We start from the raw sequence: 57671 nt of genomic DNA, 5'->3' as shown, positions 1-57671 counted from the left end.
TAAAAGTGCTCGATGAACATTTAGAAAATCCTCATCAGAGCTCTATTTTTCTAATGTACCCAGCCGTGCTCAATCACCCAAATGTTTTACAGTTTTTAATTGATAACTTACGAGTGCAGTCTATTGGGAAAATATCTCCCCATGACTTAGAGCATATCCTAGAAGAAGAAATTCATCGTATAGAAGAGGACAGATTACGGCCATCGGAAGCTTTTAGTAAGGTGGGAGAGGCTATGCCTGGCTTTGGTATTTTAGCTGCTGTACTCGGTATTATCATTACTATGTCTAATATTGATGGCCCAATTACTATGATTGGTGTCAAAGTTGCCGCGGCATTAGTCGGTACATTTATTGGTATTTTCGCGTGTTATTGTTTCTTTGACCCAATGTCAAAGGCATTAGAACATCTAGTTGATCGCAAATCGGCACAGCTTCGGTGCATAGCCGCTATTTTAGTGACCTTTTCAAAAGGTAAACCACCAATGATGGCTATTGATGCGGGACGGAAACAAATACAAAGTGAAAATCGTCCTTCATTTATAGAGTTAGAACGTTGGATGGAAGGGCAGAGAAGCTAATGCTCCATAAAAATGAGCCGATTATTATCAAGCGGCGAAAGCGAGGAAAGCGTAATCATGGGCATGGTGGTGCGTGGAAAGTCGCTTTTGCCGATTTCACGCTTGCTATGATGGCGCTCTTTATGGTGCTGTGGATCATGCAAATCGCAGATCAAAAAGAGCGAACCATGATAGTGCAGTATTTACGTGGAGATATGAATCCCACTGGTCCAATGAATCCATTTGAGCTAAGTCAGTCATCTTCGATTATTGATTTAGAAGGAAATATGTCTATTGCTCCTCCAATCATACCTTCCAATTCTATGCCTAGAGGTTCGGAGTCAGAAGGATTAGAGGAGGGTGCGCTCATCCCCGGGCAATTTGATACTCAGGCGCAATTAACTGTGCTCGCCAGAGAATTGAATCGAGTCGTGCAAAGCTCGAGCATGGCTGAAAATATTGCCGTGACGATTGTGCCTCAAGGCATACGCATCTTAATTCACGATAATGTGAATCAATTTATGTTCACGCGAGGCAGTGCGCAGATGCAACCCTATTTTGAAGAATTACTTTTATCTTTAGGGCCGATTTTAAAAAATGTCACCAACAGCATGGTTATTTCGGGTCATACAGATTCAACACCTTATGCGGGCAATTTATTTACCAATTGGGAATTATCGAGTGAAAGAGCACTATTAGCACGAAGAGTGCTTGAGCGTGGCGGTGTTAAACGCGATCAGGTTATTCAGGTGACGGGTATGGCTGATCAGGTTCCTTACATCACTTCGGATACTGCTGCGGCGGCTAATCGTCGGATTGAGGCGCTTATTTTAACCTCCTCTGCTGAACAGTTATTAAGAGGCATGATTGGCGCTCCGATCGATACAGTCCCAAGTGGCGTTACAATCAACGAAATTAAGCGCCAAGCAAACACTCGTTAGTGTTAATACCTGCTCTCATTTGTTAGGGATGACTATGAATCTGTATGAAGAGTTTGTACATTCTGAGGATGAAGTTGAAGCGACTCCTGAGTATCAGATTATTGAATTTGATAATCGTCGAACTCATCAAAGATTTAGCCTGAGAAGAAATAAAAGAGCGCCACTCGCATTTGCATGCGATGGCCTGACAGTAAATTTATCAACAACTCGCTGGTTTGTTATTACGCCGATTGGAACTGCAAATATAAAAGATATTAGCATTGGCGGTGTTGGGATTTTGTGCAATGAACCACTGTCAGTAGGGAGGAGATTCTATATTGAACTTGAGCAAACACGAGTCTTGTGTGAGGTAACTCGAGAACAGACGATTAAAGGTCGATTGAAGTTCTTAGGCGCTCGCTGGATTGATCGTGATAAAGCTGAAGTCCAGAACTTGATTGATGCAATTAGACTACGGGCGAAAATATAGGATATGCAATGGCTGCATCTTTTCATCGAAACGGCTCGGATAAATTACAGAAGGTCTTTCTGTATCTTATTCTGCTGAATTGGCTATTGCTTATTATTGTTGCACTCAATATGAATACATTACGCTTTAGCCATGGTGTTATGATTTCAATTATGATTTTTATCTATAATTATTTTCTGGCTCATTTATGTTTTATTCGTGCTGCCAGAGCGCAAGATGCTTATCTTATTTACCCAGTGGTTATTGGCGCACTCAGCTCCTTTTTCCTCGTTGTTTATTTCTTCTTTTTACTCTAAATCCCCTGCCTATAAAAATGAGTTGCGACTCATTGTTATAGGCTTTTGTTGAGCATTCTTGCATCTAGCTCACATGCTTTGTGGGTCGCTCGCATGGAAGCGACAACTTGGCCTTGTTTAGAATATTCATGCAGCTGGGTAGGTTTTGCCCGCGGTAATTGCGGCAAGCCCAAAAGGGGCCAAATCGACCATCCTTTAACAGCATATCGCCACCACAGAGGCTACAAAGTGGCGCTATATGACCACAGTCCTCATTCAAACATACCTTAAAGCCAGCAAAGCGTGTGCGGGTCATTGGGCTAGCACAGAGCTCACAACCTTCTTCCTTGTGATCGCAAAGGGGAAAATGTGAGCAGGAATAAAACGATTTAAATTTTCCCGTTCTAGGCTTAAGCGTTCCCGTGCTACAACGCACGCATTTTATGTCTTCAAATAACCTTTGTACTAAAGTGGTGCTGAATTCATCTTGTTCAATTGCGTAGCCTTTTGTAAGCAGTTCGGTGACGAATGGGCTCACGTCTGTCATATCGGCAATCACATAGGCGCGGTGTTTTGCCCGCGTTAACGCGACATAAAACAGTCGACGTTCTTCTGCAAATTCAAACGCTTCCGTTTTTGGTAAAAATGCATCTAGTATCGGAGGAGTGATTTTCATTGAAGGGAAGCCATGCATTCCCGTTTTCATCCCCATGATCACTACATAATCGGCTTCTTTCCCTTTCGAAGCATGAAAAGATTGGCACTCAATCTTCAAGTTGGGATATTTAGCTTTAAGTTGGTTAACTTGGATGTTATCGGGTAACTGAAACCAAAAACGTGCCAGTAAATAGACGCTTGCTACGCTGTTAAGTTTGTCACTTCTAGCGCTTATCCTTGCACTAATGGCCGTTAATGCTTGTTCCAGTGCATTTGGGCTTGGTTCATTTAGGCTTGACTGCTCGTTTTCTCCGCGGCGTAATATTGAGACTGCAGGGTAGGCGACCTGCATGAGGGAGCGAATGTCCTTCCTCAATTGCGTGGGATTCTGGGTGACAAACTGAGTGGCGACTTGCCCAATACTACTGTTAAACCTAAAAGTCAGATCCAAGTAGCTTTGGGTTGTTGGGCCAAAATATTGGCTAAATTGCGTTGTTAAACTCACATCCGCACCGCTAAAACGATAAATTGCCTGCCAGTCATCCCCGACACAAAATAAAGACGCCAACGCTTTAGAATGGGGTGCACAGGAATCCCTCAAGGCACGCACTAAGCGGGCACGTGGTTCTGAAATATCTTGGAACTCATCCACCATAATAAAACGCCACGGGCTAATAAATTGCCCGCGTTGTAAATACGTCAACGCTTTGCCTATCATGTCCTCAAAATCAATGTCGCCATTTATCACTAAATGTTGCTCATAGCGCGTTAGTATGGGCTCAAGCAGTTCGAATGCCTTGCGGGTCTGCTGAGCATCGGCGGCGCGAGCAAATACCCCCTCAAGTCCATGTTCATCAAGGCAAGCCGCTTTATACAGTCCTATCAGCTGACTAAACATTTTTGCCAATTCGGTCACGCGGCCAAGTTCATGTAGGGTTGCTAGTATGGCTTCATCGGGTAAGGGCGCATATTGTACTTTAAAGACCTGTAAAGCTTGCTCAAGCTTACTGATTAACAACCCTTTTTTATGTTGGTAATAAAATAGCTTAACACACTTAGTGCCATGCTGTTGATGTAGCTGGCGTTTCCATGCCATCGATTCCAAGTATTTCTGGTTATCGATATAAGGAGCGGTATGCTGGTGTTCATCAATACCATAGTATTCAAGATAAATTTGGTATTCAGGTAGATAGAAATCGGGTTGATACTGACGAAAATCAATACTGCGCACATCATGCTCATACTTAGCTTCATAGACATATTCGATGCCATTGCTAAATAGCCAGTTGGCAATGTAGAGCTCACCAAAGCTTTTGACTCGCTCACCTTTAAGACTGCGAATATCGTTATCATTCAAGTATTGAAAATACTCGCCTTCCATATCGAACTCGAATGGGCTTTTTTCAACATAATAGAAACGACTGAAATATTCGAAAAGTTGTTTACGGTAAGCTTCATTTTCAATCAAAGTCTCAAGGGTATTGTGCACCCACAGCTCTTTGGCTTTGTCATCCTCCGCTAAAGGGGACAAACTCGGTTTCGCTCGCTCAACGTCGGCGATAATTTTTGAGCCTAAGCTGTGGAAGGTGCTCGCCTTGATATCATCCGTACTGAGCCTGTTTTTAATCCGCTCATCCATCTCGTCAGCCGCTTTACGGCCATAGGCTAATAGCAATATTTCATCGGCTTTTGCTTGACCACTCTTAAGCAAATATCCTGCTCGACCAACCATCACACTGGTCTTTCCCGTGCCTGCGCCTGCCAATAACAGGTTATTGTTATCATCGATAATACAAGCTCGGCGCTGTTTTTCGGTTAAGGGATTAGATTCTACATGCTCAAAATAGTCAGCAAATTTAATGAGCTGCGACTGAATATAATCTTCACGCAGTTGCTTTATATCGGCGCGAGTCCAGCGGTGGATTTGCTTAAGCCTCGCTAACACTGTGTGTAAATGTGTCGCCAATGGCAGGTTTTCACACCAAGGGAACCAACGCTGATATTCGCGCGCGACTCTGGCTTGTATCATTTCCACCCGTGATTCACGTAAATAAGTGTGTGTCAGTGTCTTATCCACTTTCGCCATTAACTCAGCAACGCGCGGCCCATTGGCATTTGCCCAATACTGTGCGATTTGATTGCTAAATTGATGCTGTGCAAAATAGCTGAGAAACGGCAGTTGATAGGCTTTGCCTAATACCGTGAAACCGAGTAGATAACCTAGTGGACTTAAGGTAAAAAATGGTGGGGAATCGAGCTGTTGCCAGGTAAAACATTCGTCAGCTTCTACTTTGTTAGCGCTGCGAGAGTGAGCAAAAAAGCCGCCTTTAGTGCGATTAATGCTAATACCACTCGTGGTGAGTTTTACCGCATCAGCTTTGCCAATAAAGAAACGGCCAAACCAACTGTGTTTGATATCTTGTTCAGAGTGATTCAATGACAATGTAAAACCTACGGCTAAAAAGTTTTAGAATTAACAGACTGATTTTTAAATGCATTATAACTTAAAAAACGATGGCTCGTGTCAAGGTTGTGCTATGGGCTGTATGGATTATTTATTAATTTTGGTCGCTAGAGCAGCTAAGTGCATTGTATTGGTGAATGATGTCTTAGTTGGCGTGAGAGGCGTGGCAAACCAAGCATGATGGTAACTGTGTAACTATGTGCATAAGAAGGGCGCGCATTAGAAAGGTTTACATTAGAAAATGGTGTATCAGAAAGCAAAAAAGCCTGAATCTCTTCAGGCCTTTTCTTTTTCAATACAACAGCTTAATCCTTGCGGATTAGTTCATGCCGTATTTTTTCAATTTTTTACGCAGAGTACCACGGTTGATACCTAGCATGTTTGCTGCGCGGGTTTGGTTGCCACGAGTGTGTTGCATGATGATGTCAAGCAGAGGCGCTTCAACTTCGCTTAGCACCATTTCATAAACTTCTTGTGCTTCCTGACCGTCCAACTGTGCGAAGAAGTTAGTTACGGCACGCTTGACGGCGTCACGTAATAACTGGGGCTTGATAGTGCCGTTTGCGGTTTCGATTTTGCCAACGGTAAGCTGGTGAACTTCTGTGTTAGTTGTCTGATCAAACATTCTATTCTGCTCTTTATTAATTCTGTACTAATTCATCAAAATAACATTCCACGAGGGAATACTGTTCTGCAGCGGTTTCCAGCCGATTAAAGTCAGCCCTAAATTGGCGCTGAGCTTCTTGGTCTAGGTACCATCCCATATGTTTTCTGGCGAAGCGGATACCCTTGTATTCACCATATAAGTCATACAGTTTGGTGAGGTGTTCCAGCATCACTTGACGCTGTTCGGCAACCTCAATGGGCGCTAGCTTATTACCCGTTTCCAAGTAGTGCTGGATTTCTCTGAAAATCCAAGGCCGTCCTTGAGCACCCCGTCCTATCATCAAGGCATCGGCACCGGTGTATTCCAGCACAAAGCGGGCTTTCTCCGGACTGTCGATGTCCCCATTGGCGACAACAGGAATCGAGACATTCTGTTTGATTGCTTTGATCGTGTCGTACTCGGCGTTGCCTCTGTACATACATTGTCTCGTGCGGCCGTGAACGGCGAGCGAGGCGATGCCACAATCCTCTGCAATCTGGGCGATTTGAACACCATTCTTGTGCTCTGGCTCCCAGCCGGTGCGAATCTTTAACGTGACAGGCACGTTCACTGCGGCGACCACGGCTTGTAAAATCTCTTTTACCAGCGGTGGATTTTGCATTAGCGCCGAGCCTGCCAGCTTTTTATTCACTTTTTTCGCCGGGCAACCCATGTTGATATCAATGATGTGAGCGCCTTGTTCAACATTGAACAACGCGGCTTGCGCCATTAAATCAGGATCAGCCCCTGCAATTTGCACTGAGCGGATGCCTTCCTCGCCAGAATGCGTCATGCGCTGGCGGCTTTTATCTGTATCCCAAACCTCGGGATTGGATGAAAGCATCTCGGAAACCGCTAAGGCTGCGCCATAACGAAGACAAAGATTGCGGAAGGCTTGATCGGTGACACCTGCCATTGGTGCCACGATCAGCTGATTGTTCAGTTGATAGGGTCCAATCTGCATTTTATGTTTCACCTTAGCTCTTCAAAGGGGCGCTATAGTAGCCCTTTTTGTTGGCCGTGAAAAGGTCAATAAATGACCTAGATGTAATTTTTTTTCTTGACTTTTAATTGACGAGAAGTCAGAGGCTAAATTGTTGGAAGCCAGCGGTGGCGCATGTTGCGCCACCCTTTAGCGCTATTTACGCTTACCTGTCAAGCGGCTCCAATCTTCTTTGTGAGCCGCTGCGTCCATATCGAACCATTGGCTATAAAAGTCAGATATTTCTTGGGCTTGTTCTTTGAGGAGACCGGAAAGGGCAAGTTTGCCACCGGTTTTTACGCGTTCTGCGATCAAAGGCGCTAATTCACGCAGAGGGCCTGCAAGAATGTTAGCGACCAGTACGTCGGCTTTGAGATCGGCGGGTTGGTCTTCTGGTAAGTACAACGCCAGCTTGTCAGCGACATCATTGCGCTCGGCGTTGGCACGCGAGGCGTCGATGGCTTGATAGTCGATATCGATACCTGTGACTTTTTTCGCGCCCAGTTTCAGTGCGGCTACGGCTAAGATGCCTGAACCACAGCCAAAATCGATCACTTCTTCATCGCTTAAATCTAAGCTGTCTAGCCACTCTAAACACAGTGCTGTCGTGGGATGAGTGCCAGTACCGAAGGCAAGACCCGGATCTAAGATCACATTAACCGCGGTTGGCTCAGGGATTTCGCGCCAGCTTGGGCAGATCCATAAGCGTGTGCCGAATTGGATTGGGTGGAAGTTATCCATCCATTCGCGTACCCAGTCTTTATCTTCAATTTGTTCGACTTTATGGCTGAAGTTCTCACCGAGGAAAGGCAAGGTTTTCAGCATGGCGATGGTCGGTGTCAGATCGGTTTCTGCATCGAATAAGGCCACTACCACAGTATCGCGCCACAGTGGGGTTTCGCCTAATTTAGGTTCAAAAATAGGGGTATCTTTACCGTCTTCGAAGGTGATAGAGACTGAACCTTCTTCCATGAGCAAGTCGCTGATGGTTTCAGCGTCATCGCTATTGGTGTTTATACGGAGTTGGATCCAAGGCATGGGGGCATCCTGTGACTGAGTGTTCATAAACTAAGGGTTCAAAATATCGCGGTATTGTATACCCAAACTATCCCAAAATGCAGGATGTAGGGGGAATTTAAAGCGCTTTAGGTAAGGTCGTTTGGTTATCACTAGGCTTTAGGTTCGACGACTGGCTATCCTGGTATTACGCTTTTGTCTATACAGACAAGGGGTTAGCTGGCGGGTATGGATTGGTGTTAAAAAACGAATTGTCAGTTTCATTATTTGATATAACGCTATGAAAAGTATTGGTTAATTGGTTTTACCTTTGTTTGGTTTTGATACGTTTTTTGTGATCATCTTCTAAGAGTTTAACTCCGTCAGGTGAGTTGGCTCACGCTTTAAATCTGTGACACTCAAGCCTGATTTGAGTTGCTGCTATGGTGTAGTTTGCCAAGAGGTGCCAACGATAAACGACATAGGTTAATTCAAGATGACAAGCATAACTCGAGTTCACAATAGGGTGAGTACACCGCTAGGTCATCCTTGGTCGGCTAAGGCTGATAGGCTGCAGAGTGCGACAGGGATTATGCTTGGCAGCTTTTTACTATTACACATGCATTTTGAATCGAGTATTTTGCTGGGTAAAGAGGCTTTTTATCGGGTCGTTCAGTTGCTTGAAGGTGGAATGTTTAGCAGCACAGGACATGGTTTTCCTATAGTCACTAAAGTGTTTTCAGTGTTTATGTTATTGGTGGTGATAGTACATGCTGCGGTGGCGCTGCGGCGTTTTCCGGCGCAGCTAGGGCAATGGCGAGCCCTGCGTTCGCACATGGGGAATATCAAGCATAAGGATACCCATGCGTGGTTTTGGCAACTGATCACTGGCTTTATCTTATTTTTCCTCGTTCCAGTTCATCTCTTCACTATGATTTTGAATCCCGAAATTGGCCCGCATTTATCGGCTGAGCGGGTTTATCACGATAATGCTTGGTTGCTGTATGCGCTGTTACTTCCCGCTGTAGTGGTACACGCCATGATTGGTCTCTATCGCGTAGCGGTAAAGTGGGGCTTAACCACTCAGCGCTCAGGTCTGCGAAAACTCGCTAAGGTGCTGATTATTTATTTGCTATGCCTTGGTACTGCAAGCCTTGTTTCATATCTATTTATCGGTAGCGAGCTCGGTATTCCTGTGCAGCCCTTCGTACCTGAGTAGGCTTTAAGCCTGCAGCAGGATTTTGTTTCACTGCTATTATTAAGCATTAGGTTAATTATTCAGCACTCAATTGATCTGGCTCACGTTTTCGTGTGGATGTGTGAGCGATATTAGTTTGCGATAAGACTTAATGAGATTGGCTCGATAAGGTCAACTGCGTGAGGCGATAGGATGGCGATCAAATTAAATATTAAAAAATGGAGTGCTTGGCTGGATTTAAGCCAGAGTTTGTCTGGGGTAATACTCGCAGTCTTTTTGTGGACCCACTTAGTGTTAGTGTCATCGATTTTATTGGGTGCGGATGCCATGAGTTGGGTGGCTCGCACTATGGAACTGAGTTTTCTGTCAGCTGACGGACACGGTTATCCTTGGGTAGTGACTTGTATTGCCATTGGTATTGCCATTTTGACGTTAGTGCACGTGTTAGTGGCATTGCAAAAATTACCCATGAGTCTGCGTCAGCAAAGGGCTCTGCACCAACAAATGCAAGTGATCGACCACAGCGATACTCGCTTGTGGCGCTGGCAAGCCATTACTGGTGTAGTGATTTTACTGCTGTTGCCTGTGCATTTGTGGCTTATTGGCTCGGCTCCCGAAACCATTGGCCCTCAGGGAAGCGCCGATCGTATTTGGAATCAAGGTGTCTGGATGGTTTATCTGCCTTTGCTGCTCACTGTGGAGTTACATGCAGCAATTGGCATTTACCGTGTGGCTTTGAAATGGGGTGCGGCGCGGGATCTCAACAACCGCAGTCGATTACGTAAGATCAAGACCATAGTGAGCGTACTATTTGTCACTGTTGGTGTCGCCTCACTTCTGGCATTTTTACCCTACGCGAGTTAATTCCGCTTTTAATCAATGATTAAGTTAATCAGTGAATAGAATGTCGAACATAAAAAAACAGCACAAAACAATAGACCCCATTAAGGAGCAGGCGTGAAACTGATTTATACCGATTCATTGGTGGTAGGAGCTGGGCTCGCGGGCTTAAGGGTCGCTATCGCTTCGAAAGAGCGTGGGCTTGACACTTTAGTTCTGTCACTCATTCCTGCAAAACGTTCCCACTCTGCTGCCGCTCAAGGAGGGATGCAGGCGAGTTTAGGCAATGCCGTTAAGGGAATGGGCGATGATGAGGATGTGCATTTTCAAGATACGGTAAAAGGTTCCGACTGGGGCTGCGATCAAGATGTCGCACGGATGTTTGCCCATTGTGCACCTAAGGCAGTACGTGAGCTGGCCAATTGGGGCGTTCCTTGGTCTCGGGTGACTGCTGGCCCAAGAGAAGTGATAGTCAATGCGCAAAAAGTCACGCTACATGAGGCGCAGGAAGCCCATGGATTGATTAATGCGCGGGACTTTGGCGGCACTAAAAAATGGCGCACTTGTTATACCGCCGATGGTACAGGTCATTCGCTGTTATACGCTATGGATAACAAAGCGATTTCCATGGATATTCCCGTCCATGAACGTATCGAAGCCTTGGCACTTATTCACGATGGTAAGCGTTGTCATGGCGTGATTGCTCGTTGTTTGATTACGGGTGAACTTAGAGCCTTTGTGGCTAAGTCCACTACGATAGCCACTGGTGGTTATGGCCGAATTTATGAAGTGTCGACCAATGCGATCATCTGCGAAGGTATTGGCCAAGCGTTGGCATTGGAAACGGGCGTGGCAAGGCTTGGCAATATGGAGGCGGTACAATTCCATCCCACTGCCATTGTTCCCGTGGGCATTTTAACAACGGAAGGGTGCCGTGGTGATGGCGGCTTATTGCGCGATAAAGACGGTTATCGCTTTATGCCTGACTATGAGCCCGATAAAAAGGAGTTGGCATCGCGGGATGTCGTATCGCGTCGCATGACCGAACATATACGTAAAGGTAAGGGCGTCGATAGCCCTTATGGCCCGCATTTGTGGCTAGATATAACCCTTTTAGGTCGCAAGCATATTGAAACGAATCTTAGGGAAGTGCAGGAAATTTGTGAGAATTTCCTTGGCATCGATCCCGCTAAAGATTGGATCCCTGTACGCCCAACTCAGCATTATTCTATGGGCGGTATTCGGACTAATGCCACAGGTGAAAGTCCGCAGCTTAAAGGCTTATTTAGCGTAGGAGAGGCGGCTTGTTGGGACATGCACGGCTTTAACCGTTTAGGCGGTAATTCGTTGGCCGAAACCGTGGTTGGCGGCATGATTATTGGTAAATATGTCGCCGATTTTTGTGAGAACAATAGCCTTGAGATCGACACTCAGCTTGCTGAACGGTTTATGCAGCAGGTGCAGAGTGAAATTGATGTGCTGGTCGAGGGTGATGGTCACGAGAGCGCCTTTGAACTCAAGCGTGAAATGCAGCGCATCATGATGGATTATGTGGGGATTTTCCGTAATGGCCCCGAGCTTGAAAAAGCGGTTGCCGAACTAAAAGTGTTGCTCGAGCGTTCGCGTAAACTCGGGCTTAAGTGTAAAAAGCGTCACGCCAATCCTGAGTTAGTCGAAGCCCTGCGGGTTAAGCGTATGCTAAAAGTGGCGCTAACCGTAGCCTGCGGCGCCGCAGCGCGAACAGAGAGTCGTGGTGCCCATGCTCGCGAGGATTATCCACAGCGAAATGATCGAGACTGGCTGAATCGCACCTTGGCCAGCTGGCCGGATCCCGATGCACTCGAACCTGTGCTTAACTACGAAGCACTCGATGTGATGAAGATGGAACTCCCGCCGGGTTATCGTGGTTATGGCATCAACAACGCCATAGTGCATCCCGATACCGAAAAGCGTGAACAGCAAATTGCCGAGATTTTAGCTGAGCTAGGTGATGATGCTGACCGTTATCAAAGGCAGCGGGCTCTTATGCCCTTTGAATTACCCGAGAGCTTACAACCCAATAATGAACGTTTAAGTGATACTTTAAAAAGTCCATCTGCCAATGCGTTAGGAGAAAAATCATAATGAGCCAAGGTCGCCAGTTAACCTTTAATATCTTTCGTTATGATCCGCAGGAGCCAAACGATAAGCCGAAAATGGTGCGTTATCAGCTTACCGAAACGCCGGGGATGACGGTATTTATCGCCCTTAATAAACTCAGGGAAGAACAAGACACTTCATTGCAGTTCGACTTTGTCTGTCGTGCTGGCATCTGTGGTAGCTGCGCTATGGTGATCAACGGTTTCCCGACGCTAGCTTGCCGCACCTTAACGGCCAAATACCCTAAGGGCGAAATCACCTTAATGCCGCTGCCAGGTTTTGAGTTGATTGGTGATCTCTCGGTTAACACTGGTAAGTTTATGCGGGAACTGGCCGAACGCTTAAAGCTGTGGTTACACCCTAAGGCCAATGATATAAGCGTGCATCGGCTTGAAGATCCTATGGATCCAGATGAAGCTGCGCGTTTGTATGAGCTAGAGCGCTGCGTTGAATGTGGCGTGTGTGTTTCCGCCTGTGCGACTAAACAAATGCGTGAAACTTTTGTCGGCGCTGTGGGTATGATGAAAATAGCTCGTTTTGAGATGGATAGCCGTGACGCTCGTACTGCCGAGGATTTTTACCATGTGATTGGCAATCAGGATGGCGTGTTTGGCTGCATGACTTTACTCGGCTGCCAAGATAACTGCCCTAAGGATTTGCCACACATGCAGCAAATCGCCTATTTACGCCGCAAGATGGCCATGACTTTGATTTGATTAGTGATAAATGATGAAAAGCGCCAACGTGTTTGGCGCTTTTTTGTTGATTAGCAGGCGTAGCTTTTGTGAATGTCAGCTCGATTGATTATGTCTGCGGTTTGAGCGACGAATGCTTGAAAGTGCGTACTCGCCATATGTTCATCCAGTGCGGCTTGGGATTGCCAAATTTCGTACATCCAGAAGATATTTTCATCATCTAATGAGTGATGCAGTTTGTATTCGATGCAGCCAGCCTCGGTATGAGTGTCTGTCACGAGTTGCTTGAGTATCTTAAATAGCGTATCGCTTTGGCCTTGATTCGCTATGATTTGAGCAAATACTGTTATTTTCATTGGTTAAAACCTTCTAAAACAATTTTACCGATCGCTTTGCCAGACTCTATCTGAGCGTGAGCTTTGATTAAGTTTTGGGCATTAATGGTGCCGTAGTGCTCACCGAACGTACTCTGTAACTCGCCTGTATCGATAAGAGCGCTTAAGCGGTTGAGTAAGTGATGTTGCGCAATCATATCCTCGGTCTGATAAAGGCTGCGGGTAAACATCAGTTCCCAGTGTAAGGATAAGCTTTTACGCTTAAGTTTCATCACATCTAATGGCCCCTTAGGATCATCGATTAATGCTAGTTTTCCTTGTGGCTTAAGCACTTGTACTATTTCATCAAAATGCTGATCGGTTTGGGTTAAGCTAATCACATGGGTCACATTAGTAATGCCAATATTGGCAAGTTCCTGTGAAAGTGGCTTGGTGTGGTCGATAACAGCATCGGCACCAAGCTTATGCACCCAAGCGGCGGATTCTGGACGAGATGCAGTGCCTATGACTTCTGCACCAGTGAGTTTTACTGCAAGCTGAGTGATGATTGAACCCACACCGCCGGCCGCACCGATAATTAAAATACGGGCGTCAGTTGCCGAACCATCTTGGGGTAAAGCTAAACGGTCGAATAAAATCTCCCATGCCGTAATCCCCGTTAAAGGTAATGCCGCGGCTTGGGTATAGGTTAAACTTTTAGGTTTATGGCCGACAATTCGCTCATCAACCAATTGATATTCTGCATAACTTCCGCTGCGACTGATATCGCCTGCATACCACACTTCATCGCCAACGTTGAAAAGACTGGCTTTCTCACCAACGGCTTTGACGACACCGACCGCATCCCAGCCGATAATTTTGTATTCACCTGCAGGTGCTGAGCTAGATGCACGGATTTTTGTATCAACCGGATTGACAGAAATGGCTTTGATTTCCACTAAAAGGTCAAAACCTGTCGCAGTTGGCTCGGCTAGCGTGATGTTTTCTAATGCATTGGGCGCTGTTATTGCACCTGCTGTCTGGTAACCAATGGCTTTCATGTTTATTCCTCTGGGTGTACTTGCTGGAGTCTACTTGTTTGAGTGTACTTGTATCGTGTAGCCATTGTGTGGAATATTAGCCAAGAGATAAACAGGATAAAGTTTGTAATTTTTTCAAAGGATTTTTGATAATCATGCTAATTAATGATTTAGCTTTGTTCGTGCGAGTCGCTGATTGCGGCAATATATCTGCCGCAGCAGCCGAGATGGATATCTCGGCTGCTTCTGCCAGCGCTGCAATAAAACGGCTTGAGAAACAGCTTGATACTAGTTTATTTATCCGCACGACACGCAGCTTACGTTTGACTGTGCAAGGTGAACGTTATCTTATTCATTGCCGACGTGCGCTAAGCGATTTAGCGCTTGGCGAACAGGCTATCGCCAGTGATAAAGGTAAAATATCTGGCACTTTAAGCCTGTCGGTTTCTTCAGACTTTGGTCGTAATTTGTTTGTGCCTTGGCTCGACGATTTTTTGCTCGATTTTCCTCAACTGCAAGTGCGCTTGCACCTTGGCGACAATATCAGCAGTTTTTACCACGATAAAATTGATGTCGCCGTGCGCTATGGAAAACCGCAGGATTCTAACCAAGTGGCTTTCCCTATCTGCAGTGTTGATCGTGTCTTGTGCGCCTCACCTGAATATCTCGCCAAGTTTGGTGTGCTTGATTCATTAGAACAACTAGTCGAGCATAATTGCTTGTTTTATAAGTTGGATGATCGCACCCACGATCAATGGCTATTTAGGCGTGATGGTCAAGAATTCAAAGTGCGTGTCATGGGCAATCGTAGTGCTAATGATGCCGAGATTGCCCGCCGTTGGGCTGTGGCTGGCAAAGGGTTGGTATTTAAGTCGAGTCTAGATCTGGCCGATGACTTAATCTCAGGGCGATTAGTACGTTTGTTGCCTGAGTATAAGGGGGAACCCGTCGATTTATACTTAGTGTGCCCAGGGCGCGAACATGTCACTCCCGTGGTGTTACTGCTTCGCGAAATGTTACGCCAGCGCTGTAAAGAGCTGCAAATGCAGTTGGCGGCTCGTCATATTTTCCCACAACACCCTTAAGCAATTGCATTTTGGTGGTATATGTAAATAAGCGCACTGCATGTTGTTATTTATTTATAAATAAAGTTTTCTAAATTGTTTTGCTTGATGGGCTTAGTTGTTTCTCATTGTGTTTTTTATGTTTAATTTTGTTGGGTTTTTCTGATCTAACTCATATTTATTTTAATTTAATATGAGTTAGCTCTTGTGTGAGTTGTAAATATTTTTTGTTCGTGCGTATGATGCAACAAATGTATCTTTTTGTGTCTTTGGCTGTGATGTCGCAGTGGAGATTATTTATAGCATGACGTATTGACGAGCAATGTTAACGAAATTAGCCACAAAAAAATATCCAAAAATACCGAAGCGTTTTCTTTTCGCTGTGGGTGAGTGGCTGATATTTGGAATATTATGGGTGAGTTTACCTGTGAATATTGCCGCGTTGTCTAATTCTTGTGTTATTAAAAATAATTATTTATCAATGGCTTCAGTGTTGGGGTTTCACTGTGAACCTGTTAGCCATCAGTCAATAGTAATAGTTGGTGAATATAGCGCTCCCCTTTGGGCTGGGTTTGCCCAAACGGATTTTGAAAGCATATTTTGGGGAGCGTCTTTTTTCGTTTTTTTGGGTTTTATTTATTTCGTCTTAACCATATTTATACGTAGTTATATTACTAATATAGAAAACTATTATTCAGTTTTACTTAATTGGATTAAATCAATTCAAGCAAGTACATCCTAGCGTTAAATAGAGCGCATGCTCACTATCAAGATTTTTCATTAAAAATATAAATCAAGGTTTTATTATGCAACCAACGAGTAATCAATATTATTCGTCGATTTCTCGTCGACGAAATAAATGGTCTGTGCTTTTCTGCGTGCAGGTGATGCTGGCCAGTTTCTCCTTTGTCGGCCAAGCATTGGCCGTCAATGAATTTGAGCTAGCAACGGATGCACAAGCAGCAAAATGGTCTGGCTACGTTAATGTGGGTTTTACGCGAAACATTTATGACTCGGAAAGTTATTACGCCTATCAAGCCTACAACATCGATAGCCGTATCGATTACAAGGCAAATTGGGGCAATGTGTTGTTTACCCTTGGGGGTGAAAAGCAAACACTACATGACAAAGAGTCCAGTTTTTATGATCCTTTGCTGGAGTACCGCACGCCACTGTATGCCTTAACCGATACCGTCTCATTGAAAGGCAGTTTAGGTGTGTATTTATCCGCAGAACGTGAATCAAAACTAGATAGGTTGCAATATGCGCCGCGCATTGCCGCGTACTTATTTTGGAGCCCGCTAGATAACCTAAGTTTTTATTTTTCACCGCGCTATCGCTACAACGCTTACCAATACAAAACCGCTGGTGAGCGCGTGTTAGTTGAACAGCAACTCGATGGATTACTCGATGCTTATTGGCAAATAACGGCCAATTGGTATTTGGATATGAGTGGTCGTTATCGGATTTCCAAAAACTATTACGGTCGTCGACTCGATGATCAATTTACCTTTGCCCAAGAACTCGGTTGGTCGTTTAAGCCTGATTGGGTGTTGGCTGTAGGTCACAACAATAGTGGTCGTTTCTATAACCCAGAAGTGGGGACATCTCAGGGATTTGAGATTTATGACAAAAAGAGTTCAACCTTTTATTTGTCAATTACTAAATATCTATAAAAACAGTAGTTAAGAGGAATCTATGAAGAAGTCCATGCTATGTCTGGCGATCACCAGCGCACTGACCCTTGTGGGGTGTGGTGCCGGCGATGAGCCTTATAAAGAACTCCCGAAAGATGAAAAGCAAGTCACCACTGCCGACATCGATAAAGCAACTGAGCGGCAATATCTCTACATTCGCAGCGTGGGTAAGGCTCCGCGTTATGCTGCCGAGGTGCGAGGTTTTACCCAAGGTGATCCTAAGTTGGTGACCTTGCATAAAACTGAGAATGGTATCCAAGTACGTCAAATTGACCGAGATAATATCGGACTAGGCCATGACAGTCGTTATCCTAATGAGTATAACCAAGCGCCAGTGTTAACCATTCCTGGCGAATATATCGACTTTAAATGTACTGAAGATAAATGGCGTGAGTGCGTTAACGTAGAGCAAGTTAACACAGATGCTAATTTAACATGGCAGGATAAGCGCTACTTTGTCCCCGATTTTGCCAAAGCCAAAATTGCCGAGCTGGGCATTAATGACATTTTCACCTTTGGAGAATGCGTTACTGAAACAGAAGCCCCGCGTCTAGTGAATACTCAAGGCCAAAAAGGCTATGAGATGGATTTAGCTAAGGGCGTGGTTAACTTTGAAATTGAGCATACTTATCAAGCTTCACCAAGTTGCTTTAACCAATTTTACGGTGGCAACCTCGACAACCTATCCTTTACGACCACCGAGTTTATTTCGATTGTGGCAGTGGATCAGTTAGCCAGTAAAGACTATCAAGCGATTCCCTATGCCGAAAATGAAAAGGGCGCATTTGGTTTCTTTACCTCCTCCCATACCTATCGTGATGCGACTGACTCAGAGGGCGTTGACGGGTATGTGCGAACTTACTTGAATCGCTTCAATCCGGCCAAATCGGAACTGACTTATTACCTGAGTAATAATTTCTACGATGCGAAAAATAAACCCTTTTTGGATGCTGCCATTGAGTCTGTTACGGCAATTAACATTCAAAACAAGCTGTATAAAACCGGTTTTCCACAGATAAAACTTGAGCAAGCCAACGATAAACGCCATGGCGACCTACGTTATAGCAACATCACCTTATTCGATGAGCCACTGGATAATGGCTTGGCGGGTTATGGTCCATCAGCGGCAAACCCACTAACAGGTGAAATTGTTAGTGCACGAGTTAATCAATACAGCTCGAATCTAAAACAAGGCGCAGTACGTTACTATCGCCAAGTGCGTTTAGATTATAACAGAGGCAAATTAGACGCGAATTCAGTCACATCGTTAACGGGCGAGCCTTATGTATCGAATTTGAACAAGCCAGATGTCAGCCTAGACACCGCGCCAGTTGAGGCGGCTGCATTTGAGCAACCCACTCAGCAACTTATTGCTGCACCCAAATCGATGTTATTAACGCCCAAGGATAATAGTTTCGATGCCTTAGCGGATTTTGATGAAAAAACACAAGCGTTTTGGTCTGAAAACTCAATGATGCATGTGGATACCGTGTTTGCTACGGGTGGTAGTGATCGTGAATTACCTCGCGGCATCAAAGGTCATGAAATTGACTGGAAAAAAGCTGAAATGTGGGTTGATGGCAAAGTGGGCGGTAAGTTAGCGGCATTTGAAGATTTGCCTATAAGTTTACAAGACGCCTTAACGACAGCCCTAGCCGCACAAGCATTTGCTGGCACCTTAACCCATGAGTTAGGACATACCTTTGGCTTAAGGCATAACTTTGCTGGGAGTCGCGACCACGACAATACCTTTAACCAAGCGCAACTGACGGAGTTAAAAGCCGCCTTTAGCGATACAGGTTACCCAGACATTACTGTTAATGCCGAGTTTTCGAGCCAAATGGATTACAACGTGAATCGGTTTGCGATCACGTTTGAACCCTATGACTTAGCTGCGTTACGTTTTGGTTATGCCCGTGAAGTGGAAACGAAAGCCAACGAATTTGTATCGCTCAAAGCAGAAGATGTCAAACGCCGTGACGAACTCGCCAAAGGGGTTGTTAATGGAGATACTCGATTTGGCGTGCTCTATAACATTGAGCAAAACAATAGCCTACGTCAGTATTCTTACTGCACTGATGAACATGTGTCCCTTAACAGCAACTGTAATCGTGGTGATGCAGGTAAAAACTTAGATGATATTAATCAGTTCTATATCGAGAAGTATTTTGATAGCTACGAGACCATGAACCTACGCCATAATCGTCAATCTTTATTTGAAGATCATAGCCTAAGTTACGCCATTAATCGTAAAGCTCAGTTTGATGAAATACGTCAATTCATTGAAGATGTGAGCTTTTTAGAGCAATTATTTGGTCTATCTGAAAACTTTTTCGCTGGTGAATGCGAACGATTGGCGGCGGCAGGTAGCGAGGCTTGGTATTGCGCGAATCAGCGGGCGATGAATCAGTCGGCAGATTTCTTCCTTAAGCTGGTGGGAGAAAATGATGCGACCCTCGATGTGACATACAAGCAAGCCGATGGCAGCGTGGCCTTAAGACAACAGTACAATTTTGGCAAAGTACTTGAACAATATCGTTTTAAAAGCGGCGATATGAAGGTGAAGTTTGAGCCAGGTGAGGTGATAAGTCAGTTCTCTGATTCTCCAGAAGCCTTGAAAGAGCTGATCATTAAATCGCAAATTAATCCTAAATTTCAGGATTTATTAACGGCGGATGTCAGCTTTTCGGGTCGCTTACTCAACGGTATTAAAACGCCTGCGTCCTCACCTAACCATCCCTATGTGAATGAGCGCGACGTGTTGGGGGTGTGGCCAGATAAATTGTTAGCCGTGAGAGCCTTAGTATCACGAACTACCCCACGTAGTACATCGAGTCTTGGTTATAAAGCATTGGTTGATTTACCTAATGTGGGTCCAGTGTTCCAAGATATGCTGTGTAAGATGACCATGGGTGAAGGTCCTGGGCTGACTCGTGGTAATACGCCACTTTTTGCCGAAAGCTGTGGCGCGAGTGGTATGCTCGATAGCTATTTGCCTTATTACACTGATTTTGCGCAACAAAGTATTGAGCCATTACCTAATTATGACCGTTCGGTATCACGTTACTTCCAATTCGATACTGTGAACGGGCAGCCAAAAGGTAAGAGTAATTTACTGCAGATGATATTACGCCAAGTGGTGCTTGCATCCGTTGACAGTGATTATCAAGGCGAGCAAAAAGCTAGGGTATGGCGTGAATATGTTGGTATTCGTTTAGCTGGCCCGGCATTGGCTACTCAAGCGGAAGTGACGTTAAATGGCCGAGTGTACGCGGCAACCGCAGAAAACACCTTAGCACTCGCGCTGATTAACCGAATTAAAGAGATGGAAACCTTTAAGGCGCAAGCCGGGGAGGCCACGCTTGCCATCAAGTTAAACAATGGCACAGTAGGGGAGATCATTGATAGCCAGCTAAGTCGAGATCAGTTAGTGCTCAGTTACTTACCTGTGCTTGATTAAGTCACTTGAATCAAGATTAGCCGCACTCGCGGCTTTTTTTTATACATAAACAAAAGGCCGCTCAGTGAGCGGCCTTATTATTCATGCAATCTTGTATGGCTTAAGACTTAGTGCGTTTCATGGCGGTAAAGAACTCTTCGTTAGTCTTGGTCATCGCCAATTTATCGATTAAGAATTCCATTGCGCTGACTTCATCCATAGGATTGAGGATCTTACGCAGGATCCACATTTTTTGCAGTTCTTCTTGAGTCGTGAGTTTTTCTTCACGACGGGTACCGCTGCGGTTGAAGTCAATGGCTGGGAACACGCGCTTTTCTGCCGCTTTACGTGACAAATGTAGCTCTTGGTTACCTGTACCTTTAAATTCTTCGTAGATCACTTCGTCCATCTTAGAACCCGTATCAACCAAGGCTGTGGCGATAATGGTCAAGCTGCCGCCGTGTTCGATGTTACGTGCCGCACCGAAGAAGCGTTTTGGACGGTGCAGGGCGTTAGCATCCACACCACCCGTTAACACTTTGCCCGATGACGGGATAACAGTGTTATAGGCACGGGCTAAACGGGTAATCGAATCGAGTAAGATAACGACGTCTTTCTTGTGTTCAACCAAACGTTTTGCTTTTTCAATCACCATTTCGGCAACTTGAACGTGACGGCTGGCTGGCTCATCGAAGGTTGATGCGATAACTTCGCCTTTAACGAGGCGTTGCATCTCAGTTACTTCTTCTGGGCGTTCGTCGATCAGCAATACCATCAACACCACTTCTGGGTTGTTGTAGCTGATGCTTTGAGCAATACCTTGAAGTAATAGCGTTTTACCGGCTTTTGGTGGTGCAACGATCAAACCACGTTGACCTTTACCAATCGGTGAGCATAAATCCAGAATACGCGCGGTAATATCTTCAGTTGAGCCATTGCCGCGCTCCATACGCATACGTTCTTCTGCGTGGAGTGGGGTCAAGTTTTCAAAGAGGATTTTATTACGGGAGTTTTCTGGTTTATCGAAGTTAACTTCGTTGACTTTCAATAGGGCAAAATAACGCTCGCCTTCTTTTGGTGGGCGAATTTTACCAAAAATGGTATCACCCGTTCGCATGTTGAAGCGGCGAATTTGGCTTGGTGAGACATAGATGTCATCTGGACCAGCTAAATAAGAACCGTCTGAGCTGCGTAAGAAGCCGAAACCGTCTTGGAGTATTTCTAATACCCCACCACCGAAAATGTCTTCTCCACTTTTTGCGTGGGCTTTAAGGATTGAGAAAATAATGTCCTGCTTGCGAGCGCGGGCCATATTTTCGAGCTTCATATTTTCAGCTAGCGAGACTAGGTCAGAAATCGGCGTGTCTTTTAATTCAGTTAAGTTCATTTTGGGGGTCTTGTGTTACGCGACAAAGCTTACCGCGATCAATCAGTAAGGATGTAATTCAGGATAGTGATTGACGAGCGAGAAGAGGTTATTAGAAAGAATCTGGTTATTAAAGTAGCACTAACAAAGCGGGGCGTCCAGAAATTTAGGGAAATTCCGGCACAATTAATTTATAGCTTGTGCCGGAGGTCACTCATTACGACGTCAAATTAGATTTGAGCGTCGATAAACTCTTTCAATTGCGTTTTTGAGAGTGCGCCAACTTTAGTCGCGGCTAATTCGCCGTTCTTGAATAGCAGTAAAGTTGGGATGCCACGAACGCCATATTTCGCTGGAGAAACATTGTTTTGGTCAACGTTTAATTTAGCGATAGTCAAGCGATCTGCATATTCTTCAGACACATCGTCTAAAATTGGAGCGATCATTTTACAAGGACCACACCACTCGGCCCAGAAGTCTACCAATACTGGCAAATCAGACTTTAATACGTCGTTTTCGAAGCTGTCGTCACTCAGGTATATAATTTTATCGCTCATGATGTTCTCCAGTTTGGGTGCCATTGCTGGTTTGTTAATGGCTTACCATGTATATTGGGGCTGAAAAATAGCTTTTCAAGTTACCTTTTTACAATGTGGCTATTTCAAACGATCGAGTATCTTATTGCAACCTCAACAGGTAAGCTTGCGCTATGAGCGAAACACATCTATCTACCCAAAGGTTTGCCGACCTACCTCTACATCCTGAGGTTAAACAGGCCCTTGCCGAGAACGGCTTCGAATTTTGTACGCCGATCCAGGCGTTATCACTGCCTGTATTACTCCAATCAAAAGATATCGCAGGCCAAGCACAAACGGGCACTGGTAAGACAATGGCCTTTTTGGTCGCCACGTTTAATCATTTATTATCGACTCCCATACCTGAAGGTCGACTGATTAATCAGCCCCGCGCCATCATTATGGCCCCTACTCGCGAACTGGCGATTCAGATTGCCAAAGATGCGATTTTACTCGCTAAGCACACACACTTAAAAGTGGGTATTGTTTATGGCGGTGAAAGTTACGATGTGCAGCGTAAAGTATTAGATCAAGGTGTTGATATCTTGATTGGTACAACGGGTCGAATTATCGACTACGTTCGCCAAGGTATTATTGGCTTGAATTCAATTCAGGCTGTGGTACTTGATGAAGCCGATCGTATGTTTGATCTTGGTTTTATTAAAGATATCCGCTTCTTATTTAGACGTATGCCTGAGGCAAATCAACGTCTTAATATGTTATTTTCGGCAACCTTGTCCATGAAAGTACAAGAGCTGGCTTATGATCATATGAATGAGCCCGTTAAAGTCGAAATCGCCCCCGAAGAAAAAACCTCCAAAAACATCAAAGAAGAAATCTTCTATCCTTCCCAAGAAGAGAAGATGCGTTTGCTGTTGACCTTGATTGAAGAAGATTGGCCAGAAAAAGCCATCGTTTTCTCCAACACTAAGCACAGTTGCGAAACGCTTTGGTCTTGGCTTGAAGGTGACGGACATCGTGTGGGTTTATTAACGGGTGATGTGCCACAGAAAAAGCGTATTCGTATCCTTGAGCAATTTACCAGTGGCCAGCTCGATATATTGGTTGCTACTGATGTTGCGGCTCGTGGTTTACATATTTCTGACGTTTCACACGTGTATAACTATGATTTACCAGATGATTGCGAAGACTATGTTCACCGAATCGGTCGTACGGGTCGTGCGGGTAACAAAGGCATGTCGATAAGCTTTGCCTGTGAAGAGTACGCACTGAACTTGCCGGCAATCGAAAGCTACATCAATCATTCGATTCCAGTAAGTAACTACGACAGTGAAGCTTTACTGGCCGATATTCCTACGCCAGCGAAGATCCACCGTAAACACCCTAGCGGCACTCGAAACTTGCGTGATCGTTCAGGGGCAAGCCGCCCAGGTGCTCAACGCAGTGGTGCTCGCCCTCCTCGTCATGATAGGACACGTAGACATTCGTAAATGCCAACACCCGCTTATGCCGCTATAACATTAGGCTCAAATAGTTTTAATATGCTGATCGCCAAAACGCGTGGTGGTCAGCCGCATATTATTGCGAAATATAAACGCAAGGTGAGGCTCGCCGAAGGCATAGGCAACGATGGCAAATTAAGCCCCGATGTCATGCAGCGCGGCCTCGACTGTTTGAGTATGTTTGCCCAGATGTTGGTACAACATAAGATTGAAGCAAACCATGTTGCTGTGATTGCAACTGCAACTCTTCGCAGTATTAGCAATGCTGATGAGTTTAATCAGCGTGCATTGCCACTCTTAGGTCATCCGATCGAAATTATCTCTGGTATGCGTGAAGCAGAGCTTATTTATCAAGGTATGGTGGCGACCACTTGTGGTCAAGGCCGTCGCTTAGTTATTGATATCGGTGGGGCGAGTACAGAGTTTATCATCGGCGATGGGCATCAAGTGTTGTTCAAAACCAGTTTGCCCTTTGGTAGTGTGACTTATAATCGCCAATTTTTCAGTAGTTTGCCGCTGCAGCAGTTAGATTTCGATGATGCTAAGCAGCAAGTACTAATCGCATTAGCAGAGCATAGACAAACCCTGCGCGATTTAGGTTGGCATTGTGTTGTTGGTGCCTCTGGCGCGGTGCAATCTGTGGTTGAAGTGCTACTTCACCGAGGGTTATCTGAAACTATCACACTCGATGTGCTTACTCAGTTGAAGGCTGAGATCCTCACTCAAGAAGATATTAGCTTAATGGGGATTGCTGGGCTTTGCAGTGAGCGAGCACCGACTTTTGCTGCGGGTGTCGCTATTCTATTGGCTTTGTTTGAGTTGCTGGGGATCGAGCATTTAGCCTTATCTGGCGGTGCATTACGTGAAGGTGTTTTAGTGATGTTAGCTCAGCGGATTATTGACGAAGTCAGCTAACATTTTATTGAAACATGATAAAAACTAAAGGCCGCGATGCGGCCTTTATTGTTTGTACTGTGGCGATTATTTCAATAAATCGGCGAGATCTTTTTCTAAGGAAACCGTTGGACGCTCTACGATGCGGCCAACTTCTTTACCTTGCTGCAGTACAATAAAGGTCGGTATACGGGTAAAGTCGTATTTTGCGGCTAAGCCTTCGGGATCTTTTTTCGTTCGGTCGACGCCAATATAGGTCACTTTAATATTGGGATTAGCGACTTCTTCCATAATACGGATAAAGCGCGGCGTTTCCCGGTGACAATCTGGGCACCAAGTACCAATGATCACTACAATTTCTGTAGGTTTAGTGATGCTTTTAAGTGGGGTGATTGCAGTGGTATCGACTTGATAGGTTTTATACCCTTCGGCAAACTCATTGAGATCTGTGACTAAATGTTGCGCTTCTACTATGCCAGTTAAAATCACTTCTTGTTTCTCCTCACTGCAGGTCGCAATTAAACCCTGTTGTTGTTCTTCAAATCCACAGCCACCATTGGCTAGTATCTGACAACTAAAAAATAAGGCGGTAGTGGCTAGGAATGCCTTAACGTTATTGTGCATGATGCGACCTCGAAATCGAAGAGAAAGAATGAAATTCGATTCAAACATTATTCTGGATGCGATTAAAGTGATTAATTGATTTGCTGCAAGCAAGATCACGCATTGCTAATATCTATACCCAAGCTACCTGAAGATACGAGTTTCAGAGCGCCTAGGGTGCTTCAATTCAAGGCGCATCAATGACAGAATGTCGGCCACCTTTTGAATTGATGCAACACGGAAGTGGAGTGCCCTAGGCGCTCCGTCCCGGCGTGTTTTAACGCACTTTATGCTGTGTTGGTTATTTTTAACTTAGCCCGCTAGGTCTGCAAATAACCGCCTTGCCTAAAGTGCGTTAAATTCCCGCTGAATCCTGCATCTTCAGGTGGTTTGGGTATGTAAGCTTAACGATCACATAATTACATGTTTTTCGGAGTTAAGGCATTGAAAAAGTTCATCCCCGAATCGCGATTCGGGGATAGAACACATTGAGATGATAAGGTAAATTGCTTGATTACTGAGCCAGAATTTTTTCAAGAATAGGCTTATTAGCCTCGGGGAAGTCGTAATTGGTTAAGTCGGTTTTAGTGACCCAAGCGATAAGCTGACCTTCAAGGCCTTTGGCTATGCCGTTAAATTCGGTGACTGAATGGATATCGAGTAGCACTTGTTTATCGGGATAGTCGAAACTCAACGCCATAAATGGCTGACTATCAGTGACATTGAGCGCGACTTCCTCTTTGAGTTCACGGATCAATGCCTGAGTGACTGTTTCGCCAGTCTCAACTTTACCGCCAGGAAATTCCCATTTCCCACCTTGATGTAAATGATCTGGGCGTTTTGCCAACAGAATTTCACCGGCCGAGTTAGTAATAATGCCGACGGCAACATGGATGCGTTTAGTCATAATATTTATCGATTAATGAGTGGGTAAAAGTAAGTGCATTAAAGGCTTGAGCTGAGTGATTCGTGTATAAACCCACAAATTACTCTTTAAAAAAATCGCCTTCATCGAGATCAAATTCATCAAATGCTTCTGGATCAAATTCGGCTTTGACTGGGATGACGTGTTTTTCTGACGCCCAATCGCCGAGGTCGATCAACTTACAGCGCTCGCTGCAAAAAGGTTTAAATGCAGATTGTGGCACCCACTCGACAGGGGCTTTGCAAATAGGGCAGTTAACGGTCAATGGCATAATTGTTCTCTTGGTTAACGGCGATAAAGCGGCCGCCAATACTAATGTCTTTCAGGCCATTAGTGTAAAGGCTTCATGCACAGGTAGCCAGTAAGAAATCAATTGAACGGTCGGAGTGGCGTTGTTGTTCAAACTGTACAAAATGGATAGCGAAACGGTTTTTATGGCCGCTAATCGTAGGATAACACCCGTGGGAAGCATCGACTTTAACCCTTACCAAAGCAAGTGCTTGGGCACTGTCACCTTGATAAAAGCCTGCGTGTGCAACGGCATTGTCGTAATTGGACGTGCTACGAGTCAGTTGAAGTAGTAACGTGATCGGGGTAAGCAAAGGTTCGAAATGCGCTATCCAAGAGCGATAATCGTGCTGTTTTTCTTCCCAAGGTTTAGATAGCCAATAATGCAGTTGTGGTAGGTCGAAGTTACAGCAAGCACCTGGCATGCCGAAGCGTTGTCGTAGTGCGGAAATAAATTTGTCTTGTTTTAATTGGCTGCCGAAGCGTTCAGGCTTTTGTAACGGTTCGCGGGCTTGGGTGAGGGCGTTGATATAGATATTGATTTGCTGGTGGTCGACGTGATCTAATTCTTGCCATTTGTTCAGTTGCAGCAAGTGCCGCTCAATATCTTTTAATACTTCATTGCGATAATCGCAGCGTTCAGACAATTCACAGAGGGAAAACAGCGGATAAAAACATCTATGTTGGTGGTCATTGCTTAGGTTACTTTGCAGCTGTTTATCGAGGTATTCGAGCCGCAAGTAGCTGCGAATTTTCTCGTTTAGGGGCTGTTCGTAAACTAATTCAGTCATGGGCGTCATGAGTACCAGATAGTTGTAAATAGCGTTGGTGCAATGCTAGCACCTCTCGTTTTAAGGTTGATATCTCTCCATGATTATCAATAATGTCGTCGGCTCGGGCGAGTTTTTCGCTGCGGCTCAATTGGCTGTTAATGATGTTATTTACTTGAGATGCATCAACATTGTCCCTTTTTGTGGTGCGGCTGATTTGCAACTCAGGCGAAATATCCACCACTAAAGTCCGATTGACTAACCTATCTAACCCGTTCTCAAATAGCAAGGGCACGACCATAATTACATAGGCCGAGGTTGCTTTTTCTACCTGTGCTAGCATTTCTTGGCGGATCATGGGGTGCAATAGCTGGTTTAACCATTCACGTTCTTCAGGGTGGCTAAATATCCGTTGCCGCAGTTTGGCGCGATCGAGTTCACCCTCAGACGTTAACATCTCAATGCCAAAATGGCTAATGATGGCCTCAAGTCCTTTTGAACCCTGAGCGACAACGTCGCGGGCAACGATATCGGCGTCGACTAAGGTAATGCCTTCTGCGGCGAATAAATTGGCAACAGTCGTTTTACCGCTACCAATCCCACCCGTTAAACCAACAATAAATTTGGACATAAAACTCTCTTAAAAGCTATGAAGTACGCTACGCTGCTAGGACGGACTTCGTCCTTACAGTCTACGGAACGGGCTTCGCCCTTACGGTAAGCGAAGCGTTCAGTGAGTGAGCTTGCGAACGTTCCGTTATCCTTAAGTGAAGCCTGTTCTATAACGTACTTAAGTACCAATCCACTATAGGTTGACCCCATATTAGGGCTATCCAGCCTGCGGCAGCAATATAAGGCCCAAATGGGATGGGATTACCTTGCTTGAGGCGTTTACTGACAATCATGGCGATGCCAACCACTGCGCCAACGAGGGACGAAAGCAAAATCACCAGCGGCAGCATTTGCCAGCCGAGCCAAGCACCGAAAACGGCGAGCAGTTTAAAGTCCCCATAGCCCATGCCTTCCTTGCCAGTGAGGATCTTAAATAGCCAAAAAATGGACCATAAGCTTAAATAGCCAGCTGCCGCACCGATAATGGCATCGGTTGGACTCGCAAAGGTATGATTTAGATTGATGATCAAGCCGAGCCAAAGTAACGGTAACGTCATTTGGTCAGGCAGCAGCATCTCATCAAGATCGATACCAGTAAGGGCAATAAGTACAAATGTCAGTATGCTCGCAAAGGCAAATTGCCAGCTTGGACCAAAGTGCCACGCTAAAGTCGCAACAAGTAGCCCCGTGATTAATTCAATTATTGGGTAGCGGGCGGAAATGGGGGCGTGACAAGCGGCGCATTTTCCCTTGAGCATTAACCAGCCGAATACAGGTAAATTATGCCAAGGTTTAATCGCCGTTTTGCACTTAGGGCAAGCAGAGCCTGGCACCACAAGATTATATTTTTCGGGGAAGCTATCTATAGGTGTATTGAGTTTATCAATACCGATTTGTGTGACTATCTCTGAGTGGTATTCCAGTAAATACTGATTACATTCTTGCTGCCATTCCCGTTTCATCATTACAGGAAATCTGTGGATCACTACGTTTAAAAAACTGCCTATGGTGGCGGCAAAGATAAAGCTTAAAACAATAAAGAGCCAAGGACTCTGGTTTAGATACTGGCCGAAAAGGGAGATAAATTCTGACATTTGATGTTCTTATTTATATTTTGAGGATGAGAAATTAAACTAGCCGCTAACAACTTTACCCATCTGGAAGATAGGTAAGTACATAGCAACAATTAACCCGCCAACGACAGTGCCGATTACCACCATCATAATAGGTTCTATCAGACTTGATAAGCCATCGACGGCATCATCGACTTGCATTTCATAGATGGTTGAGACTTTATTGAGCATGTTATCCAGCGAGCCAGATTCTTCGCCTATCATCACCATCTGCACTAACATATCGGGGAAGAGCCCTGTGGTTTGCATCGCGACATTCATCTGCATTCCCGCCATGACTTCTTGACGAATTTTTAAAATAGCTTTGCGATAGACCGCATTACCCGATGCGCCTGCGGCGGACTCTAAGCCATCAATTAACGGCACACCTGCGGCAAAGGTGGTAGCTAAGGTGCGGGCGAAACGAGCCATGGCACCTTTGTGTAAAATCGGTCCAATGGCAGGGATTTTTAGCACGGCTTCATCGACTCTATCTCTCACCATTTGCGAGTTTCGATGTGCGCGTACAAACAAAAATACGCCGCCGACAATGGCGGCTAAAAAGATGTACCAAGAGGATTGTAAGCCGCGGGAAATATGCAGTACCAGTTGCGTAAAGGCGGGTAGCTCTGCACCAAAGCCCTTAAAAATATCTTCAAACTGTGGCACCACAAAAAGAAGTAACAAAACTGTAACCAAAATAGCAACGATTACAACTGCAGCAGGGTAAAACATGGCCTTCTTAATTTTTGATTTGAGTGCTTCTGATTTTTCTCTGTAGGTTGCGACTCGATCGAAAACCAAGTCTAGTGAACCTGAATGCTCACCTGCGGCGACCAAGTCAACATATAGTTCGTCGAAGTAACGTCTATGGGGGCGCATAGCATCTGATAAGGGAATACCCGATTGAATCTCGGTTAAAATAGTACCCAGTAATTCTCGCATTTTAGTTTTTTCATGGCCACGACCGAGTAGTTCAAATGTCGTTACCAAAGGAACGCCAGCAGCAAGCATAGTCGCGACTTGACGGGTCATCATGGCAATATCCATAGGGGTGATGTTGGCTTCACCTAACTTAAATAGTGGAGAGGACTGCTTACGAACACTCTTTGGGGTAACGCCTTGGGATTTTAACTGGCTACGGATTTCGGCTGCGGTTGCACCTTTAAGCTCCCCTGCCGTTTTTTTGCCGTCGCGGTTAACGCCTTTCCATTCGAAGGTATAAATTTGGGGCTGGCTTTTTTGCTCGTTTTTTTTACCGCGAGACTTTCTTACTGTTGTTGCTGTAGCCATAAACAATCTCTATTTGGTTGTAAAAGCAGGGTGCTCTTTACAGTGATCTACGCTTAAAAACTCGTTACGCGATTGACTTCTGCAATGCTGGTAACACCATGAATTACTTTTAATAATCCAGATTGACGTAAATCACGCATCCCTTGCGCTTTAGCTTGGGAGGCGATTTGTAGGGAGTTGCCACCTTCCATAATAGTACGCGCTATTTCATCGGACATCTTCATCACTTCGTAAATACCAACTCTGCCTTTGTAGCCGCCGGAACAATGCTCGCAGCCCACAGGTTTAAAGGTGGTAAAACCTTGGGTAATTTGTGCTTGGGCAAAACCTAAACGTAATAGTTCATGCTCGGGGATGATTTCAGCTTGCTTACATTCGGGGCAAAGTCGACGCGCCAAACGCTGGGCAATAATCAGGTTAACTGAGCTAGCTATGTTATAACCTGGCACGCCCATATTGATTAAACGAGTCAAGGTTTCGGCGGCCGAGTTAGTGTGTAAGGTCGATAATACTAAGTGACCCGTTTGTGCCGCTTTAATGGCTATTTCGGCGGTTTCAAGATCGCGAATTTCACCCACCATCACCACATCGGGGTCTTGGCGCAGGAATGAACGTAAAGCGGAGGCGAAAGTGAGGCCTGCCTTTAAATTAATGTGAACTTGGTTTACGCCTTCAAGGTTTATTTCTACCGGATCTTCGGCGGTAGAAATATTACGCTCTTCGGTATTGAGAATATTTAACCCAGTATAGAGAGAGACGGTTTTACCTGAGCCTGTAGGGCCGGTCACTAAAATCATCCCTTGGGGTTTTGCCAACATCTCAAGGTAGAGTTTTTCTTGGTCAGGCTCGTAACCAAGCTTTTCAATGCCCAATTGTGCGGAGGATGAATCCAAGATCCGCATTACAATTTTCTCGCCCCACAGGGTAGGTAGAGTGCTTACCCGAAAGTCGATGGACTTAGTGCGGGAAAGCTTCATCTTGATCCGGCCATCCTGTGGCACGCGGCGTTCGGCGATATCAAGTTTTGACATTACTTTTAGGCGCGCCGATAAACGACCCGCAAGGCTTATAGGCGGTTCAGAGACTTCGTGTAAAATACCGTCGATGCGAAAACGAATGCGGTAGCGCTTCTCATAGGGCTCAAAGTGTAAATCCGAAGCGCCTTTACGAATGGCATCGGTTAGAATTTTATTGATATAGATAACAATAGGCGCATCGTCACTGGCTTCACCTGCCGGTTCATCGCTTCGCTTATCTGTATCTGCTATTTCTATGGCGCTTAGTGCCGCTTCATCCATGCCGCCTAAATCTAGGCCGCTAATATCTACTTCGAGAATTTTCTCCAGTGCTTTAGCCAATTTATCTTCTTCAACTAGAATCGCTTCAGCGTGCAAGCCCGCACTGAATTGAAAGTCCTCAAGAGCGGCGATATTGGTCGGGTCGGATGTGCCTATATATAGGCGATTTCCTCTTTTAAATAGCGGTAAGCAACGGTGTTTCTCAATGAGTTTTTTATTGAGGAAATCCTCAGGAATCGAGGCAAGCTCAAATTCATTGAGATCGAGTAGTGGCGTGCCATATTCCTCATAGCAGAGTTCGGCAATAGCACGTGCTGAAATGAGTTTACTTTGCACTAAAGTGCTGACTAATGCTTGTTTATTCTGACGGGATTTTGTGATGGCATTAGCCATCTGCTCTTCATTTAGCAGGCCCTTACGGATAAATAGGGTGGATAAACCTAAATGAAGGCCAGTAGTAGGCATGCAAGTTCAATCCGAAATTTAAATAGAAATAGAGATGAAAGAGACTAAAATGTATAGCCTCTTTCATTGTGAGAATTTTTTAATTTAAGATTGTCTTATAATCCCGCACCTTTAGCACACAAGGCTGAATCATCTCCAGAGGCAGCTCCATCGGTGATAGCATATGTTACACCACCAGTGCCTGTAAACGTGGCTGTTAATACGCACTTACTTTCAGTCCATACAAGTGTTACAGCTGTGTTTTCTGCTACAGCACCAGCAGCTAGATCAGTAAATTTAGGATTACTATTTACTTCGGTAACAATTTCAGAACAACCTATATTTGTTTGAATACAAGTTTGAATTTTTTGAGCAAAAGCAGTTATACCTTTCATCGATGCACTGCCTTGGGCTGTCGTTACGTAATCCTTATAAGCTGGCAGTGCAATTGCTGCCAAAATACCAATAATGGCGACTACGATCATCAGTTCGATCAGAGTAAAACCCTGAGTTTGTTTCTTTAAATTCATGGCCTTCATTTTTCTCTCCAGCTAACTATTTAGTGACTTACTGTGGTTGAATAGAGTGTTTAACCTAACTGCTGTTTTACTCTATAAATTGTTTTATCTCATCAAACTTTATAACTCATTTATGTCAATAAAATCATTTATATGATCTATGTAACATTAACAGTACACCGATGATCTTGAATGACCCATGTGTAATGACTCATGCTGATTTATCCAAGCTAGCTTTGCTAAATTAGCACTAAGTTAATGCTGGGTTAGCGCTTGTTTGAATAAATTGTTTCGGCAACCGCACCTTAGGCTAACGTTTTCAAAAATATGCCTCTCAAAAAACGTGAACTAGGCAATTTTAAAAAGAATCCCAGTGCTGACCTTAGGTGAGGTTGACCAAACGGCCATCTCGCCTTGGTAAAAGTTAGTACAAAGTTAGGTAAAAGGAAACAAAAATTAAGTATAAAGTACTAATAAAGTGTTGTTTTTGTATAAAAGGCTAACTTATCGACATGTTAGGTTGTAACAACTTTTTGACAATATCAGTTTAGCTGGCGTGTCTCTCTATGTCGTCAAATTGGTGACATGAAATGGTGGCGGGTTGGGTGCTTCGTGAGGGTGAATGCTGAGTATGATAGTGCAGGCGTGATTTTGCATTTGGTTTGCAGGAGCCCTACAAAACAAATGCACTTCGCCTTAATATTTTATGAGTGGAATGTGCTTACGGTACTTTGCGAGAACATTCCACTGCCATTTAACATCTAGCGGTTTTAAGCTTTTAATCTGAGTGATAAATCTAAGGCGCGAACATGCTTAGTGAGTGCGCCAACTGAGATATAGTCCACCCCTGTTTTGGCAAATTCGGCTAAGGTATCTAAGGTTACATTGCCAGAGACTTCGAGCTTAGCGCTGGCGCCTTTAGCTTTATATTGATTGTTCATTTCAACCGCTTCGACCATCTTAGTGATGTCGAAGTTATCTAACATTATGATATCTGTGCCAGAGTCGAGTGCTAAGGCGAGCTCTTCGAGTGACTCCACTTCGACTTCAACGGGTTTATTCGGGTACAAGCTGCGGGCGGTATCTACGGCTTGTCGAATACCGCCACAGGCCATAATGTGGTTTTCTTTAATCAAAAAAGCATCATATAAACCAATACGATGGTTTTTTCCGCCACCGCAGGTGACGGCATATTTTTGTGCCGTGCGTAGGCCTGGAATTGTCTTGCGAGTATCCAACAAACGAGTGTGAGTCCCCGCCAGTTTATCGACATAATGTTTGGTTAAGGTAGCTACGCCAGAAAGTGTTTGGATAAAGTTCATTGCCGTGCGTTCGCCAGTGAGAATAGCGCGCGCAGGACCTGATAATTCACATAATAGCTGGTTGGGTAATACTAGATCGCCATCATCCACATGCCAATGCAGTGCGACTTCACCACCGAGTTGGTTAAAAACCTGCTCTGCCCATGCTTTACCACAAAAAACGCCTTCTTCACGGGTGATTAAAGTGGCTTCAGCGTACTTATCGGCGGGGATCAACATTGCTGTGATGTCGCCATAAGCGATGGCTTTGGTTTGATCGTTGATTTCGGTGCCACCTAAGTCTTCACTGAGGGCAGATTTTACTGATTGGCGGATATCGTTTTCTAACATAAGCGGAGTCCTTGCATTACGGCCTACTTGCATTTTAGGTTAAGATTACCACGGCCTTAGGTCTCACGAAACAGGTTGGAAGATTGAGCAAAAGGAGTAAGCTGCAGCCTTATTTAAATTGAGAGTGGATGGTTTGCTCCATGATCTCAATGTTAAAAGATAGCTCAGTCAGTAAGTTCCGTGCGCAGGGTTTCTTCTTTGCTTGGAGGAATACTGTTAGAGTAAGGCGGTATATGTGGCATAGAGGATAAGCTCATAATGCGGTTTGATTCGGGTTGGTGTGATAGTGCGAGGCGTTGTGAGTCGCCACATTTTAATCAACGTCCCTTGAATGAAGTGAGTTTGTTAGTGATCCACAATATTAGTCTGCCCGCAGGCTGCTTTGGATTACCTTACATTGATCAATTATTTCAAGGGTGTTTAGATACTAATGTCGATTCCAGCTTTGCACCGTTGCAGGGCTTGCAAGTGTCGGCGCACTTTTTGATCCGCCGCCATGGCGAGCGTGTCCAATATGTAAGCTGTAATGACAGGGCTTGGCATGCTGGGGTGTCTCGTTATGGCGAGAGAGATAATTGTAATGATTTTTCCATTGGTATTGAACTGGAAGGCACAGATACTGAGCCTTACACTCCTGAGCAATATCAGTCACTTATCGAGTTAACACAAGCCCTACTGGTAGAATATCCATTGCTGAGTATTGAACGGATTGTGGGTCATTGTGATATTGCGCCAATGCGGAAAACGGACCCCGGGCAAAGTTTTGATTGGGAAGGATATTTAGGCAAGTTAAAGGAATATACTTAGGCGTTGCGCTCTTAGTTAATCACTTAACTTTTTGGATTTTAGACGTATTCCATATAAACCTAGACTATTTATGGACAAATTATAGAGGTACAGCCCATGGCATTATTTTCACTCTTGGTCGCCATTTTAGTGGAGCGACTTAAATTTCTTCCTTCATCATGGCAATTTGATCGTTTACTGCAATCCTATCAGACAACATTTTTTGGTGATAAAGCATCACTGACAAGCGTGATGATGGCGTTGGCGTTAGTGCTACCAGCCTTGTTGGTATATGTTTTATCTTGGTTAGTGGCGGGAATGTTTTGGGGCTTATTAAGTTTAGCCCTATGGATTGTTGTGGCAGTGGTTTGTTTTAACCATCAGAAGCAGCGTGATATTTTCAAAAAATATATGCAAGCGGCTTGTCGCTCAGACGTCCAAGCTTGTTACCATTATGCCGCCGAACTCGATTGTAGCGAATGTTTGGATGCTGTATCCGAGAAAGACCTTGGTGCCAAAGTGGGTCAAAGTGTTGCTTGGATTAACTATCGTTATTATGGTGCCGTGGCGCTGTTTTTCATTTTTTTAGGTCCAGTCGGTGCGGTACTGTATTGCACGGTACGTTTTTATGCCGAAGAGAATGCCCGTAAATCCCTAGAGCTACCTTTAGTCAATGAAGTGATTAGGCTACTGGATTGGTTACCGAGCCGAATTTTCGCCTTTGGTTATGCCTTAAGTGGTCAATTTAGTGAAGGTTTAGCGGCGTGGCGCCGTAATGGGTTGACCTTAAATGTGAGCGCTCGCACTGTGGTGGCTGAAACAGCATTAGCGGCACAACCTTTACCTGAGGTCGCAAGTGCACCTATATGTGTACAATCAACCTTAGCATTATTAGTGCTCAGTAAACGTAACTTTACACTTATTGTTGCAATACTTTCATTACTGACCATTTTTGGATTGGTGAGTTAAAAGAAGGATGCTTTGCAGCGAGAATCGAGAACGCTTCGCTGCTGCGGTGTCGCTGTGCTCCTTCTAGTCTAGAATCTAGAATCTAGATCCTAGAATCTATCCGCTGCGCTTTTGGCTGCGCCTAGTGGGGCGCAGTCCGTGCTTTTGTCAAATGGTCTGACCCCATAAACATTTTTTTCCGCTATGCTCTCTCTTCGTGGGTGCTTTTGATCGAGATCGCTTTTAAGGAGTGATCTTCAATCTGGACATCAAAACGCTGATTTGATAAAGTGCGCTCACTCAAAAAAATTGGTAAGACCAATTTACAACGGAGCTGAGCGCCTGATGGCCTATAGTAAAATTAATCAGCCAAAAATTTCTGACGTGATCATGGCGCAATTAGAGCAAATGATCTTAGAGGGTAGTTTACAGCCTGGTCAGAAGTTACCGCCTGAACGCGAACTGGCGATCCAGTTTGAAGTGTCTCGACCTTCTTTGCGTGAAGCTATTCAAAAGCTTGAGGCAAAAGGACTGTTAATGCGCCGCCAAGGCGGTGGTACTTATGTCAAAGAACAACTCTGGCAGACCCTTGCCGATCCTATTGTTGAACTGATGAATTCAGATCCAGAGAGTCAGTACGACTTACTGGAGTTCCGCCATGCCACCGAAGGCATGATGGCCTATTTTGCGGCCCTGCGTGGTACCGACGCCGATATGCAAAATATCAAGCGTATGATCCTCGAGGTGGAAGCCGCCACCGATATCGAACAAAAAGCTGCTGCGATTGTGCGTTTTTATCGTGCTGTGGCGGAAGCGTCACATAACGTGGCTATGTTACACCTCGTTCTTAGTTTAACCCCTGTGCTGCATCAAAATGTGGCGCAAAACCTGGAGCTTTTAAGCCGCCGCGAAGAAGCTTCTACTATGGCTAACGATCACAGACGGGCCTTGCTCGCTGCCATCGTTCGTCGTGATCCCGACGCCGCCAGAGAAGCCTCGAATGAACACTTAAGTTACATCGAAGAGGTGATGTTATCTGTGCGGGAAGAAGATAGCCGGTTGCAGCGAAGCTTGCGCCGTTTAAAGAGTGGCGCTTAAGTTCTGTGATTTAGCTGCCTGCTAAATCGGAATATGCCGCAAACACCATTCATTATCATGTATATAGAGAAGGACAGTGTCATGTCTGAAGATATGCTACAAGACGTAGATCCGTTAGAGACTCAGGAATGGGTTGATGCCCTGCAAGCCGTGTTGGAACAGGAAGGCCCAGAGCGCGCGCATTTTTTATTAGAAAAGCTGATCGATAAAGCGCGTCGTAATGGCACTCACTTGCCTTATAACGCCACAACGGCTTACCTGAACACTATCCCTGCGGGTCAAGAGCCGCACATGCCTGGCAACCAAGAGATGGAACGTCGCATTCGCGCCATCATCCGTTGGAACGCTTTAGCTATGGTGCTTCGTGGTTCTAAGAAAGATTTAGAATTAGGCGGCCATATTTCAAGCTTCGCCTCAAGCGCGACTATTTATGACGTATGTTTTAATCACTTCTTCCGCGCACCTAATGAAAAAGACGGTGGCGATTTAGTGTATTTCCAAGGTCATATTGCCCCTGGTATTTATGCGCGTTCATTCTTAGAAGGTCGTTTAAGCGAAGACCAACTGGCTAACTTCCGTCAAGAAGTTGATGGCAAGGGTCTGTCTTCATACCCACATCCAAAACTGATGCCGGATTACTGGCAATTCCCAACAGTTTCTATGGGCTTAGGTCCTATCCAAGCGATTTATCAGGCGCGTTTCCTGAAATATCTGACTGACCGTGGTCTGAAAGATTGTTCAGCACAAACTGTTTACTGTTTCTTAGGTGACGGTGAGTGTGATGAGCCAGAAGCCTTAGGTGCGATTGGTTTAGCGGCCCGTGAAGAATTAGATAACTTAGTCTTCATCGTTAACTGTAACTTACAGCGTCTTGATGGCCCTGTACGTGGTAACGGTAAGATCATCCAAGAACTTGAAGGCGAATTCCGCGGCGCAGGCTGGGAAGTGGTCAAAGTGATTTGGGGTCGTTACTGGGATCCATTATTGGCCCGTGACACTAGCGGTAAGTTACTGCAGTTAATGGAAGAAACCGTTGACGGTGAATACCAAAACTGTAAAGCCAAAGGTGGCGCTTATACTCGCGAACACTTCTTTGGTAAGTATCCTGAAACGGCCGAAATGGTTGCTAACATGTCAGATGATGACATTTGGCGCTTAAACCGTGGCGGTCATGATCCTGTGAAAGTGTACGCTGCCTTAGATCACGCACAAAAAACCAAAGGTCGCCCAACGGTGATTTTAGCCAAGACTGTAAAAGGTTACGGTTTAGGTGATGCGGGTGAAGGTAAAAACATCGCTCACAACGTGAAGAAAATGGGTATCGAGTCTATCCGTTACTTCCGCGATCGTTTCAATATTCCGATCCCAGATGACCAGTTAGAAGATCTGCCTTTCTATCACCCAGGTCCAGATTCTGAAGAAGTGAAGTACATGATGAGCCGTCGTGAAGCGCTGCATGGTAGCGTGCCACAACGTCGTCAAAAGTTCACTGAAGAGATGGAAGTGCCGTCACTGAAGATTTTCGATTCGATTTTACAGGGCTCTAACGGCCGTGAAATTTCATCGACTATGGCATTCGTTCGTGTTCTGACAGCTCTGCTGAAAGACAAGAAAATTGGCAAAAATATTGTGCCAATTATTCCTGACGAAGCTCGTACTTTCGGTATGGAAGGTTTGTTCCGTCAAGTGGGTATTTATGCTCACGAAGGCCAAAAATATATTCCGCAGGATTCTGACCAAGTTGCTTACTACCGTGAAGATAAAACCGGCCAAGTATTGCAAGAAGGGATTAACGAACTCGGCGCTATGTCTTCATGGGTATCAGCAGCGACGAGCTACTCAGTCAACGATACACCTATGATCCCGTTCTACATCTACTACTCAATGTTCGGTTTCCAACGTATTGGCGACATGGCTTGGGCTGCGGGTGATATGCGTGCTCGTGGTTTCTTAGTCGGTGGCACTTCAGGTCGTACAACGCTTAACGGCGAAGGTTTACAGCATCAAGACGGTCACAGCCACGTATTGGCGAACACTATCCCTAACTGTATTACTTACGATCCAACCTACGGCTACGAAATCGCCGTTGTGGTACAAGATGGTATCCGTCGTATGTACGGCGAAAATCAAGAAGATATCTTCTATTACTTGACCACAATGAACGAAAACTATGAGCAACCAGCCATGCCAGAAGGTGCGGAAGTTGGCATAGTGAAAGGTATCTACAAGTTAGAAACGGTTGCGGGTTCAGGTAAAGGCAAAGTTCAGTTAATGAGCTGTGGCACTATCCTTGAACAAACTCGTAAAGCGGCGCAAGCACTGGCGAAAGACTTTGGTATTACTGCCGACGTATTCAGTGTGACCAGCTTTAACGAATTGACTCGTGATGGTCAAGCCGCTGAGCGTTGGAACATGCTGCACCCAACCGAAACGCCAAAACAAGCCTATATCAGCCAAGTGATTTCAAGTGATGCACCTGCAATCGTCGCGACTGACTATATGAAGATTTACGGCGAACAGTTACGTGCTTATATTCCTACCGATTACAAAGTGTTAGGTACTGACGGTTTCGGTCGTTCAGACAGCCGCGAGAATCTGCGTCACCACTTCGAAGTGGACGCTAAGTTCATCGTTATTGCGGCACTGAAATCACTGGTTGATCGCAAAGAGCTGCCTGTCGATGTGTTAGCAAAAGCCATTAAAGAATATGGTATCGACGCTGACAAGATCAATCCACAGTACGCGTAAGAGGCAATGAAAATGGCTGAATTAAAAGAAGTTTTTGTTCCTGATATAGGCGGCGATGAAGTGCAAGTGATCGAAATTTGTGTGGCTGTGGGTGATACCTTAGCTGCAGAAGAATCGATTCTTACCGTCGAAAGCGACAAGGCGACTATGGATATTCCAGCGCCTTTCGCCGGTGTTTTAGCCGAATTGAAAGTGGCTGTGGGCGATAAAGTATCTGAAGGTACTTTGATTGCTATGATGCAAGCGGCGGCAGCAGCCGCTCCGGCTCCAGTTGCAGCACCCGCTCAGGCGGCACCAGCATCTGCACCAGTTCAAGCGGCTCCTGCCCCTGTGGCTGCTCCTGCGACGGGCGCAACCAAAGTGGTTGAAGTGACAGTACCAGATATCGGTGGCGACACTGATGTATCGGTTATCGAAGTCCTGGTTGCTGTCGGTGACAAGATTGAAGTTGATAGCGGTTTAATTACCCTAGAAACAGACAAAGCGACGATGGACGTGCCATCACCTTTCGCGGGTGTGGTTAAAGACGTTAAAGTTGCGGTTGGCGATAAAGTGTCGCAAGGCTCTTTAGTCATCATGCTTGAAGTGGGCGGCGCTGCACCTGCAGCCGCGCCAACTGTTGCTGCCCAAGCGGCTCCTGCCACTACGGTAGCGCCAGTGGCCGCAGCACCTGCTGCACCAGCGGCAAGTGTGGTTGCGGTAAAAGAAATTCAAGTGCCGGATATTGGCGATGCCAGCAATGTCGATGTGATCGAAGTGCTCGTGTCTGTCGGTGATGAAATCACTGCCGACCAAGGTTTGATTACGCTTGAAACTGACAAAGCCACCATGGAAGTGCCTGCGCCATTCGCCGGTAAACTGCTGTCTTTGACTGTTAAAGTGGGTGACAAGGTTTCTCAAGGTAGCGTCATTGCGACGATTGAGACGACTTCTGTTGCAACAGCAAGTGCTCCAGCACCTGCTGCACAAGCGGCGGCTCCTGCTCCAGTGAGCGCGGCGCCCGTTGCTGCACCTGCAAGCCGTCCACCAGTACCCCATCACCCAAGCGCAGGTACACCTGTGTCTACCGGTGCGGTACATGCGTCTCCTGCAGTACGCCGTTTAGCCCGTGAGTTTGGTGTCGACTTGACCCAAGTGACAGGTTCTGGCCGTAAAGGTCGCATCATGAAAGAAGACGTTCAGGCGTATGTGAAATACGAACTGTCGCGTCCTAAAGCGACTGCGGCAACTTCTGTTGGTTCAGGTAACGGCGGTGGTCTGCAAGTGATTGCAGCTCCTAAAGTTGATTTCAGTAAGTTTGGTGAAGTGGAAGAGATTCCATTAAGCCGTATCCAGAAGATTTCTGGTCCTAACTTACACCGTAACTGGGTGACTATCCCTCACGTGACTCAGTTCGATGAAGCTGATATCACTGAAATGGAAGAGTTCCGCAAGCAGCAAAACGATGTAGCGGCGAAGAAAAAAGCCGATTACAAGATCACGCCTTTAGTGTTTATGCTGAAAGCTGTGGCTAAAACGTTGCAACAGTTCCCTGTGTTCAACTCGAGCTTAAGCTCTGATGGCGAATCACTGATCCAGAAGAAGTATTTCCACATCGGTGTGGCGGTTGATACGCCAAACGGTTTGGTTGTGCCTGTCGTGCGTGACGTGGATAAGAAAGGCATTATCGAGTTATCTCGTGAACTGGCTGATATCTCTATCCGTGCCCGTGATGGCAAGCTGAAATCTGCTGATATGCAAGGTAGCTGTTTCACCATTTCAAGTTTAGGTGGTATTGGCGGTACGGCGTTTACGCCTATCGTGAACTACCCAGACGTGGCGATTTTAGGTGTGTCTAAATCTGAAATTAAGCCTAAGTGGAATGGTAAAGAGTTCGAGCCTAAATTGATGTTGCCGCTGTCACTGTCATACGATCACCGCGTGATCGATGGTGCCATGGCTGCACGTTTTAGTGTGACGCTGTCAGGAATTCTGTCCGATATTCGTACTTTGGTTCTGTAAGCATAAAAGGCTGCTCATCTTGAGCAGCCTTTTGTTTATTGTGATCAGTATCAAACACAGGTTAAAATGCGCCCACCTTACGCGCTGGCGCATTTTCGGTTGGCAGGATAGCTCCTCCAACGGATTGAATGAGAATTAGAGGAAAACATGAGTAACGAAATCAAAACTCAGGTAGTGGTATTAGGTGCAGGTCCTGCAGGTTATTCTGCGGCTTTCCGTGCTGCTGACTTAGGTCTGGAAACCATCATAGTTGAACGTTTTAGCACTTTAGGTGGCGTGTGTCTTAACGTGGGTTGTATCCCATCTAAAGCCTTACTGCACGTTGCTAAAGTTATCGAAGAAGCCAAAGCGGTTGCCGCTCACGGTGTGGTCTTCGGCGAGCCAACTATCGATTTAGATAAGTTACGTGGCTTTAAAGAAAAAGTCATTGGCCAATTAACTGGCGGCTTGGGCGGCATGTCCAAAATGCGTAAAGTTAACGTGGTTAACGGTTTTGGTAAATTCACTGGCCCTAACACGCTAGAAGTGACTGCTGAAGATGGCACTGTGACTAAAGTGACTTTCGAGCAAGCGATCATTGCTGCGGGTTCTCGTCCAATCAAACTGCCATTTATTCCGCATGAAGATCCACGTATTTGGGATTCGACTGACGCATTAGAACTGAAAGAAGTTCCAGGCAAGTTGTTAGTGATGGGCGGCGGTATTATCGGTCTAGAAATGGGTACTGTGTACGCTTCTTTAGGCAGCCAAATCGACGTGGTTGAGATGTTCGACCAAGTGATCCCTGCGGCTGATAAAGATGTGGTTCGCGTATTTACTAAGCAAATCAAGAAGAAATTCAACCTGATCCTTGAAACTAAAGTCACAGCGGTCGAAGCCCGTGAAGACGGTATCTATGTTTCTATGGAAGGTAAGAGCGCGCCAACTGAAGCCGTTCGTTACGATGCCGTATTAGTGGCTATTGGCCGTGCACCTAATGGCAAGTCGTTAGATGCTGAAAAAGCAGGTGTTAACGTTGATGAGCGTGGCTTTATCAAGGTTGATAAGCAACTACGTACTAACGTACCGCACATCTATGCAATTGGTGACATCGTTGGTCAACCTATGTTGGCTCACAAAGGCGTGCACGAAGGCCATGTAGCGGCTGAAGTTATCGCTGGCATGAAGCACTATTTCGATCCAAAAGTCATCCCATCTATTGCTTACACTGACCCTGAAGTCGCTTGGGTTGGTCTGACTGAGAAAGAAGCGAAAGAGCAAGGTATTGCTTACGAAACCGCAACTTTCCCATGGGCTGCAAGTGGTCGTGCGATTGCGTCAGATTGTTCTGAAGGTATGACTAAGCTGATTTTCGACAAAGACACTCACCGCGTGATCGGTGGTGCTATTGTGGGTGTTAACGGCGGCGAGCTGTTAGGCGAAATCGGTCTAGCGATTGAAATGGGTTGTGATGCTGAAGATTTAGCATTAACCATTCACGCTCATCCAACACTGCACGAATCAGTAGGCTTAGCGGCTGAAATGTACGAAGGTTCTATTACTGATTTGCCAAACCCAAAGGCAAAGAAAAAGTAATTTAGCTGTCGATTAAAAAAGCGCTCATTTGAGCGCTTTTTTATTGCCTGTATTTTTTTGTAACTTTTATGTAAACAAGCGGATGAATTGAAGGGATTGAGCTGCTACAGTACAGTTATGGTATGCGGTAAGTTGTCACATGCAAACAAAAATAATTAGAACAATTCTGACATGTTTCATCCTTTCACTGATTAGCGTCCATTCGGCTTGGGCGGGCGGCTTTGTGCAGCGTGTTTTTACCGATAGAGACGGTTTAGCTGTCACCAGCATCCGAGGTTTAGCCTTAGATGACTATGGTTTTGTATGGGCAGCGACTGAGCAGGGCTTGTATCGAGTCAGTAATTCTAAGGTGCGGCGCATTGATAAAATTGGCACGGAATCACGGCTTGCGGATGACTTTTTAACGACAGTGGTAAACATCGACCGAGACAAGTTATTGGTCAGCACCAATGCCGCGATTTACCTTTACGATATAGTACAAAATCAATTTACCGCGTTTGGTTCTCCCTATCTATTCCCGCAGTTTCCAGGTGGTGCGCTGATATCGGCAGCCCGCAAGAATAGCAAAACATGGCGATTATTAATTGATAATGGTCAGATCTATGAGTTTTCCCCTTCAAAGTCTGAACTTCGCCTTATCACTCAATTAGCTGTTAATCGCGACCTTCCTTGGCGCAAGTTATTACTTATGCCCAATGGACACATGTTGGTTGCGGGGCAGTTGCAACTAGAGCTCCTCGATAACAAGGGCGAACGGCTGTTCCAATACCCTTGGACCGAATCTATGGGCAGCATTCTCGATATGTTGGAGGATACTCAACATAGGATCTGGATTGCGACAGGGCGTGGCGTTTATCAATTAGATCAAATCGCTCATCAAATTACACCTGTGCCGGAATTACCCGATTGGAGCACAGCGATCATTGAAGATGCTAAAGGGTATTTGTGGTTTGCCAGTCGTATTGGCTTGTTAAAATGGTCGCCTGAGACGCGGTTGATTGAGAATTATCAGCAAGAGTTGAAGGCTGAGGCTAACATGGAAACGCTGAAAGCCATGTTGTTTGATGATGCAGGTTTGATGTGGGTTGGAGGCTCTGGTGATGGATTGGCATTGTTAGCGTCACCGCCTGATTTCATTCTTGATACTTATGCGGCAGATGAACCCTATCAGCTGAGCGATGCTATGACTTGGTCTGTACATGCCAGTGATGAAGGGGTTTGGCTCGGTTCTTCTAGTTTAGATTTTGTTGCTAAGGGCAGTAAAAAAGCGGTTAACATTCCGATTGAGGGGTTTAATCCCCACGAAAGTATTTATGATATTAGTGAGTTTGAGGACCATTATTTACTGATCTCAACAACCAGTGGTCTTTTTGTTATTGATAAAGAGACCTTGCAAGGAAGCAGTTTTTCTAAATGGACTCACGGTCAGGATGACTTTAAAAATAAGCTCATATATAAAACTTATCGGGATCCCAAACTGAAAGGACGCGTCTGGATTGCGACTACCACGGGACTCTATTTTTGGGAAATGGGACTCTATGAGCCCCAGCCATTTGATATTGATAAGTCATCTAACGAATTTGATGGCCCCAAGCGGCCAGTGATCCGCACAATTTATCGTACCTCTGACGGTCGTCTTTGGGTTGGCGGTAAAAAAGTCTTTGGTTACATAGACAGTCAAAACGAGTTTCATGATCAACGGCACTTATTTAATGCTTTTGCGGCGCAACCAACGATTAGCCATATTGAAGAAATGTCCCCGGGAATTATCTGGTTTGGTTCCTATGAAAAAGGTTTGTTTGAATATCATCAGCAGGCGGAATCGTTAGTTTCACTGACTTCCGAATGGCAATTAAATTGTAGTTCAGTGTTTTTTATTCAAAAGACCCCTAAGTCAAATCTTGTGGGTTGTGCTGATTCTTTGATTCGTCAGGATATTCAAACGGGCAATATCGCCATGTTTAATCAACTCGATGGTTTGATTTCCGATGAAATGAACGAGGGCGCTTATTTTTATTCGCCAAAAACAGGCTTTTACTTAGGAACACCTGAAGGTGTGATGCGACTCGATGTCAATAGGCTGGTCAATCGTATAACCGATGACCATGTGATGCTTGAATCTGTCTCTGTGTACTATAACAACACGACAGAAGTATCCTTGTTGCCGCGTAACCTGATGACCATCAAACCCGATGCGAATATGGTGAGTTTTCAAATCACTAACTTAGATTATCTCGATGATTCGCCAATTCAATTTAAATACCGATTACGTTATCAGGATGAAGATAGCCATTACGTCTTGTTGCAGGGGGAATCTCAGATCAACCTCGCAGGATTAGCTGCGGGTGGCTATGTGTTAGATATTTTGAGTCAAGTTAATGGGATATGGTCAGATAAGCCGTTCTCTTATCCTTTTTATGTTGAGCAGCATTGGTGGTTATCCCAAGGTTTTAAAGGTATTTTGCTGCTGTTATTTTCTATTATTGCTTTAAGTCTTGCTTGGTATCGACAACGACAGATCAATACATTTAAGCAGATGAATCTGGCATTAACGGAGAGTGAGGACAGGTTAAGGCAGTCTTTGCGCGGCAGTGACTCAGATCTCTGGGAGTGGCATAAAAATACTCAGGCATTTCACCTTGATAATCGCGGTTCGGTGCTTGGTACGCATGCCAATGAGATTGTGGTGAGCTTAGAGGATTTGCCTGTGCATCCGCAGGATAGGGAGAAAGCTCTCACTCAGTGGGATAACATGATGGCGGGTGAGATTGACCGATTCGAGGCCGAATATCGCTATCAGCGTAAGGACGGTAATTGGGGATGGCTGAGGGTTAGAGGGCGGCCAGTTGCTCGCAATAAGCACTCAAATGAAATTGAACGGGTCGCGGGTATTTATAGCGATATTACTGTGCAACGCCAGCTAGAAGATGAAATTAATTTATTGGCGAAAGCGTTTGGCAATACCTCTGAAGGTGTGTTGATTTTAGATGTCGAAGGCGGTATTCGCGTTGCGAATTACGCTGCGCAACAAATTATTGGTATAGATTCTGACGACTTAGTTGGGCAACCATTTGCACAATTCGTACAGATGAATGACGGATTAGCATCGGAGATTAAGCAACTTCTCCGTGATAGTCAGTCTTGGACCGGAGAGCGGGAGTTAATCCGTGCCAATCAGCAACTCTGTCCTGTGTGGCTAAACGTGTCGGTGATGCAAAGCATTAACGGGAAAGTAACCCACTATGTGGTGGTATTCTCGGATATCACTGAGCGTAAACGTACTGAAGCCGATTTACGCCGTTTGGCTAATTACGATGTGCTTACTGGGTTGCCAAATCGCTCCTTATTTTCTAGCCGTCTATTACAGTCGATTCAAGCTGCGCAACAAACAGGTGAGAAACTGGCGCTACTGTTTTTAGATCTCGATAGATTTAAGCATGTTAATGATTCCTATGGTCATAGCATGGGCGATGCTCTGTTGGTCGAAGCATCAAGCCGACTGCAATCTTGTATTTCCAGCGAGCATTTACTCTGTCGATTTGGTGGCGATGAATTTGTGATTTTACTCCGCAATGCAAACAGCATTGACGATATTAACCATGTCGCCGAGCGCCTGTTGGAGCAAATTGTCGCGCCTTTTAAGTTATATGGTCGGGAATTTTATATTTCGACCAGCATAGGCATCAGTATTTGGCCCGACGATGCGGTGCAGCCAGAGGCTTTTATCAAGAATGCCGATCTTGCTATGTACCATGCCAAAGAAGAAGGGCGAGGGAATTTCCAATATTATTCCTCGGAGCGTAATGCTCAAGCCCTCTATCATTTACGGCTTGAAGCCGATTTACGCAAAGCTATAGAGCGGCAAGAGTTCGAGCTTTATTACCAGCCGCAAATTGATATTTTACGTAACGATAAGCTCATAGGCATGGAGGCATTAATTCGCTGGAAACATCCGCAAGACGGATTTATTCGCCCCGATATTTTCATTAAAGTTGCTGAGGCTTGCGGTTTAATTGTTGATATTGACCGTTGGGTATTAAGACAAGCCTGTGTGCAGGGGGCCAATTGGACTAAGCGCTATGGCTCGGGCTTTAAGTTGTCGGTTAATATTTCGGCGGTGCATTTTAGGCAGCCAGATTTTATTGAAGATATCCAAAGAATTTTACAAGAAACCCAAATGCCAACAGCATCTTTAGGATTAGAAATCACCGAAGGCGTATTGATGAAGGAGTTGCATGTCGCTAAAGACCATCTGACTCGATTGAAATCTTTGGGGATCGAGGTTGCCATCGATGACTTTGGTACTGGGTATTCTTCACTGGCTTATTTGCGTAATTTTGAGGTCAATACTCTAAAAATTGATCGCTCCTTTTTGATTGATATCGCCACTAATACCGCAGATCAGGCGATTGTGAGCAGTATTATTGAATTAGCCCGTAACCTTAAATTAAATGTGGTTGCTGAAGGGATTGAGACGGTTGAGCAGTTAGAGCAAGTATTTAGCCGTGGCTGTTATATTATTCAAGGGTATTATTTTGCTAAACCTATGTGCGTTGATGATTTTGAGCGCTATTTAGAGACAGATAACAAAATCGTCTCTATTGATCATTAAGCTAGAAACATAGTCTATTATTGGCTCGCGAATACTTAATATTTGTACCGCTGATGGGCAATCGTCTGCACGATATAAGCCAGTGAGCTTGAGATGTAAACGTTATCGTCTTCAGTGATGATGGATATTTTGTTTAGCGGTTTATTCAATTAAACTTCATCTGTTTGTATAAAGAGTACACAAACTTATCACTAGTCGGTCCAGATAAAATATGACTGACGGTTAAATCGATAAGTTTGTTAATATAACTCGGATTTTTATCCCATAAAAAGTAGCCTCACATGATGCGTCAACTACTCGCTTCTATTATTTTGTGTTTGTGTGTTACCCCGTCTTTGGCTGCAGAGCGCCTTAAAATTGGTGTCGTACTCAGTGGTGGTGGTGCTAAAGGCGCCGCTCATGTGGGCGTGCTCAAAATATTAGAAGAACATAACATCCCCGTTGATTACATCGCGGGCACCAGCATAGGTGCCTATGTCGCTGGCATGTATTCACTGGGTTACAGTGCGAGTGAAGTGGAAGCTATCATGATGGGGGTCAACTGGGACAGTGGCTACTCGGACACCATACCGCGCAATATTTTGAGCTACAGGGATAAACAGTTACGCGACCGTTACAATATTCCGTTAAACATTGGCTATAACGAAGGCCAAGTGAGGGCGCCAAGTGGTCTGCTACGTGGACAGACTATGTCACAACTTTTACGTCAGTCGACAGATCTGGTACAGCAATTTGGTCATTTTGATGATTTAGCCATTCCCTACCGAGCGGTTGCAACCGACTTAGAAACTAGCTTACCTGTGGTGATTAGTCATGGCAGTATGGTTAAAGCTATGCAAGCGTCTGCAACTGTACCTGGTGCACTTCAGCCCGCACAAATTGAAGGCAAGTTATTGGTCGATGGTGGTATTGCCAATAACATGCCCGTCGATGTGGTTAAGGCCATGGGAGCTGATATTATTATCGCCGTCGATATTGGCTCGCCTCTGGTCAAAAAAGATAAATTAGACAGTACCATTGCGGTACTGGATCAACTGTCTAATTTCCTGACCAATGCCAGCACCGCCAAGCAAAAGGAGCTGCTGACAGATAAAGATGTATTGATTCGACCCGCGATTGACGCCCTCAGCACCACTGATTTCACTATTATGCCGCTGGCATTAACCCTTGGAAAAGAAGCCGCTAATGGTCAGCTTTATAAGTTGAGCAGTATGAGCGTGAGCCCTGAGGAATATGCCGCCTACGTCGAGGCTAAAAAAGCCAAAGGTAAATTATTAATGGCGGATGTACGTCATCCCATTAATGAAATCGTATTTGAAAACCAATCTAAGGTGAGTTTGAATCTCTTGACGGAAACCTTGGATATTAAACCTGGGCAAGCTGTATCTAAAGACGAGCTTAATGAGGCGTTAAAGCGTATTTACTCCCTCAATAAATTTGAACGTGTCGATGCTGAATTTGTAGAAGGTGAGGATGGCCGCATACTCACTGTCACTACTAAGGCTAAGTCTTGGGGGCCGAATTATTTCCAACTGGGCTTTAATTGGGAGGATGACTTTAATTCAGAATCTGCCATCAGTTTTGATATGGCTTATACCATGACCGATTTGACCTTTAATGGTGGCGAGTGGCGCAATGAGGTCAAACTCGGCATTGAAAAGTTGTTTGCAACTGAGTTTTATCAGCCTTTAGACAGGGACCAACAGTTCTTTAGCCGTGCCCGCTATCAATACGATACCCGTGATTGGGACTTATACGATAATAACAGTCGTATCTTAACCTTCGACAAGAAAACCCATACGATTGAATTAGGCATAGGTTATAACTACACCTTACAAGGGATGATTGAGTTAGGCTTAGTCGCAGAGAAGGGGTCGATAGTCAATGATGTTTGGTTAACGCAGGACTTAGATTTTAGTTCCTATGGTGCTTACTTTAGGTTCGGTTACGATAGCTTAGATAGCATTAGCTTTCCAACATCAGGTAATCGCGTAACCTTGAACGTCTACGTGCGTAATGAAGATTTCAATGACAGTATCGACGATAATCAAAACCAATTTAGCGTGCAAATAGAGGCCGACTGGAAAGGTGCCTTGAGTGTCGGTAACCACGCTTTTGTTGGTAAGGCATCGATTGCTACTAACAATAATGATGGTGTCAATACGCTGCATTTATCTGAGCTGGGAGGATTCTTAAACCTATCTGGTTACCATAAAGACTCAATTATGGGCGCACATAAAGTGTTTGGCGCCTTTATTTATCAATATGATCTCGGGCGTGATGCCCTAGGTATGACAGATTATCCTCTATACCTAGGTTGGAGCTTAGAGGCGGGAAATGTCTGGGACGAGCGTACTGACGTCACCCTGACCGATCTGATTTATGCATCGAGTCTTTATATCGGTACAGATACTTCCATGGGACCCGCGGCACTTGGTTTTGGGATCACAGATCTTGGCGATAAGTCTTTCTATTTATTTGTGGGTAAAAACTTCTAGTTTGAGATTTGTGTAAAGAACTTAAGGGCATGACTGAGGTTGTGCCCTTACTTTTTGGTCGATGGAAAAACTATAAGCGTCATCCCTATGGAAGTTACCTTGCCGAAATAGCTAAGAGTGTCGCTAAAGTGTCATATCCTTTTACAAAATCTTACTACTGTGAGGCGTGCCAAGATGCTAAGGTTTTGCAGGAAAAATAATAACTCTCAACGGAAGCTGGGGAAAACAATGAAGAAGATAAGCACACTGGCACTGGGTATCGCCTTGAGTTTAGGTTTAGCGGCTTGTAGTACTGAGCCTAAAACTGAAGCCGTCGCGGTGTCTGGCATTGAATTGCAAAACTTTGATGCCTCAGTTCGCCATCAAGATGATTTCTATTACAGCGTTAACGGAAAATGGTTGGCAAATACGCCTATTCCTGCTGACAAATCTAACTATGGCGCGTTTTCTGTGTTGTACGACCAAAGCCAAGATGCATTGAAGAAAATTATCGACGAAGCGGCCGCTAAAAAGAATCCTGCCGCAGGCTCGAATGAGCAGAAAATCGGTGATTTCAATGCCAGTTTCATGAATACCGATTTACTTGAAACCTTAGGTGTTACACCACTAAACCCTTTGCTGGCTGATATCGCAGCCGCAAAAACGCACGCTGACTTACCCGCTGTTATGGGCAAATTACTGACGACGGGTTCTGGTATTCCTTTTGGTTTTTACGTCAATAATGACGCTAAAAACTCAACTCAGTATGCGGTGTATTTAAGCCAGTCGGGCCTTACGTTGCCTGACCGCGATTATTACCTAAAAGATGATCCTAAGTTTGCCGCTAATCGCCAAGCCATGGCCAAGTATGTGACAGAAATACTGACCGAAGCGGGTTACAAGGACGCTAAACGCGCGGCTAAAAACGTCGCCGACATCGAAATGATGATCGCCAAAAGTCAGTGGAGCCGAGTCGAATCCCGTGATGCCAACAAGGCATACAACAAGTTAGATCGTGCTGAACTGCAAAAGTTAACCGGTCAATTCGATTTTAATGCCTTTGCTGCGAGTGCTGGCTTAGGCGATAAAGTGACTGAAGTGATCGTGCGTCAGCCCTCTTATTTTGAAAAACTCGGCGCCAGTTTCGAGACATTCCCAGTATCGGCTTGGCAGGATTATCTGGCGTTCCACTTAGTGGATAGCTACGCCGAGTTACTGAGTAAAAACTTTGTTGATTTGAACTTCGCCTTTAAGAGCAAAACCTTAATGGGTATCGAAGAGCAGCAGCCACGCTGGAAAAAAGCGGTTGATGGCGCCGACCAAGTGATTGGTGAGTTAGTGGGTGAAGAGTACGTTAAGCAATACTTCAAGCCAGAAGCTAAAGCGCGCATGGAAACCATGATCAAAAACTTGATCAAAGGTTTTGAAGTCAGCATTAATGAACTTGAGTGGATGACGCCAGAAACCAAAGTCGCCGCCCAAGAAAAACTGGCTAAATTTACCTACAAAATTGGCTATCCAGATAAATGGAAAGATTACTCAGGTTTAGATATCAAGGCTGACGAGTTAGTGGGTAACTACATGCGTTACGCTCAGTTTGAATATCAAGACATGATCAACAAGCTAGGCAAGCCAATTGATCGTACCGAATGGGGCATGACACCACAAACGGTGAATGCTTACTACAGCCCAGTGAAAAACGAAATTGTGTTCCCTGCTGCGATTCTGCAACCGCCATTCTTTAATATGGATGCCGATGATGCCGTTAACTACGGTGGTATAGGTGCTGTGATCGGCCATGAAATTAGCCATGGTTTTGATGACCAAGGCGCTAAATACGATGGTGATGGCAACCTACGTGATTGGTGGTCAGATAAAGACAGAGAAGAGTTCCAAAAGCGCGGTAAGCAGTTGTCTGCCCAATACTCAGGTTATGAGGCAATGCCCGGCAAGTTTGTTAATGGTGATTTGACCTTAGGGGAAAACATCGGCGACTTAGGTGGTTTAACCGTAGCGGCACGTTCGTATTTGATGAGCCTTAACGGCAAACCAGCGCCAGTGCTCGATGGTTTAACGGGCGAGCAACGCTTCTTTGTGGGTTGGTCGCAAGTATGGCGCCGTAATTACCGTGATGAAGAGCTGAGCCGTCGTTTGCTGACAGATCCGCATTCACCAAGCCATTATCGTGCCATGGGTACGCCACGTAACGTGGAAGCCTTCTATAAGGCCTTCGATATGAAAGAAGGCGATAAAATGTATTTAACACCAGATGAACGTGTGAAAATTTGGTAATAAATTCAGCAGATTGAAATAAAAAAGCCAGACAATGTCTGGCTTTTTTATTGATGACAATAATCAATGATGCTGCCGATTAATGTCCATAACCTAAGGATTCAATTTTTGTGACTTTATTATCAGTGGCATACAGGCGACGCATTAAGCGTGTTGGTCCAAAGTCATAGGTCCATTCTTGATACTCAGTTGGCAACTTGCTGGGATCGATCACCCTGTCTCCGTTAGCGTTGAGATAAGTCGCGGGCAGACTGTATTCTCGAATATCACTGGGCGAGCCGCATTTATCCTGCACAGTCGTTAAAGTATCGCCCGTATTGATCACTTGTTGTTTACAGTGCATGGTTTCACCTGCGCTAGCGGGTAAACAGGTGGACATGAGCATTAAGGCCATGGGCAGTATTAAGGACTGGTACTTCACATTGAATTCCTTCTGGTGCATACACCATTCTGTCATTTATCCGTAGGGCAAAGACTAAGCTTATCCGCCCTGCAGAAACTCGGTGTGTTGTGACGTTATTTTGCCAAAATTGTTGTTAATGCCAACAAACTCTCGGCCTGATGATGGGCGATAATCCACTTAGCATCGCCTCTTTGTTCTGGCGCAGGGATCGCGACCGTTTGCATGTTGGCTGCTCTTGCGGCAATTAAGCCGTTAAAGGAATCTTCGATGGCAAGACAACAACGGGGATCAACATCTAACGCCTTAGCGCAATTCAAATAAACTTCTGGGTGGGGTTTGCCATAGGCGAGTCCCTCGGCCGATTGTACTGCCATAAATTTATCACTGAGTCCTAGCTTAGAAAGAACTGCCTCAATAATAGTGTAGAACGACGAGGTCGCTAAGCCGATTTTAAGGCCAAGCGCTTGGCAGTGATCAATCGCTTCGTGGACGCCCAGCATAGCTTCGCCGCTAACCAGAATTTCATTTGCAACTTTATCAACAATCGTTTGGCTGACCTTGGCATTATCATAGTGTGGCCAAGGTGCCTTGTGGTACCAATAATCGACGCATTGATCGATGCGTAAGCCCGTGGTTTGTTGAATCGTTTCTATCGTCACTGGCACGCCGAGTGCGGATAACACTTCATACTCGACTCGCTGCCATAGGGGTTCTGAATCGATTAAAACGCCATCCATATCAAAAATAACGGCTTGAATGCTAAGGGATGTCATTGGTACTCCGGTGGACTAAGGAAATAACTGAGATATGCAGTAAATTAAGCCTGAGTGTAAGTTCTCGCACTGCATCTTAAAAGCCAAAATGCCGCAAGATGAGAAAAATTTATACCTATTTGCTCTCTGACGCGGAAAATTGCTTGTTCGATTTAAAATTAATGAAACATTGTTAACTATTTGTAGTGTATGGTTTTTTGTCTGTTTTCAAACTATTGTCTAATTTCACTTGTTTTAATCTTCCCGTAAGTTGGCATTCGCCGCCGGATTTAGTCCTTATTTCGCTTTTTGCCGAGTGTGACCTGATTCATACTTTTGCAAAGCTGTAGTATACTGCAGGCCGGAAATACGGGTCGATCATGTCGGACTGTCAGCTTCAATTAAGAAGACGTGCAGTTTCGTTGTTAGAGCGCCAAACAAAGAGGAATGTTGCCGTGCTAGAAGCATATCGTAAACACGTCGCAGAACGTGCTGCAGAGGGCGTAGTCCCTAAGCCATTAGATGCACATCAAGTGGCTGAACTGGTTAAGTTAATTCAAAACCCACCCGCAGGTGAAGAGGCTTTCGTTCTCGACCTGCTTGAAAATCGAATTCCCCCAGGTGTTGATGAAGCCGCTTATGTTAAGGCTGCTTTTTTAGATGCGGTTGCCAAAGGCACTGAAAAATCACCGATTCTGTCTGCTGAGCGTGCTACTGAGTTATTAGGCACAATGCAAGGCGGCTACAACATCGAACCTCTGATCGCGCAGCTGGATAATCCAGCGTTAGCACCTTTAGCCGTTAAAGCGTTATCTCACACTCTGCTGATGTTTGATTCTTTCCACGATGTGGTTGAGAAGATGGAAGCGGGCAATGAGTTTGCTAAGCAAGTGGTTGAAGCGTGGGCGAATGCAGATTGGTATTTAAGCCGTCCAAAACTGGCCGACAAAGTCACTCTGACAGTATTTAAAGTTTCTGGTGAAACCAATACCGATGACTTGTCACCTGCACCAGATGCATGGTCACGTCCTGATATCCCATTGCACGCGTTAGCTATGCTGAAAAACGCCCGTGATGGTATCGAGCCTGATGTTGCTGGCGCCGTTGGCCCAGTGAAAAAAATTGAAGCATTAAAAGCACAAGGTCATCCATTAGTATATGTGGGTGACGTTGTGGGTACGGGTTCATCACGTAAATCTGCGACTAACTCAGTACTGTGGTTTATGGGCGATGATATTCCATTCGTACCTAACAAGCGCGCTGGCGGTTTCTGCCTTGGCGGTAAAATTGCACCGATTTTCTTCAACACTATGGAAGATGCGGGCGCACTGCCAATCGAGCTTGACGTAAACAAGATGGAAATGGGCGATGTGATTGACATCTACCCATACGCCGGTGTGGTTAAGCGTCACGATAGCGACGAAGTGATTTCAGAATTCAGCTTAAAAACTGAAGTCTTGTTAGACGAAGTTCGTGCTGGTGGTCGTATTCCATTGATCATCGGTCGTGGTTTAACTGACAAAGCCCGTGACGTATTAGGCTTAGGGTTATCTGACGTCTTTGTACGTTCTCAAGATGTCGCTGATACCGGTAAAGGTTATACGCTTGCGCAGAAGATGGTCGGTAAAGCTTGTGGCGTAGCGGGTGTGCGTCCTGGTCAATACTGCGAACCTAAGATGACGTCTGTCGGTTCACAAGATACCACTGGTCCTATGACCCGTGATGAGCTGAAAGATTTAGCTTGTTTAGGTTTCAGTGCTGATTTGACTATGCAGTCATTTTGTCACACTGCGGCTTATCCAAAGCCAGTTGATGTGAACACACATCATACTCTGCCAGATTTCATCATGAATCGCGGCGGTGTATCACTGCGTCCAGGTGACGGTGTTATCCACTCGTGGTTAAACCGTATGCTGCTACCAGATACAGTTGGTACGGGTGGTGACTCACATACGCGTTTCCCAATTGGTATTTCATTCCCAGCGGGTTCTGGCTTAGTAGCGTTTGCTGCTGCGACTGGCGTTATGCCACTCGACATGCCTGAATCCGTATTAGTGCGCTTCAAGGGCAAAATGCAACCGGGTATCACACTGCGTGATCTGGTTCATGCTATCCCATTAAAAGCCATTGAACTGGGCATGCTGACCGTTGAGAAGAAAGGTAAAGTAAACATCTTCTCTGGTCGCGTACTGGAAATCGAAGGTCTTGAAACCTTGAAAGTTGAACAAGCTTTCGAATTGTCTGATGCTTCAGCTGAGCGCTCTGCTGCCGGTTGTACCATCAAGTTAGACAAAGAACCTATCATTGAATACCTGAACTCAAACATCATCATGCTCAAGTGGATGATCGCTGAAGGTTATGGCGATCGTCGTACGATTGAACGTCGCATCAAAGGCATGCAAGAGTGGTTAGCCAATCCTGAGCTGATGAGTGCTGATAAAGATGCTGAGTACGCTGCAGTAATCGAAATCGACTTAAATGACATCAAAGAGCCAATCCTGTGTGCGCCAAACGATCCTGATGATGCCGTTTTACTGTCATCTGTTGCGCAAACTAAGATTGATGAAGTGTTCGTAGGTTCTTGTATGACCAACATCGGTCACTTCCGCGCAACCGGTAAGATGCTAGACAAGTTTGCTAAAACCCTGCCAACACGTCTGTGGATTGCACCACCGACTAAGATGGATAGAGATCAGCTGACTGAAGAAGGCTACTACGCGATTTTTGGTCGTGTAGGCGCGCGCATCGAGATCCCAGGTTGTTCACTGTGTATGGGTAACCAAGCACGTGTAGCTGAAGGTTCAACTGTGGTATCGACTTCTACCCGTAACTTCCCTAACCGTTTAGGTACAGGTGCTAACGTTTACTTAGCCTCTGCTGAGCTGGCTGCGGTTGCTGCACTGTTAGGTCGTCTGCCGTCACCTGAAGAATATCAAGAATACGCTAAAGAGTTAGACGCAACTGCAGCTGACACATACCGTTACTTGAACTTTGATCAAATCGAGTCTTACACAAAAAAAGCATCGGAAGTGATCTTCCAGACAGCTGTGTAATCGATTGCCGTTAAGGTAACTTGATGTAAAAAGCCAGCGTAAGCTGGCTTTTTTGTGGGTTTGTTTTATTTCTACATCTATATGCACCAATGAACCCTATCATAGTCATGCTTTAGTTCTTACATCACAAACTCGCTACTTACTAATGGTCACGCGTTGTCGCCATTAAAACAAATCCATTTAAGCCGATCCGTAGGTCAATCTCACGCTTAGCCTCGTTTAATCTTCATTTTAAAAGACGAAAGTCTTCTATTTTTATAACTACTAACAAATCATCTGATGGCTTTTGGCTATACATAATGCGAAACAAAGGCGTAGTCTTGACTGGATTGTGGATAACTTTGGGGGTAAGTGGTGGGTATGGTGTGGCTAGATTAGATAATTAGAATTAACTGCAAATTTCCTGAAAATAGGGGTTGCACAAAATCTCCTGCTGCCTATAATGCGCATCCACTGACACGGCTGACAGCGTTAAGCAGCCTGATGTGACGGTTCATCGATGAGTTTACTGATTGATGAGTGTTGAGAAAGTTTGCAAAAACTCCTTGACGCGAAACGGGAAATGCGTAGAATACGCAGCCCTAACCAACTGGAAGCGTTCGGCGCTCAGTGTGGTACTCACCTTCTCTTACGAGGTTGAGTTGCTCTTTAACAAGATAAAACAAGAAATCTGTGTGGACACTCACAGGTGTTGAGTTAA

Annotated in this window: 44 protein-coding genes (1 of these 44 running past the window's edge); 24 read left to right on the top strand and 20 right to left on the bottom strand. The window is 45.1% G+C overall.

Annotated features, from left to right (window positions below):
* The 4 genes in view from motA to HGO26_RS13840 are tightly spaced (at most 34 nt apart) and all read left to right on the top strand, a layout consistent with a single transcriptional unit that may run on beyond the window.
* Positions 1-578: the 3' portion of a flagellar motor stator protein MotA gene (gene motA, locus HGO26_RS13855; RefSeq protein WP_168825865.1), read on the top strand. 280 nt of this gene lie to the left of the window's left edge; only the last 578 of its 858 coding nucleotides appear in the window; its start codon lies beyond the left edge, outside the window; its stop codon occupies positions 576-578.
* Positions 578-1498, top strand: coding sequence for a flagellar motor protein MotB (locus HGO26_RS13850; protein ID WP_168825863.1), 921 nt, complete (start codon positions 578-580; stop codon positions 1496-1498). The genes motA and HGO26_RS13850 overlap by 1 nt, the downstream gene beginning before the upstream one ends.
* Before the next feature lie 34 nt (positions 1499-1532).
* Entirely contained in the window at positions 1533-1967 is a 435-nt protein-coding gene (locus HGO26_RS13845; protein ID WP_168825861.1) for a pilus assembly protein PilZ, read from the top strand.
* A gap of 8 nt (positions 1968-1975) precedes the next feature.
* Complete coding sequence (locus tag HGO26_RS13840) at positions 1976-2263, top strand: hypothetical protein (protein ID WP_113940804.1); 288 nt, start codon at positions 1976-1978, stop codon at positions 2261-2263.
* A gap of 64 nt (positions 2264-2327) precedes the next feature.
* Here HGO26_RS13840 and HGO26_RS13835 read toward each other — a convergent pair whose 3' ends face one another.
* The 4 genes from HGO26_RS13835 to prmA form a co-directional block, all read right to left on the bottom strand.
* Positions 2328-5342 (bottom strand): UvrD-helicase domain-containing protein, encoded by a 3015-nt coding sequence (locus HGO26_RS13835; protein WP_168825859.1) that lies wholly within the window; start codon positions 5340-5342, stop codon positions 2328-2330.
* Positions 5343-5682: 340 nt separating this feature from the next.
* Positions 5683-5988 carry a DNA-binding transcriptional regulator Fis gene (fis, locus tag HGO26_RS13830; RefSeq protein WP_006083371.1) on the bottom strand — a complete coding sequence of 102 codons (306 nt, stop codon included), beginning with the start codon at positions 5986-5988 and terminating at the stop codon, positions 5683-5685.
* A gap of 16 nt (positions 5989-6004) precedes the next feature.
* The gene (gene dusB, locus HGO26_RS13825) at positions 6005-6973 is read right to left on the bottom strand and encodes a tRNA dihydrouridine synthase DusB (RefSeq protein WP_105250428.1); all 969 of its coding nucleotides are present in this window, start codon (positions 6971-6973) and stop codon (positions 6005-6007) included.
* A 174-nt stretch (positions 6974-7147) separates the two neighbouring features.
* Complete coding sequence (gene prmA / locus HGO26_RS13820; RefSeq protein WP_168825857.1) at positions 7148-8029, bottom strand: 50S ribosomal protein L11 methyltransferase; 882 nt, start codon at positions 8027-8029, stop codon at positions 7148-7150.
* Positions 8030-8483: 454 nt separating this feature from the next.
* Here prmA and HGO26_RS13815 point away from each other — a divergent pair, with 454 nt between their 5' ends.
* The 4 genes from HGO26_RS13815 to HGO26_RS13800 all read left to right on the top strand — a co-directional run bounded on the left by HGO26_RS13815 (position 8484) and on the right by HGO26_RS13800 (position 12880).
* The gene (locus tag HGO26_RS13815) at positions 8484-9206 is read left to right on the top strand and encodes a fumarate reductase cytochrome b subunit (protein ID WP_105250426.1); all 723 of its coding nucleotides are present in this window, start codon (positions 8484-8486) and stop codon (positions 9204-9206) included.
* Between the two features lie 171 nt (positions 9207-9377).
* Positions 9378-10049 carry a fumarate reductase cytochrome b subunit gene (locus HGO26_RS13810; protein WP_113940802.1) on the top strand — a complete coding sequence of 224 codons (672 nt, stop codon included), beginning with the start codon at positions 9378-9380 and terminating at the stop codon, positions 10047-10049.
* 93 nt (positions 10050-10142) lie between these two features.
* Positions 10143-12149, top strand: a complete 2007-nt coding sequence (locus tag HGO26_RS13805; protein ID WP_168825855.1) for a fumarate reductase flavoprotein subunit — start codon at positions 10143-10145, stop codon at positions 12147-12149.
* Entirely contained in the window at positions 12149-12880 is a 732-nt protein-coding gene (locus HGO26_RS13800) for a fumarate reductase iron-sulfur subunit (RefSeq protein WP_113940800.1), read from the top strand. Before HGO26_RS13805 ends, HGO26_RS13800 begins: the two co-directional genes overlap by 1 nt.
* 50 nt (positions 12881-12930) lie before the next feature.
* On the opposite strand, the gene HGO26_RS13795 is transcribed toward HGO26_RS13800, so the two are convergent.
* Both HGO26_RS13795 and HGO26_RS13790 read right to left on the bottom strand, forming a co-directional pair.
* Entirely contained in the window at positions 12931-13215 is a 285-nt protein-coding gene (locus HGO26_RS13795; RefSeq protein ID WP_168825853.1) for a putative quinol monooxygenase, read from the bottom strand.
* Positions 13212-14234, bottom strand: a complete 1023-nt coding sequence (locus tag HGO26_RS13790; RefSeq protein ID WP_168825851.1) for a zinc-binding alcohol dehydrogenase family protein — start codon at positions 14232-14234, stop codon at positions 13212-13214. Before HGO26_RS13790 ends, HGO26_RS13795 begins: the two co-directional genes overlap by 4 nt.
* A gap of 134 nt (positions 14235-14368) precedes the next feature.
* On the opposite strand from HGO26_RS13790, the gene HGO26_RS13785 reads away from it, so the two are divergent.
* The 4 genes from HGO26_RS13785 to HGO26_RS13770 all read left to right on the top strand — a co-directional run bounded on the left by HGO26_RS13785 (position 14369) and on the right by HGO26_RS13770 (position 20434).
* Positions 14369-15298, top strand: coding sequence for a LysR family transcriptional regulator (locus HGO26_RS13785; protein WP_168825849.1), 930 nt, complete (start codon positions 14369-14371; stop codon positions 15296-15298).
* Positions 15299-15599: 301 nt separating this feature from the next.
* On the top strand, positions 15600-16019 hold the full coding sequence (locus tag HGO26_RS13780; RefSeq protein WP_168825847.1) for a hypothetical protein: 420 nt from the start codon (positions 15600-15602) through the stop codon (positions 16017-16019).
* A 64-nt stretch (positions 16020-16083) separates the two neighbouring features.
* Positions 16084-16953 (top strand): hypothetical protein, encoded by an 870-nt coding sequence (locus tag HGO26_RS13775; RefSeq protein WP_168825845.1) that lies wholly within the window; start codon positions 16084-16086, stop codon positions 16951-16953.
* A gap of 22 nt (positions 16954-16975) precedes the next feature.
* Entirely contained in the window at positions 16976-20434 is a 3459-nt protein-coding gene (locus HGO26_RS13770) for a zinc-dependent metalloprotease (protein WP_168825843.1), read from the top strand.
* Between the two features lie 100 nt (positions 20435-20534).
* On the opposite strand, the gene rho is transcribed toward HGO26_RS13770, so the two are convergent.
* Together rho and trxA are read right to left on the bottom strand one after the other, a co-directional pair.
* Positions 20535-21800 (bottom strand): transcription termination factor Rho, encoded by a 1266-nt coding sequence (rho, locus tag HGO26_RS13765; RefSeq protein WP_011787892.1) that lies wholly within the window; start codon positions 21798-21800, stop codon positions 20535-20537.
* A 209-nt stretch (positions 21801-22009) separates the two neighbouring features.
* On the bottom strand, positions 22010-22336 hold the full coding sequence (trxA, locus tag HGO26_RS13760) for a thioredoxin TrxA (protein ID WP_168825841.1): 327 nt from the start codon (positions 22334-22336) through the stop codon (positions 22010-22012).
* A gap of 152 nt (positions 22337-22488) precedes the next feature.
* On the opposite strand from trxA, the gene rhlB reads away from it, so the two are divergent.
* Positions 22489-23805 (top strand): ATP-dependent RNA helicase RhlB, encoded by a 1317-nt coding sequence (gene rhlB, locus HGO26_RS13755; RefSeq protein ID WP_063884693.1) that lies wholly within the window; start codon positions 22489-22491, stop codon positions 23803-23805.
* Positions 23806-24732, top strand: a complete 927-nt coding sequence (locus HGO26_RS13750) for a Ppx/GppA phosphatase family protein (protein ID WP_168825839.1) — start codon at positions 23806-23808, stop codon at positions 24730-24732.
* A 66-nt stretch (positions 24733-24798) separates the two neighbouring features.
* Here the strand turns inward: HGO26_RS13750 and HGO26_RS13745 are convergent, their stop codons facing one another.
* From HGO26_RS13745 to nadC, 10 genes are all read right to left on the bottom strand, one after another.
* Positions 24799-25335, bottom strand: coding sequence for a thioredoxin family protein (locus HGO26_RS13745; RefSeq protein ID WP_168825837.1), 537 nt, complete (start codon positions 25333-25335; stop codon positions 24799-24801).
* A 493-nt stretch (positions 25336-25828) separates the two neighbouring features.
* The gene (gene mutT, locus HGO26_RS13735) at positions 25829-26221 is read right to left on the bottom strand and encodes an 8-oxo-dGTP diphosphatase MutT (protein ID WP_168825835.1); all 393 of its coding nucleotides are present in this window, start codon (positions 26219-26221) and stop codon (positions 25829-25831) included.
* Between the two features lie 79 nt (positions 26222-26300).
* Positions 26301-26510, bottom strand: coding sequence for a DNA gyrase inhibitor YacG (gene yacG / locus HGO26_RS13730; RefSeq protein WP_006083355.1), 210 nt, complete (start codon positions 26508-26510; stop codon positions 26301-26303).
* A 73-nt stretch (positions 26511-26583) separates the two neighbouring features.
* Positions 26584-27318: a cell division protein ZapD gene (gene zapD, locus HGO26_RS13725; protein WP_168825833.1), complete on the bottom strand. Its 735-nt coding sequence runs from the start codon at positions 27316-27318 to the stop codon at positions 26584-26586.
* Positions 27311-27928: a dephospho-CoA kinase gene (coaE, locus tag HGO26_RS13720; protein WP_168825832.1), complete on the bottom strand. Its 618-nt coding sequence runs from the start codon at positions 27926-27928 to the stop codon at positions 27311-27313. Before coaE ends, zapD begins: the two co-directional genes overlap by 8 nt.
* A 148-nt stretch (positions 27929-28076) precedes the next feature.
* On the bottom strand, positions 28077-29003 hold the full coding sequence (locus tag HGO26_RS13715; RefSeq protein ID WP_168825830.1) for a prepilin peptidase: 927 nt from the start codon (positions 29001-29003) through the stop codon (positions 28077-28079).
* A 39-nt stretch (positions 29004-29042) separates the two neighbouring features.
* A complete protein-coding gene (locus tag HGO26_RS13710) occupies positions 29043-30314 on the bottom strand; it encodes a type II secretion system F family protein (protein ID WP_131523413.1) in 1272 nt (423 codons plus the stop codon).
* 53 nt (positions 30315-30367) lie between these two features.
* The gene (gene pilB, locus HGO26_RS13705; RefSeq protein ID WP_131523414.1) at positions 30368-32077 is read right to left on the bottom strand and encodes a type IV-A pilus assembly ATPase PilB; all 1710 of its coding nucleotides are present in this window, start codon (positions 32075-32077) and stop codon (positions 30368-30370) included.
* A gap of 95 nt (positions 32078-32172) precedes the next feature.
* A complete protein-coding gene (locus HGO26_RS13700) occupies positions 32173-32595 on the bottom strand; it encodes a prepilin-type N-terminal cleavage/methylation domain-containing protein (RefSeq protein WP_168825827.1) in 423 nt (140 codons plus the stop codon).
* Between the two features lie 749 nt (positions 32596-33344).
* A complete protein-coding gene (gene nadC / locus HGO26_RS13695; RefSeq protein ID WP_168825825.1) occupies positions 33345-34226 on the bottom strand; it encodes a carboxylating nicotinate-nucleotide diphosphorylase in 882 nt (293 codons plus the stop codon).
* A gap of 258 nt (positions 34227-34484) precedes the next feature.
* Between nadC and ampD the strand changes: the two genes are divergently transcribed.
* The 9 genes from ampD (at position 34485) to HGO26_RS13650 (ending at position 52763) form a co-directional block, all read left to right on the top strand.
* Complete coding sequence (gene ampD, locus HGO26_RS13690) at positions 34485-35033, top strand: 1,6-anhydro-N-acetylmuramyl-L-alanine amidase AmpD (RefSeq protein ID WP_168825823.1); 549 nt, start codon at positions 34485-34487, stop codon at positions 35031-35033.
* Between the two features lie 96 nt (positions 35034-35129).
* Positions 35130-35981, top strand: coding sequence for a beta-lactamase regulator AmpE (gene ampE, locus HGO26_RS13685; RefSeq protein ID WP_168825821.1), 852 nt, complete (start codon positions 35130-35132; stop codon positions 35979-35981).
* A gap of 324 nt (positions 35982-36305) precedes the next feature.
* Positions 36306-37058 carry a pyruvate dehydrogenase complex transcriptional repressor PdhR gene (gene pdhR / locus HGO26_RS13680; protein WP_105250401.1) on the top strand — a complete coding sequence of 251 codons (753 nt, stop codon included), beginning with the start codon at positions 36306-36308 and terminating at the stop codon, positions 37056-37058.
* An 81-nt stretch (positions 37059-37139) separates the two neighbouring features.
* Entirely contained in the window at positions 37140-39806 is a 2667-nt protein-coding gene (aceE, locus tag HGO26_RS13675; protein ID WP_105250400.1) for a pyruvate dehydrogenase (acetyl-transferring), homodimeric type, read from the top strand.
* Positions 39807-39818: 12 nt separating this feature from the next.
* A complete protein-coding gene (aceF, locus tag HGO26_RS13670; protein WP_168825819.1) occupies positions 39819-41807 on the top strand; it encodes a dihydrolipoyllysine-residue acetyltransferase in 1989 nt (662 codons plus the stop codon).
* Positions 41808-41954: 147 nt separating this feature from the next.
* Positions 41955-43382, top strand: a complete 1428-nt coding sequence (gene lpdA, locus HGO26_RS13665) for a dihydrolipoyl dehydrogenase (protein WP_105250398.1) — start codon at positions 41955-41957, stop codon at positions 43380-43382.
* Between the two features lie 139 nt (positions 43383-43521).
* Positions 43522-47994, top strand: a complete 4473-nt coding sequence (locus HGO26_RS13660; protein WP_168825817.1) for an EAL domain-containing protein — start codon at positions 43522-43524, stop codon at positions 47992-47994.
* Between the two features lie 281 nt (positions 47995-48275).
* Positions 48276-50492 (top strand): patatin-like phospholipase family protein, encoded by a 2217-nt coding sequence (locus HGO26_RS13655; RefSeq protein WP_168825815.1) that lies wholly within the window; start codon positions 48276-48278, stop codon positions 50490-50492.
* Positions 50493-50720: 228 nt separating this feature from the next.
* Positions 50721-52763, top strand: coding sequence for a M13 family metallopeptidase (locus HGO26_RS13650; RefSeq protein WP_168825813.1), 2043 nt, complete (start codon positions 50721-50723; stop codon positions 52761-52763).
* Positions 52764-52842: 79 nt separating this feature from the next.
* On the opposite strand, the gene HGO26_RS13645 is transcribed toward HGO26_RS13650, so the two are convergent.
* Both HGO26_RS13645 and hxpB read right to left on the bottom strand, forming a co-directional pair.
* Positions 52843-53184, bottom strand: coding sequence for a DUF2845 domain-containing protein (locus HGO26_RS13645; RefSeq protein ID WP_131523423.1), 342 nt, complete (start codon positions 53182-53184; stop codon positions 52843-52845).
* Between the two features lie 95 nt (positions 53185-53279).
* Entirely contained in the window at positions 53280-53939 is a 660-nt protein-coding gene (gene hxpB / locus HGO26_RS13640; RefSeq protein WP_168825811.1) for a hexitol phosphatase HxpB, read from the bottom strand.
* A 434-nt stretch (positions 53940-54373) separates the two neighbouring features.
* Between hxpB and acnB the strand changes: the two genes are divergently transcribed.
* The gene (gene acnB / locus HGO26_RS13635) at positions 54374-56971 is read left to right on the top strand and encodes a bifunctional aconitate hydratase 2/2-methylisocitrate dehydratase (RefSeq protein WP_168825809.1); all 2598 of its coding nucleotides are present in this window, start codon (positions 54374-54376) and stop codon (positions 56969-56971) included.
* Positions 56972-57671: the final 700 nt, after the last annotated feature.

Origin of the sequence: Shewanella oncorhynchi (assembly GCF_012584455.1) — a bacterium.
GTDB lineage: Bacteria > Pseudomonadota > Gammaproteobacteria > Enterobacterales > Shewanellaceae > Shewanella > Shewanella oncorhynchi.
This window is presented reverse-complemented; position numbering and strand designations above follow the sequence as displayed.

Excerpts from the sequence above, each read along its gene's own strand:
- trxA (WP_168825841.1), bottom strand. The coding sequence starts at position 22,336 with ATGAGCGATAAAATTATATACCTGAGTGACGACAGCTTCGAAAACGAC.
- HGO26_RS13850 (WP_168825863.1), top strand. The coding sequence starts at position 578 with ATGCTCCATAAAAATGAGCCGATTATTATCAAGCGGCGAAAGCGAGGA.
- HGO26_RS13795 (WP_168825853.1), bottom strand. The coding sequence starts at position 13,215 with ATGAAAATAACAGTATTTGCTCAAATCATAGCGAATCAAGGCCAAAGC.
- coaE (WP_168825832.1), bottom strand. The coding sequence starts at position 27,928 with ATGTCCAAATTTATTGTTGGTTTAACGGGTGGGATTGGTAGCGGTAAA.
- HGO26_RS13715 (WP_168825830.1), bottom strand. The coding sequence starts at position 29,003 with ATGTCAGAATTTATCTCCCTTTTCGGCCAGTATCTAAACCAGAGTCCT.
- aceF (WP_168825819.1), top strand. The coding sequence starts at position 39,819 with ATGGCTGAATTAAAAGAAGTTTTTGTTCCTGATATAGGCGGCGATGAA.
- fis (WP_006083371.1), bottom strand. The coding sequence starts at position 5,988 with ATGTTTGATCAGACAACTAACACAGAAGTTCACCAGCTTACCGTTGGC.
- HGO26_RS13660 (WP_168825817.1), top strand. The coding sequence starts at position 43,522 with ATGCAAACAAAAATAATTAGAACAATTCTGACATGTTTCATCCTTTCA.
- HGO26_RS13840 (WP_113940804.1), top strand. The coding sequence starts at position 1,976 with ATGGCTGCATCTTTTCATCGAAACGGCTCGGATAAATTACAGAAGGTC.
- HGO26_RS13745 (WP_168825837.1), bottom strand. The coding sequence starts at position 25,335 with ATGCACAATAACGTTAAGGCATTCCTAGCCACTACCGCCTTATTTTTT.
- aceE (WP_105250400.1), top strand. The coding sequence starts at position 37,140 with ATGTCTGAAGATATGCTACAAGACGTAGATCCGTTAGAGACTCAGGAA.
- lpdA (WP_105250398.1), top strand. The coding sequence starts at position 41,955 with ATGAGTAACGAAATCAAAACTCAGGTAGTGGTATTAGGTGCAGGTCCT.
- rhlB (WP_063884693.1), top strand. The coding sequence starts at position 22,489 with ATGAGCGAAACACATCTATCTACCCAAAGGTTTGCCGACCTACCTCTA.
- HGO26_RS13810 (WP_113940802.1), top strand. The coding sequence starts at position 9,378 with ATGGCGATCAAATTAAATATTAAAAAATGGAGTGCTTGGCTGGATTTA.
- HGO26_RS13655 (WP_168825815.1), top strand. The coding sequence starts at position 48,276 with ATGATGCGTCAACTACTCGCTTCTATTATTTTGTGTTTGTGTGTTACC.
- HGO26_RS13790 (WP_168825851.1), bottom strand. The coding sequence starts at position 14,234 with ATGAAAGCCATTGGTTACCAGACAGCAGGTGCAATAACAGCGCCCAAT.
- hxpB (WP_168825811.1), bottom strand. The coding sequence starts at position 53,939 with ATGACATCCCTTAGCATTCAAGCCGTTATTTTTGATATGGATGGCGTT.
- dusB (WP_105250428.1), bottom strand. The coding sequence starts at position 6,973 with ATGCAGATTGGACCCTATCAACTGAACAATCAGCTGATCGTGGCACCA.
- HGO26_RS13750 (WP_168825839.1), top strand. The coding sequence starts at position 23,806 with ATGCCAACACCCGCTTATGCCGCTATAACATTAGGCTCAAATAGTTTT.
- zapD (WP_168825833.1), bottom strand. The coding sequence starts at position 27,318 with ATGACTGAATTAGTTTACGAACAGCCCCTAAACGAGAAAATTCGCAGC.
- HGO26_RS13770 (WP_168825843.1), top strand. The coding sequence starts at position 16,976 with ATGAAGAAGTCCATGCTATGTCTGGCGATCACCAGCGCACTGACCCTT.
- HGO26_RS13775 (WP_168825845.1), top strand. The coding sequence starts at position 16,084 with ATGCAACCAACGAGTAATCAATATTATTCGTCGATTTCTCGTCGACGA.
- nadC (WP_168825825.1), bottom strand. The coding sequence starts at position 34,226 with ATGTTAGAAAACGATATCCGCCAATCAGTAAAATCTGCCCTCAGTGAA.
- mutT (WP_168825835.1), bottom strand. The coding sequence starts at position 26,221 with ATGACTAAACGCATCCATGTTGCCGTCGGCATTATTACTAACTCGGCC.
- HGO26_RS13710 (WP_131523413.1), bottom strand. The coding sequence starts at position 30,314 with ATGGCTACAGCAACAACAGTAAGAAAGTCTCGCGGTAAAAAAAACGAG.
- prmA (WP_168825857.1), bottom strand. The coding sequence starts at position 8,029 with ATGCCTTGGATCCAACTCCGTATAAACACCAATAGCGATGACGCTGAA.
- ampE (WP_168825821.1), top strand. The coding sequence starts at position 35,130 with ATGGCATTATTTTCACTCTTGGTCGCCATTTTAGTGGAGCGACTTAAA.
- HGO26_RS13785 (WP_168825849.1), top strand. The coding sequence starts at position 14,369 with ATGCTAATTAATGATTTAGCTTTGTTCGTGCGAGTCGCTGATTGCGGC.
- rho (WP_011787892.1), bottom strand. The coding sequence starts at position 21,800 with ATGAACTTAACTGAATTAAAAGACACGCCGATTTCTGACCTAGTCTCG.
- HGO26_RS13800 (WP_113940800.1), top strand. The coding sequence starts at position 12,149 with ATGAGCCAAGGTCGCCAGTTAACCTTTAATATCTTTCGTTATGATCCG.
- pilB (WP_131523414.1), bottom strand. The coding sequence starts at position 32,077 with ATGCCTACTACTGGCCTTCATTTAGGTTTATCCACCCTATTTATCCGT.
- yacG (WP_006083355.1), bottom strand. The coding sequence starts at position 26,510 with ATGCCATTGACCGTTAACTGCCCTATTTGCAAAGCCCCTGTCGAGTGG.
- HGO26_RS13650 (WP_168825813.1), top strand. The coding sequence starts at position 50,721 with ATGAAGAAGATAAGCACACTGGCACTGGGTATCGCCTTGAGTTTAGGT.
- HGO26_RS13780 (WP_168825847.1), top strand. The coding sequence starts at position 15,600 with ATGTTAACGAAATTAGCCACAAAAAAATATCCAAAAATACCGAAGCGT.
- HGO26_RS13845 (WP_168825861.1), top strand. The coding sequence starts at position 1,533 with ATGAATCTGTATGAAGAGTTTGTACATTCTGAGGATGAAGTTGAAGCG.
- pdhR (WP_105250401.1), top strand. The coding sequence starts at position 36,306 with ATGGCCTATAGTAAAATTAATCAGCCAAAAATTTCTGACGTGATCATG.
- HGO26_RS13700 (WP_168825827.1), bottom strand. The coding sequence starts at position 32,595 with ATGAAGGCCATGAATTTAAAGAAACAAACTCAGGGTTTTACTCTGATC.
- ampD (WP_168825823.1), top strand. The coding sequence starts at position 34,485 with ATGCGGTTTGATTCGGGTTGGTGTGATAGTGCGAGGCGTTGTGAGTCG.
- HGO26_RS13815 (WP_105250426.1), top strand. The coding sequence starts at position 8,484 with ATGACAAGCATAACTCGAGTTCACAATAGGGTGAGTACACCGCTAGGT.